The organism is Pseudonocardia aurantiaca, from assembly GCF_039526725.1.
Classification (GTDB): Bacteria; Actinomycetota; Actinomycetes; order Mycobacteriales; family Pseudonocardiaceae; genus Pseudonocardia; species Pseudonocardia aurantiaca.
In genome coordinates, this window is the sequence record NZ_BAAAJG010000014.1 from 57,672 (window position 1) to 115,342 (window position 57,671).

General features: G+C 69.7%; 37 protein-coding genes and 1 pseudogene (2 of these 38 cut by a window edge). 10 read left to right on the plus strand and 28 right to left on the minus strand.

Features of this window, described 5'->3' with window-relative positions:
• Together mads7 (ABD143_RS21805) and mads8 are read left to right on the plus strand one after the other, a co-directional pair.
• Positions 1-14, plus strand: partial view of a methylation-associated defense system protein MAD7 gene (gene mads7, locus ABD143_RS21805; RefSeq protein WP_343981409.1) — the end only. The gene continues 1,627 nt to the left of window position 1, outside the view; 14 of the gene's 1,641 nt are visible here — the last part of the coding sequence; the start codon falls outside the window, past its left edge; the stop codon is at positions 12-14.
• Positions 15-20: 6 nt separating this feature from the next.
• Complete coding sequence (gene mads8, locus ABD143_RS21810) at positions 21-5,390, plus strand: methylation-associated defense system ATP-binding protein MAD8 (RefSeq protein WP_343981412.1); 5,370 nt, start codon at positions 21-23, stop codon at positions 5,388-5,390.
• Between the two features lie 312 nt (positions 5,391-5,702).
• On the opposite strand, the gene ABD143_RS21815 is transcribed toward mads8, so the two are convergent.
• The 3 genes from ABD143_RS21815 to ABD143_RS21825 all read right to left on the minus strand — a co-directional run bounded on the left by ABD143_RS21815 (position 5,703) and on the right by ABD143_RS21825 (position 8,337).
• Entirely contained in the window at positions 5,703-6,746 is a 1,044-nt protein-coding gene (locus tag ABD143_RS21815) for a hypothetical protein (RefSeq protein WP_343981415.1), read from the minus strand.
• Between the two features lie 331 nt (positions 6,747-7,077).
• The gene (locus ABD143_RS21820; RefSeq protein WP_343981418.1) at positions 7,078-7,683 is read right to left on the minus strand and encodes a hypothetical protein; all 606 of its coding nucleotides are present in this window, start codon (positions 7,681-7,683) and stop codon (positions 7,078-7,080) included.
• A gap of 426 nt (positions 7,684-8,109) precedes the next feature.
• Entirely contained in the window at positions 8,110-8,337 is a 228-nt protein-coding gene (locus tag ABD143_RS21825) for a hypothetical protein (RefSeq protein WP_343981421.1), read from the minus strand.
• A gap of 81 nt (positions 8,338-8,418) precedes the next feature.
• Here ABD143_RS21825 and ABD143_RS21830 point away from each other — a divergent pair, with 81 nt between their 5' ends.
• Positions 8,419-8,628, plus strand: coding sequence for a MerR family transcriptional regulator (locus ABD143_RS21830; protein ID WP_343981423.1), 210 nt, complete (start codon positions 8,419-8,421; stop codon positions 8,626-8,628).
• Between the two features lie 346 nt (positions 8,629-8,974).
• Positions 8,975-11,302 carry an SIR2 family NAD-dependent protein deacylase gene (locus ABD143_RS21835; protein WP_343981427.1) on the plus strand — a complete coding sequence of 776 codons (2,328 nt, stop codon included), beginning with the start codon at positions 8,975-8,977 and terminating at the stop codon, positions 11,300-11,302.
• Here ABD143_RS21835 and ABD143_RS21840 read toward each other — a convergent pair.
• A complete protein-coding gene (locus tag ABD143_RS21840) occupies positions 11,282-12,697 on the minus strand; it encodes an ADP-ribosylglycohydrolase family protein (protein WP_343981430.1) in 1,416 nt (471 codons plus the stop codon). The two genes, ABD143_RS21835 and ABD143_RS21840, sit on opposite strands and share 21 nt — an antisense overlap.
• A complete protein-coding gene (locus ABD143_RS21845; protein ID WP_343981433.1) occupies positions 12,694-13,518 on the minus strand; it encodes an ARPP-1 family domain-containing protein in 825 nt (274 codons plus the stop codon). Before ABD143_RS21845 ends, ABD143_RS21840 begins: the two co-directional genes overlap by 4 nt.
• A gap of 69 nt (positions 13,519-13,587) precedes the next feature.
• On the opposite strand from ABD143_RS21845, the gene ABD143_RS21850 reads away from it, so the two are divergent.
• Positions 13,588-14,289, plus strand: coding sequence for an NUDIX hydrolase (locus tag ABD143_RS21850; protein ID WP_343981435.1), 702 nt, complete (start codon positions 13,588-13,590; stop codon positions 14,287-14,289).
• A gap of 69 nt (positions 14,290-14,358) precedes the next feature.
• Here the strand turns inward: ABD143_RS21850 and ABD143_RS21855 are convergent, their stop codons facing one another.
• The 6 genes from ABD143_RS21855 to ABD143_RS21880 form a co-directional block, all read right to left on the minus strand.
• Positions 14,359-15,336, minus strand: a complete 978-nt coding sequence (locus ABD143_RS21855; protein WP_343981437.1) for a restriction system modified-DNA reader domain-containing protein — start codon at positions 15,334-15,336, stop codon at positions 14,359-14,361.
• 736 nt (positions 15,337-16,072) lie between these two features.
• Complete coding sequence (locus ABD143_RS21860; protein ID WP_343981440.1) at positions 16,073-16,765, minus strand: TY-Chap2 family putative peptide chaperone; 693 nt, start codon at positions 16,763-16,765, stop codon at positions 16,073-16,075.
• Positions 16,766-16,837: 72 nt separating this feature from the next.
• Positions 16,838-19,510 carry a DEAD/DEAH box helicase gene (locus ABD143_RS21865; RefSeq protein ID WP_343981442.1) on the minus strand — a complete coding sequence of 891 codons (2,673 nt, stop codon included), beginning with the start codon at positions 19,508-19,510 and terminating at the stop codon, positions 16,838-16,840.
• Positions 19,511-19,769: 259 nt separating this feature from the next.
• On the minus strand, positions 19,770-24,716 hold the full coding sequence (locus ABD143_RS21870; protein WP_343981444.1) for a helicase HerA domain-containing protein: 4,947 nt from the start codon (positions 24,714-24,716) through the stop codon (positions 19,770-19,772).
• The gene (gene mads7, locus ABD143_RS21875) at positions 24,716-26,365 is read right to left on the minus strand and encodes a methylation-associated defense system protein MAD7 (RefSeq protein ID WP_343981446.1); all 1,650 of its coding nucleotides are present in this window, start codon (positions 26,363-26,365) and stop codon (positions 24,716-24,718) included. Before mads7 (ABD143_RS21875) ends, ABD143_RS21870 begins: the two co-directional genes overlap by 1 nt.
• The gene (locus ABD143_RS21880; protein WP_343981450.1) at positions 26,362-30,180 is read right to left on the minus strand and encodes a protein kinase domain-containing protein; all 3,819 of its coding nucleotides are present in this window, start codon (positions 30,178-30,180) and stop codon (positions 26,362-26,364) included. The genes mads7 (ABD143_RS21875) and ABD143_RS21880 overlap by 4 nt, the downstream gene beginning before the upstream one ends.
• A gap of 733 nt (positions 30,181-30,913) precedes the next feature.
• Here ABD143_RS21880 and ABD143_RS21885 point away from each other — a divergent pair.
• Positions 30,914-33,130 carry a GmrSD restriction endonuclease domain-containing protein gene (locus ABD143_RS21885; protein WP_343981453.1) on the plus strand — a complete coding sequence of 739 codons (2,217 nt, stop codon included), beginning with the start codon at positions 30,914-30,916 and terminating at the stop codon, positions 33,128-33,130.
• Positions 33,131-33,571: 441 nt separating this feature from the next.
• Here the strand turns inward: ABD143_RS21885 and ABD143_RS21890 are convergent, their stop codons facing one another.
• The 12 genes and pseudogenes from ABD143_RS21890 to ABD143_RS21940 all read right to left on the minus strand — a co-directional run bounded on the left by ABD143_RS21890 (position 33,572) and on the right by ABD143_RS21940 (position 44,772).
• Complete coding sequence (locus tag ABD143_RS21890; RefSeq protein ID WP_343981456.1) at positions 33,572-34,963, minus strand: dihydroorotase; 1,392 nt, start codon at positions 34,961-34,963, stop codon at positions 33,572-33,574.
• Entirely contained in the window at positions 34,960-35,766 is an 807-nt protein-coding gene (locus ABD143_RS21895; RefSeq protein WP_343981459.1) for a hypothetical protein, read from the minus strand. The genes ABD143_RS21890 and ABD143_RS21895 overlap by 4 nt, the downstream gene beginning before the upstream one ends.
• A complete protein-coding gene (locus ABD143_RS21900; protein ID WP_343981461.1) occupies positions 35,763-36,548 on the minus strand; it encodes a BtpA/SgcQ family protein in 786 nt (261 codons plus the stop codon). Before ABD143_RS21900 ends, ABD143_RS21895 begins: the two co-directional genes overlap by 4 nt.
• Entirely contained in the window at positions 36,545-37,693 is a 1,149-nt protein-coding gene (locus ABD143_RS21905; RefSeq protein WP_343981464.1) for an SIS domain-containing protein, read from the minus strand. The genes ABD143_RS21900 and ABD143_RS21905 overlap by 4 nt, the downstream gene beginning before the upstream one ends.
• A 24-nt stretch (positions 37,694-37,717) precedes the next feature.
• A complete protein-coding gene (locus ABD143_RS21910) occupies positions 37,718-38,662 on the minus strand; it encodes a carbohydrate kinase family protein (protein WP_343981467.1) in 945 nt (314 codons plus the stop codon).
• Positions 38,659-39,462 (minus strand): energy-coupling factor transporter transmembrane component T family protein, encoded by an 804-nt coding sequence (locus tag ABD143_RS21915; RefSeq protein WP_343981469.1) that lies wholly within the window; start codon positions 39,460-39,462, stop codon positions 38,659-38,661. Before ABD143_RS21915 ends, ABD143_RS21910 begins: the two co-directional genes overlap by 4 nt.
• The gene (locus tag ABD143_RS21920) at positions 39,446-40,303 is read right to left on the minus strand and encodes an energy-coupling factor ABC transporter ATP-binding protein (protein ID WP_343981472.1); all 858 of its coding nucleotides are present in this window, start codon (positions 40,301-40,303) and stop codon (positions 39,446-39,448) included. The genes ABD143_RS21915 and ABD143_RS21920 overlap by 17 nt, the downstream gene beginning before the upstream one ends.
• On the minus strand, positions 40,300-41,970 hold the full coding sequence (locus tag ABD143_RS21925) for an ATP-binding cassette domain-containing protein (RefSeq protein WP_343981475.1): 1,671 nt from the start codon (positions 41,968-41,970) through the stop codon (positions 40,300-40,302). The genes ABD143_RS21920 and ABD143_RS21925 overlap by 4 nt, the downstream gene beginning before the upstream one ends.
• 59 nt (positions 41,971-42,029) lie before the next feature.
• A complete protein-coding gene (locus tag ABD143_RS21930; RefSeq protein ID WP_343981478.1) occupies positions 42,030-42,794 on the minus strand; it encodes a GntR family transcriptional regulator in 765 nt (254 codons plus the stop codon).
• 182 nt (positions 42,795-42,976) lie between these two features.
• Positions 42,977-43,684 carry a hypothetical protein gene (locus tag ABD143_RS21935; RefSeq protein WP_343981480.1) on the minus strand — a complete coding sequence of 236 codons (708 nt, stop codon included), beginning with the start codon at positions 43,682-43,684 and terminating at the stop codon, positions 42,977-42,979.
• Between the two features lie 19 nt (positions 43,685-43,703).
• Positions 43,704-44,084, minus strand: a pseudogene (locus tag ABD143_RS38290) (DUF222 domain-containing protein); the annotation flags it as partial.
• 100 nt (positions 44,085-44,184) lie between these two features.
• Entirely contained in the window at positions 44,185-44,772 is a 588-nt protein-coding gene (locus ABD143_RS21940) for a TetR/AcrR family transcriptional regulator (RefSeq protein ID WP_343981483.1), read from the minus strand.
• Positions 44,773-44,862: 90 nt separating this feature from the next.
• Here ABD143_RS21940 and ABD143_RS21945 point away from each other — a divergent pair, with 90 nt between their 5' ends.
• The gene (locus ABD143_RS21945; protein WP_343981487.1) at positions 44,863-45,807 is read left to right on the plus strand and encodes an alpha/beta fold hydrolase; all 945 of its coding nucleotides are present in this window, start codon (positions 44,863-44,865) and stop codon (positions 45,805-45,807) included.
• A 59-nt stretch (positions 45,808-45,866) separates the two neighbouring features.
• Here the strand turns inward: ABD143_RS21945 and ABD143_RS21950 are convergent, their stop codons facing one another.
• The 3 genes from ABD143_RS21950 to ABD143_RS21960 all read right to left on the minus strand — a co-directional run bounded on the left by ABD143_RS21950 (position 45,867) and on the right by ABD143_RS21960 (position 48,824).
• Entirely contained in the window at positions 45,867-46,205 is a 339-nt protein-coding gene (locus ABD143_RS21950) for a P-II family nitrogen regulator (protein ID WP_343981490.1), read from the minus strand.
• Positions 46,202-47,605 carry an ammonium transporter gene (locus tag ABD143_RS21955; RefSeq protein ID WP_343981493.1) on the minus strand — a complete coding sequence of 468 codons (1,404 nt, stop codon included), beginning with the start codon at positions 47,603-47,605 and terminating at the stop codon, positions 46,202-46,204. Before ABD143_RS21955 ends, ABD143_RS21950 begins: the two co-directional genes overlap by 4 nt.
• Before the next feature lie 148 nt (positions 47,606-47,753).
• Positions 47,754-48,824 carry a sugar ABC transporter substrate-binding protein gene (locus tag ABD143_RS21960; RefSeq protein ID WP_343981496.1) on the minus strand — a complete coding sequence of 357 codons (1,071 nt, stop codon included), beginning with the start codon at positions 48,822-48,824 and terminating at the stop codon, positions 47,754-47,756.
• A gap of 478 nt (positions 48,825-49,302) precedes the next feature.
• Between ABD143_RS21960 and ABD143_RS21965 the strand changes: the two genes are divergently transcribed.
• Positions 49,303-51,246, plus strand: a complete 1,944-nt coding sequence (locus ABD143_RS21965; RefSeq protein ID WP_343981499.1) for a CHASE3 domain-containing protein — start codon at positions 49,303-49,305, stop codon at positions 51,244-51,246.
• 27 nt (positions 51,247-51,273) lie between these two features.
• On the opposite strand, the gene ppdK is transcribed toward ABD143_RS21965, so the two are convergent.
• Together ppdK and ABD143_RS21975 are read right to left on the minus strand one after the other, a co-directional pair.
• Positions 51,274-53,994 (minus strand): pyruvate, phosphate dikinase, encoded by a 2,721-nt coding sequence (ppdK, locus tag ABD143_RS21970; protein ID WP_343981502.1) that lies wholly within the window; start codon positions 53,992-53,994, stop codon positions 51,274-51,276.
• Between the two features lie 994 nt (positions 53,995-54,988).
• Entirely contained in the window at positions 54,989-55,594 is a 606-nt protein-coding gene (locus ABD143_RS21975; RefSeq protein ID WP_343981505.1) for a Dps family protein, read from the minus strand.
• A gap of 354 nt (positions 55,595-55,948) precedes the next feature.
• On the opposite strand from ABD143_RS21975, the gene ABD143_RS21980 reads away from it, so the two are divergent.
• Positions 55,949-57,304, plus strand: coding sequence for an epoxide hydrolase family protein (locus ABD143_RS21980; RefSeq protein WP_343981508.1), 1,356 nt, complete (start codon positions 55,949-55,951; stop codon positions 57,302-57,304).
• Between the two features lie 70 nt (positions 57,305-57,374).
• Positions 57,375-57,671: the beginning of a redoxin domain-containing protein gene (locus ABD143_RS21985; RefSeq protein WP_343981512.1), read on the plus strand. Its footprint extends 678 nt past the window's final position; the window shows 297 of its 975 coding nt (coding positions 1-297); the start codon lies at positions 57,375-57,377; the stop codon falls past the right edge of the window.

Below are 57,671 nucleotides of genomic sequence, written 5' to 3' on the forward strand. Positions count from 1 at the left end.
GCTACACGGTCTGAGGTCACATGACGATCACCACCGGCCTGCACCTGCTCTCCGGCGACGAGCTGGCCGTCGCGCTGGAGGAGCACCTCGCACCGCGGCTCGCCTCGCTGATCGGACGGCACGGGCCGGGGCACTGCATGAGGTGCGACGATCTCGACGTCGAACTGGCCACTCGGCTGTGTCGGCGGCTGCGCTCCTCCACCGGCGCCCAGGTGCACGTACTCGGCCGGCATCCGGACGTCGCCGAGGATGTCGCGGCCTCCAGCACTAAGATCGTCGAACTGCGTAACCCCGCAGCCGGTGACGAGCTGAGACCGCCGCTTCTCGTGTTCGTCCCGCCCGGTGCCCGGGCCAGCGCCGAGGACTCCTTCGGCGTGGCGACGTTCGAGCAAGTCACGTTCGGCGCCGTGTACGAGACCCTGGCCGAAGAACTGCTCAGCAACCTTCCCGAAGAGACGGCCGCCGGAGTGCGGGAACTGTTCGCGGTTCTCAGGGACGAGAAATGGCCCGTGTCGGACGGTCGCGCTCGATGCCGGTATCTGCTCACGATCTCTCGAAACGACCACGATCACAGTGCCGCAGGCGCGGCCGTCCACGAACTGGGGCTGGTGCCCGACCCCGAACTGTTCACCGGCTCGATCACCAGTCGCGCGGCGCACAACCTCCGTACCGTCCGGCGCCTCGACGACTCCCCCCGGCCCGACCGGGCGCGCGTGCTCGGCCTCGGGCTCACGGACCCCGAGTTCCGACGCGAGCTCACCGAGTTCGCTTCAAGCACCGGCCTGTCCGACCCGCTGCGTTGGACGCGGTCCATCGTGGCCGAAAGGGAGAACTGGCGGTTCTTCTTCGGCAACTGGTCGCTGAGGGAGGACACCAGCTACGACGAGATCGGCATCGAGGTCGACGACATCGATCTTCCCGTCGCCGGTGACGGTTATCAGGACACGGCCAACCCGGCACTGCGCGGGATCACCGGTCAGCGTTACCTGCCGGTCGGCGCCGGCGGGATGCGTGAGATCACCGTGCCGTTTCGACTGGACCGCGATCCGCACCAGGTCGCAGGCCTGGCTCGGTTCCGCATTCAGTTGATGGCCGAGTACACCGACGGAGATACCTCCTCGGGGACACCCACCGAGATCGCCACCGCGATGAAGATCAGCTCCACCGCCCGCCTGGGCTACAAGGCCAAACTGCGCAAGCTGACCCAGTCCGGGCTGGAGGAGGGCTGGCACTACGTGCGGGTCACCCCGCTGGATTCCGACGGGCTCCCGATCGGGCTGAAACGTGATGGCGCCGAGGGCCGCCCCAGCCAAGAGAGCGAGCGCTTCTACGTCCTGCCCGACGGCGACCACGACGGCCCACCGCCCACTCAGCGCGCGCATCGCGCAGCAGGCGTCACCCAGGCCGCCCGCGCGTTTGAGTTCTCCGCGGCCGCGGAGGGGAAGTCCGCCGGGTCGGTGGGTCACCGGTCCACCCGCTGGCAGGATCCGCCGCGCGGGGCCGCCACGACGGGGCCCCGAACGCTCGTGTGCGACTTCGGGCCGGACGGCCTCGTCGACGTCACGCTGTCGGCCCACCTCGTGGAGCTGCAGCAGCGGATCATCACGAATCCGGCAGTCGCGGGCCATTGGGGGCTAGCTCTGTCGGTGACCGATGCAGCGAGCTCCGTCGGCGCCGCGACCCTGGAGGCGGGCAGCTGGGCCGACCACGTCGACGCCGGTCGTCGTGACGCCTTCCTTGCTGCACGGGCAGCGTTGTTCGCTCGGATCGCCAACCCGTCGGGCGACACGTCGGAGCCGACAGTCGTCGAGGGGTGTGACCTGCTGCCCGCCATCGACCAGGTGGTCTCCTACGTCGACGCCTATGCCACCCTCCTCGACGAGCGCCACGGACTCGCCGAACACCGGGCCGCTTCTGACGTCGGCGCCGTCACCGCGCTGGCCGACCTGGCCCGCATCGACACGGTGACCGTGACGCTCACCGACCACCGCGACACCGCCTACGAGATCGTCCTGGTGGCGCCGACCCATCCGCTGCGCATCCTGTGGCTCGCTGCATGGGCGGTGATCGGACACCGGTGGGCGTCCGAGGCCGATCGCGCGACCTCGGCGGCGGCCGGGCGCGCCCTCGCGAGGCTGCGGCCGCTGGGGCATCCACTGGTCGTCCCGCGCCCTGCCGCCCAGCTCGCGCTGGCCGCGTTCGACCTCACCCCGTACTGGGGGGTGTGCCTGCCCGACGGGACCGCCGATCCGCAGGGTCTGCTGGCCCTGCTGCAGACCGCGCTCGGGGTACCCGGGTGGGATTCTTCCGGCGACATCTGGTCGGGAGCGGCGATCGCCGACCGTTTCGAGTTGTACCTCCGCCAGCACCCCTACGTCCGGACGCTGCTGGTCAACGCCGTCAACATCGGCCGGGGCGAGGAAATCGCCCAGGCCGTGACACTGCTCCGGGATCGCCCTGGTTACGCAGAGGTCGAATTCGACCTCCGGCTCTATGTCGGCGATCCCGAGGCGCCGGGCAGCGCCGACGCCGTCCTCGAGCTGCTGGACGGACCGGACGCCCTCGCGCACCTCGCGGTCGCGGTACGCGACCGTTCGGAATTCCACGACTCTACGGAGGACGCGGCGCACGTCACCGTGCTCTTCGACGCTCTCAGCGCGGAACACATCGGCACAACCACTGTCGATCGTGACGAGCCGCGCCGGCTGCTCCCGGTGCACGGGCTGGTCCAGGAGATGCTGGTCGAGTACTCCGATGACCCCGACGCTCCGACCATCTGGCGTAAACGCCCCCGCATAGGCGTGGCGTGGGAGCTGGACGGAGCCGAGGAAATCACCGACGTCCTCTCGACATTGCCCGCCGCGCTGGCGTCGGTAGCGGCGGACCTGGCCACCGGCCAGTTCGTGGCCAACCGCGTGCCCGAGGTCTCCCTTGCCCTCACCGCGGACGATTCCAGCCTGCTCGATCACGCCCATCGCTGCAGTGACTGGGTGATCACGGTCGACCGGACGCTGGGCATCGAGTTCTTCGACGCGCCCAGCAGACCGCAGCGGCCCGACTACGTGATCGACTACGCCCCGGAGACCGGCAATGCACTCGGGCACCACATGGTCGTCAGCTCACGTTCGCTCGACGAGCTGCGGACGTTATTGACGCCGATCCTCCGCGACAGTGGGCTCGACGTTCCCGCCAGGCACGTCCGCACGTTCTTCGACCAGCTCCGGCTGCTGTCCGGTCGGCTCGCCTTCAAGATCGCGTCCCTGGCGCCCAACCAGCGCACCGAGGTACTCGGGCTGGCCCTGGCCCGCCTCTACCTCGAACGCCACGGGGTGCTGGCCAACCAGGTGCTGGTTCCGCTGGACGCTCACCTCGACCTCTACGACGAGGTGCGCCGGACCACCGACACTGCAGCGGGCAACCTCCGCAGGACCGATCTCGCGCTGTTCGACCTGGACCCGACCGCCCGTGTTCTCACCTGCCGGCTCGTCGAGGTGAAGTGCTACACGTCCGAGGCGAGCGTGTCCGGGTACCAGCGGCTGAAGGACGACATCCGCACCCAGTTGACGCGCAGCGCCGAAGTGCTCGGCACGCATTTCGATCCGACCATCGTGCGTCCGGATCGGGTCGCGAAGAACTACCAGTTGGCCAGCCTGTTGAGGTTCTACCTCGACAGGGCGCTGCGCCACGATGTCGTCACCGCCGCTGCCGGGGCGAGCGCGGGAACGCTGCTGGACTCGTTGGACGGCGGCTACCAGTTGCAGTTCACCCGCTCAGCGCTGATCTTCGACCTGACCGGCCGCAGCTCGGAGACCGAAGTCGACGGCGGGATCGAGTTCACCCGCATCGGCCGCGACGTGATCCAGGAGCTTCTTGACGGGGTGCCGACCGGGCCGTTCGGGCGGGCGATCGACCCGACATCACAGCCGGCCGATGCGGGATCGCCGATGGATCTCGTCCGACGTCCGCGCGCGGCGTTCGAGGCGAACCCACCACGCCCTCCGGCTTCCTCTCCCGTAGACACGCCGTCAGAGGGGGCCGCCGGTCCGATCGACGACGTCCCGGACCGCGCACCCGCAGTCCGTCCCGACCCGACTGAGCGATCAACACAGCCTGCCCCGCCGACAGGGCAGGCCGAGGCGGATCAAGCCCGGTCGCAGCCGGACTCGGCCGATCAGCATGCGGCCGCGTACGAGCCGGACATCATCGTGGGAACCTCGAGGCCGACCCCACAGTTCGGGATCATCGGCGAGACTGCCCCCGACAAGCTCGTCGCGATGGACCTCAACGAGACCCACACCGTGAGCCTGTTCGGCGTGCAGGGCGGCGGAAAGAGCTACACGCTGGGCACGGTCATCGAAGCGGCCACCATGCCCGCAGCCCCGCTCAACCGGCTTGCCCATCCGTTGGCGACGATCGTGTTCCACTACAGCGCCACCCAGGACTACGCCCCCGAGTTCACCAGCATGAACGCGCCCAACGACGACACCGCCGCTGTCGCCAGGCTGCGCGAGCGGTTCGGTATCGAGCCGCAGGCACTCGATGACGTCGTACTCCTCGCCCCCCGCGACCAGTGTGACCGGCGACGCGAGGAGTACCCGGGCCTCGACGTCCGAGCCCTGACCTTCAGCTCCTCCGAGCTGCAGGCCGCGCACTGGAAGTTCCTCATGGGCGCGGTCGGGAATCAGGCCACCTATGTCCGGCAGCTCAACCGCATCATGAAGTCGCACCGCGACGACCTACGCCTCGACGTGATCCGATCCGCGGTCGAGGCCTCGTCCATGACCGATCACATCAAGCAGCTCGCATTGCAGCGCCTCGACCTGGCGGGGGACTACATCGACGATGGCGCCCGCATCGGTGATCTGATCGTCCCCGGCCGACTCATCATCGTCGACCTCCGCGACGAACTGATCGAAAAGGACGAGGCGCTCGGGCTGTTCGTGGTCCTGATGCAGCTATTCGCCGACGCACGTGGCGACGCAGGAGGATTCAACAAGCTGGTGGTATTCGACGAGGCGCACAAGTACATCGAGAGCCCGGACCTGGTCAAGGGACTGGTGGAGAGCGTCCGCGAGATGCGACATAAGGGGATGAGCGTGCTCGTCGCGAGCCAGGATCCGCCGTCGGTACCGGTCTCGCTGATCGAGCTGTCCGATCACATCATCGTGCACAAGTTCACCTCCCCAGCGTGGCTCAGACATCTCCAGAAGGCCAACGCGGCATTGTCCACCGTGACTGCGGACCGCCTTGCCGAGCTGAAGCCAGGTGAGGCCTACCTCTGGGCGAGCAAGAGTACGGACGCCACCTTCAGCGAGCGCATGGTCAAAATCCGGACGCGGCCACGGCTCACTCGACACGGCGGGGGGACCCGGACGGCGACCGGAACCTAACCGAGGCCTGCAGTCGCAATGGCGGGATCGGGGAAGAGCGAGCTGGGCCTCGTCGATGCATGCTGAGATCGGGAACACTCCAAAGAGGTCCTCGCCCAATTGGCGGCTGTCGAAGGCGTACGACTCGAACTGCGAGTCAAAAATCACTGCCCGTGCGCCCGGAGGCTTCGACGAGGCCAAGATTCGCACTGTCCGAGAGAACGCGACCGTGCTCAAGTTCTCGGACTCGGGATTCGAGCCCAGCTGAGGATCCATGCCCTCGCGGTCAGCTGCGATTCGGCGGCAGGATGCCGCCCGGCCGACCGGTATCAGTCAGAGCGGCATTCCCTCATCGATCCACTGGTACGCCGTGAGCTTCTCGCCATTGATGCCGGTGTTCACCGCCCAGCCCATTGCGGCGTCGGACAGCGGGTAGCGCACCTCGTCCTGCGACGACGCCCAGAGCGATGCGAAGAGCCGGGCCAGCCCCAGGTCGGCCTTCAACGCGCACACCACGGCGGGATACTCGGAGCGCACCAGCTCACGGAACGCGTACACCTCCGCGCCCTCCTCGAACACGTAGTCGATCTGCTCGTCGGCGTCGACGCCGTCCGTGCCGGCCAGCAGCCCGAGGACGAACGAATCGATCCGCGGATACTCACCGAGGGCAGTGGCGTCGTCGACCGGCCACGCCCCCGCGTAGCCCTGGTCGAAGGCACGAACGCAGAACTCGTGGTACGCCACGCGCAGTGCGATCAACCGACAGACGACGCGCGCTCGCTGCACCTGGGTCTCGAATCGCGTGAGACCGGCCCGACGCAGCGCACCCCAGGCGTAGCGGGCCCACGCGGTCTCCGACCCGACCACCCAGACGTCGAACACCGCGTCAGCGATCTCCGCGACCTCGTCCCACCCGTCGTCGGGGTCTGGGTCCTGCCCCGTGCCATCGGCGAGCATCCGCTGGAACTCGTCGTCCTCGTCCTCGTCCTCGTCCTCGTCAAGCTCGTCCTCGTCGGCGTCGAATGGCTCGGGTTCGAGGGTCAGGCATCGCCGATACTTCTGCAGCCCCGCCGTGATGTCGGCGATGTCGCGGTCGTAGTCGAGCAGCGACGCCGTCCACAGCAGCTCCAGTGACCCGCAGACGTCGTTGGCCGCGCTCAACAGATCGGCGACGTGACCGCGATTCGCGGGCACGATCATGTCGTCCATACCCGATCGCACGCCCCATTGCAGGGGCGGCTCGACGTGCTGCTCGACCCAGTCGTACAACGTCCGGTAGGCCGACCGTGGGCCGTCGGTGTCGTAGTCGTCCGGCGTAGCCAGCAGGGCCTCGCAGACAGCTTCGGCCAATTCCGTCCGCTGGTGGAGCAATCGCATCGCCTCGTCGTACTCTCGGGGCGTCAGGTTCTCGGGGTGCACCGTGTGAATGCCGCGGCGCGTCCGCCCGGCCGTCCACTCTCGCCCGCACGCGGTGCAGCGCGTGGTCGGAGCGGACTCGGGCATCAACCACCCGGCGACCACGACGTCACCCTGCTGGGCCAGCTGGTATCGGACGTCATCGGGGCGGCCGTACTCGATCGCAATGCCCGTCCGCGCGCGGCAACCCGGGCAACGGATCGGTTCCGGCTGTGACATAGCGCCTCATCCTGCCGTGCGACCCCGGCGAGGCGCAGGGTGGCATACGGCGGTCGACCGAAAGTGGTGCCGATCAAGGACAACCCAGTTCGTGCCAGCGGTGACGACCGGCGAACCACCGACCCGAGAGGCGGGACTTTCGGTAGGTGCCGAGCCAGCCCAATGGCCTGCACACCACGTCTATCTGCCACGACCTCCCGGATGGAGTTGGCGGCAGCGCGTCACCGACGCGGTACAGGGTGGCGTACCACCCGAGGTACTCATCGAGCAGCAGAACGCCTCGGCCCGGCTCGCTCGGCAGCCGCGGCAGTCCGGCCACGAAGCGATGCGACGCAGTACCCGCGACCGGAGTGATCACGTGCATCTGCAGGTGCATGGAGTCGTTCCCCCAACCGTCCAGCTGGCCATCCCAACCCGCCGCCCGGTTGAGCTTGTTGATCCACTCCGCGGGAAGCGGCTGGAGCGTCACGCCAGGCACCGTCTCGACAGCCACCCGCTCCACGATCTTGGGGAAAGACAGGCCCGGGCTCCACGCCACGAGCTCCACGACGTCCGCGCCCCACCATCGGTCGACGAGGGCCAGGCGGGCGTCCGTACTCGGCCTGCCCGCATCGAGCCACCGGGCCAGACCGAGATCCGGCCGAGGCCACCCGCATCCGAACAGAAGCACCTGGAGCACCGGCGACCACCACGCGATCACGTCGTCGTGATCAGCGGGTCGCGGTCGCGTCGGTAGTGCCTCCGGACTCCCCGGGTCAGCGATCGTCCGCCACGCCATCGGCAGATGCCGCACCCACGGACCGCGGTCGCCGGTCGAGGCGTCCGGGTTGATCACGTCAATTCCCCTATGTGAGTCTGCGGCACAGGGAGCCTTTCCCAGTAGCGGGGCTGGGCGGCGGGGGCGGCCACACGCCGAGGGGCGATGGGTTGATCAGGCTGGGTGCAGGACCTCGGCAGAAGAGGCGGTCCGCCTAAAGATCGACTCTGACCGAGATCCTGCGTGCCTGATCCTGTCAGCTACACCGCCGTACTCCCGATCGGGGAGTCCATCGCCGGACTCGCCGAATGAACCAGACTTGACTCGATCTTGCCGACTTCGTCGGCCTCAGCAAGCTCGCGTCTTTCGCTTCACTCGGACCTGGCGCGCCGCATCGGCCAGGGTCCACAGCGAACACGGCCACGCCGTCTGTGGCGTCCCGCGGCCGGGGGTCGTGCACTCGACGCACAGCCCGTCGTCGTTCGGCAGGTGGTCCGCCATCAGCCGCTCGATCATGTCCCGCCGCGTCGCCAACTCCTCGACGAAGGACGTCCAGCTCCCCCTGGGGCGTGTCACCTGAGCGACTTTAACGTACTCCGGCGCCGATTCAAGACAGGTCCGAGCAAGTGAGGCTTTGGCTGACATAGCGTCACTGACGTGCAAGAACCGCTGGTGTCGACGGGAGAGGCCGCCCGGCTACTTGGGCTGAACCCAAGGACGTTGGCGCGCTACGTGGAGCGCGGCTGGATCACCCCGGACCTGACACTGCCGACCGGGCAGTTCCGGTGGGACGTCGAGAAGCTGCGGCAGCAGATCAACGCGCTCCCGCGCGACCGCTCCGGGCAGGGCGAAGCCGAAGGCGAGTGACCCCCACCCCCTCCAGTGCGGAGGAGACGTCCCGCAGCTGAACGGGATCTGATGGGGAAACGATCTTGTTTGATGAACTGGAGGGCCGGAGAACCGGCCTCTAACAGGCATTTCTACTGGACGGGTGGGGTTCGAACCCACAACCTGACGGGTTCCCTCGTCCGCTGATCTCCGAAGGTTAGAGGCGTTTTGAATCTTGGGCGGCGTGTCCACAGCACGTGTACGCCACCGGGGTGGCGGGATCGGCATTTCGCCACTCTTTCGGCTGCCGCGCACGGCCTGCAGCAAGCGTCGCTCGATCGTGTCGTGCCACAGCTTCTTGCCCTGTACTCATAGGCTCGCCGAGGTGTCCGCTCCCCACTCGATTCCGACCGCGCTTCGGTCCGCGATCGACCACTGGCGACAAGCCGGGCAGCCCGACCAGCAGAGCGTGCGCTGGCCCCGCGAGTCCTGGCTGCGCGCCTTCCCCGAGCTGAGCGGCCTCCTGGCGTCGCTGCCGGAGCAGATGAATCGCGCCGAGGCGGCCGCTGTCGCCGCCCGGACGCGGGACGAGCACAGCGCGGTCGGGGCGTTCATCGCCGCCATGATCTGGGGCTACGGGCCGATCGGGTACGGGCCCTTCCGGGCGCGGCGCGTGGTCGATCAGAATCCCGACGCCCCGGTACGGCTTCTCGCCTGCGCCGAGACCGCGCGGAACGAGGGGCCCCTGGCCGCGTTTCGCTGCCTGGCCGACCGACCGCTCCGGTTCCTCGGGCCGGCGTTCGGGACGAAGTACCTCTACTTCTGCACCCGCGCGGTGGCCGACCGGCACGACGGCCGCACCGCACCTGTCCTGGATTCGGCGGTCCGGGAGTGGTTCGCCGCACAGACGAACGTGCAGCTGAGCGACTCCTGGTCCGTCCCGGAGTACGCCCGGTACCTCGACGTCCTGCAGAGCTGGGCGACGGAGCTCGACCTTGCGATGGACGTCGTGGAGGGCGTGATCTTCCGGGCTCAGATCGCACAGCAGGGCAACGCGATCTGGGCGGAGCCGTGGGCGATCGCGGCCGCGGAGGCGGCAGAGGTCTCCGTCGCGCGGCGTCCGGCGCCGGCTGCCGTCGAGGCAGTCAAGGAACCCGGCGCCGGCGCCGGTCCTCACCCCCACGTCTTCGTCGTGCCCGGCGACCTCACCCACCTCGCCTCCGACGCTTGGCTGCTCCCGACCGACAAGACCTTCGACGTCCGGCCGTGGTGGCGACCGAGCGTCCCGGACCTCGATGAGCGGATCACTGCACTGGGCGCCGCCGCGGACGACTTCCGCATGGAGAAGTCTCGCGCGCTGGTGCTGCCTGACTGGCCGGTGACGAGTCCGCAGCCGGTGCTGGTGGCCGTCCCGTACGGAGGTGTCACGGAAGCAGAGGAGATCGCTGTCCCATTGACGGAGGCCCTGCGCGCCGCCGCTGTCGCCGCTCGCACCCGTGTCGGGCTTCGCGTTCCGACCGCCCGCCGCGCGCTGCCGCTGGTCGCGCTGCCGTTGTTCGGCTCGTCGGGCGGCGGTGGCGATCAGTTTCGCGGGCAGCTCATCCAGCAGATCCTTGACATCGCAGGGCTCGTCTCGTGTGAGGAGCGCGTCGACGTCGCACTCGTCCTCCGCGAGGCGCCGGACCTCGCCCAGGCGCACGCGATTCGCCGTGCCTCGCCGCAGGCTTGGCGAGAGCTCGACGAGGAGCTGGTCATCCGCGCGCGGGCCCTGGCCCAGCATGCGCGCGCCGGTCGCCTGGTGCCGTTCATCGGCGCCGGGGTCTCGGCGACCGCCGGCCTGCCGCTGTGGAGCGACCTGGTCGCGGCGCTCGCCGACGGACGCTTGCCTGCCGATGAGCGCAGAGACTTCGAGCGGCTCGATGTGCTCGACCAGGCACACGTACTGCGTCATTTGCATCCGGACCGTGCAGCGTTCGAGCGCGCGGTCGCCGACCGCACCCGAGCCGAGCGGTACGGCCTCGCGCCGGCGCTTCTCGCGGGCCTCCCCATCCGCGAGGCGGTCACCCTCAACTACGACGAGCTCTACGAGACTGCCGCCTCGGATATCGGGCGCAGGCCGGCGGTGCTGCCGGAGGAGACAGTTGGCCCCGATGGACGCTGGCTGCTCAAGCTGCACGGCACGGTGGCTCGTCCCGAGACGATCGTGCTCACTCGCGAGGACTACCTCGGCTACGGACGGGGTCGCGAGGCGCTCTCCGCGCTGGCGAAGGCGATGCTGCTGACCCGTCACCTGTTGTTCGTCGGATTTGGGCTCGTGGACGACCACTTCCACGAGCTGATGCACGACGTCCGCGAAGTGCTTCCGCCCGCCGATCGTCGTGGGAACACGCTCGGCACGGCCGTGATGCTCTCGTCGAGTGCGCTACAGAAGCGGATGTGGGGCCGCGACCTGAAGCTGGTGGCCGTCGGGGGAGAGGACGTCTCGCACCAGGCACGCCGACTGGAGATCGTCCTCGACTGCCTGCTCGCATACGCCGACCAGGGCTTGTCGTTCTTCCTCGACGGCCGCTACCGCCACCGGCTCACCGCGCCCGAGCAGCGGCTCCGCGAGCGTCTGCTCGATCTCGCGGCCGAGGCCGGCGCGGACGAGCGGGATACGCCTGCGTGGACGGAGGTCGAGGCCCTGCTCCGCTCACTGGGTCGTCGCGAGTAACCTGGCGACGATCGACGGGCGCGGACGGGCCGACGGCAGCACGGCGCGGACCCGCCGCAGCGCGGTCTCCCGCGTCGACCCCGTGATGAGCGCGCCGTACGCCGCAGCGACCACGGGAGTGCGCGTCTCGGCGAACGCACAGTGCACCAGCACCGTCTTGCCCTCGGCGCGCAGGTCCCGGACCACGGAGGCGGTGTCGGCGAGCACGCCCGGCAGGTCGAGGTTCGCGTCGTCACGGTCGATGATCCAGACCTCGATGTGGTCGGACGCAGGCACGCCGGCCAATGGCGCTTCCCCGGCGCCGAGCCGGCACAGGCTGACGACCGCGTCGGCGACGCCGGGCCGCAGGGCGCCGACCGCGCCGAGCAGCACTCCCGGGTCGTCGGGGTGCGGGACCGTCCACTTCGCCGAGCCGCCGTAGCTCGGGACGGTCGGGGCGCTCGGCCAGCCGTCGCCGTCCGGGCGGCCGCGGCGGGCGGCGAGCACGGCGAGCCGGGTCAGGTCGCGCGCCCGCAGTCCCGGCCAACCCTGGAGCATCCGCCGCCAGCGCGCCGGCGCCGCGCTGCCGCCGTACCGGGCGCCGAGCAGCGCGCCGGCGATCGCCGCGACGGTGTCCCCGCCGCCGCGCACCGCGGCCTGTATTCCTTCCTCCAGGCCGTTGGCGTGCGCGACCGCCGACCACGCCGCCTGCAGCGCCGCGACCACCCAGCCGTTGCTCGCCGCGAACCGATCCGGCGTGGAGCGCTCCGCCTCGTCGAGGAGCGCAGCCCACTCCGGCCCGACGTACCCGAGCCCGACCCGCACGTCGAGCTCACCCGTCCGCACCGCGTGGTCGATCGCCAGGCACCACAGCACGCACGCATCGCCCGCCTGCGGATCATGGTGGGTCAGGCCGCTCACCGCGCGGGCCGCCCGCGCGATCGCCTCCGAATCGCCGAGGTGCGCGAGCGCGACGGGGCCGGTGCGCATCAGCGACCCGTTGCCCGCGGTCCGCCCGGTGTGCGCGTGCAACTCGGCAGCCCGCGTCCGCATCCGGGCCGCCGCGCCCACCTCGGCCGTGCCACGCAGCGCCCTGAGGACGGCGCGAGTCTGAATGCCGGCGTCGGCCGGGCCGTCGGCATACCAGCGCAGGAAGCCGGCGGCGATGCGGTCCAGCGCCACATCTTCGCGCAGGTCGGCGCCCGTCGCGGCCACCTCGGCGATGACGCACGCCATCTCGGTGTCGTCGCTCCACTGCCCCGGGGCGTAGCCGCCGAGCCCGCCGCCCAGCATCCGGGCCTCCTCGCCGGGCCACGGCAGCGGACGACTGCCGTACTCGTAGGGCACGCCGACGGCGTCGCCCGCGGCGGCGCCGACCAGGACGCCGACCGCGCGGTCCAGGTTCACCCCGCTCATGCCGTCACCAGTTCGTGCCGCGGGTTGATCGCCACGGTCTGCACGGCCCGGCCCCGCCAGCCCAGGACCGACACCTGTGCGTACGGGGTCGCACCGCCGGCGCGCTCCCGGTCGGTTGCAGTGAGCGGAACGGTCTTGACCCGCTGCACGAAGCGCCGAGCCCGGCGGCCCGGCGTCTCGACCGGCGGCGCGGGCACGGCATCGACCGCGGCGGCATGCAACAGCCCGTCCCACACCTCGGCCAGCGTCTGCGGCGAGTCGAAGACCTCGAGCAGCAGCGGCTGGCCGCCGACGCCGATCAGCACGCCGCTCTGGTGCCGCAGCGGCCGCAGTCCCCGCACGAGCGCCGCCGCCGCGTCGTCAACGCTGCGCGTGGTCTCCAGGAGCGACTCGGTCTCGCTCTGGCCGTAACGGCGCACCCGTTCCCACACCTCGTGCTGACCGGCCGCGGCCCGCACCTGGACCGGGGCTCGCCGTCCACTCCGGACGTGCTTGCCGGCGCCGTGCCACCGCCCATGTTCCACGCACCGCACCTCGAGCACGACCGACGCGCCCGGGTCCACGACAACCGACCGTGCCGCGACCCGGTGCTGCCAGCCGCCCTCGAGCAGCTCCCCCTCCAGCACGAGCGCGGGCCGGGCGCCCGCGTTCGTCACGACGAGCTCCCCCACGACCGGCGACCCGGCCCGCTCCGTCACCTCGATCGACGGGGCGTGCAGGTCGTAACCGCGCTTCTCCACCGCCGCCCCGTTGAACACGGGGAACACCGTCAACGCCCCGCGCACAACCGGGTTGCCCACATGCACGTCCGCTAGCTCCATCACACACTCCCCTAGTTAGCGCATCTGCGCGCTAACAAATAAGAGCACATGTGCGCTAACTTGTCGAGTGTGACGTGGCGCGACTCCTTGAGCCGGACCCTGGCCGACTACCCCCACCCCTCCATCGCCGTGGACGTGGCCCTGCTGACGGTCACCGAGGACGGGCGGCTCGCGGTGCTGCTGCACGAGCGCGAGGAGCAGTACGAGACCGGGCGGTGGTCGCTGCCAGGGACGTTCGTACAGGTCGACGAGACGCTGCGGGTCGCGGCGCTACGGGCGCTGCGGAAGAAGGTCGGGGTGACGGGGCAGGAGCCGCAACAGCTCCGCGTGTTTGACGCGGTGGACCGGGATGACCGGGGGCGGGTCATGAGCGTGGCCCATGTCGACCTCGTTCCGTCCGACCGGCTGGAAGGAACGACCGGGACGCTCCGGCGGGTCGACAGCGCGACTCGGCGGCCGGTCCTCCCGGACGGGCAGAACGGACTTGCCTTCGACCACGACGAGATCGTTGAGACCGCCGTCAAGTGGGCACGGGACGCCTATCGGGAGCGGCCGGACCCGAGGCGTCTGATCGGCGAGGAGTTCACGCTGCTGGAGCTACAGCGGGTGCACGAGGCGGTGCTCGGGCGGCCGTGGCAGAAGGACACCTTCCGACGACACATGGTGCAGTACCTGGACGAGACCGGCGGCCTCAGCCGCGGGGCCGTTGGTAAGCCGGCGCGACTCTTCCGTCGCACGTCACCACGCGGCGAGCACTCGCGCCCCATCTGAGCCGAGGTGCCAATTCAGTCCACTTCGCCATGGCCGACATGCTGGGATTGGAATCCTTCCCGCTCTCGGTCAGTTCGCAAAGTTGAGTTGAAGGTCCGGACCGTGCAACGTGCCCGAGCCGTTGTCGCCCGGCGTCGCCGGATGCGCGATCGCCTGGCGAATCTGGTTGAGGGTGCGTCCATCCGTCGCCAGCCGCCAGGCGTACCAGCCGTCGTAGGACACCACGTCGGCTGCGCCCATCGCCGCCCCGGAGGGGGAGCCGAACTCGCGCCCGTCGCTCAACCGGATCTTCCCGTTGGCCAGCAGCGTCGCCTCGTGCTTCTCCCCCTTCTTCGGGCGGTTCCAGATCAGCTGAGCCGGGGTGCTGACGCTCTCGGCCACCTCTGTGAGTGTCACCTCCCGGAAGTCCCTGGTCCCCGGCTCCGCCGCCACCACAAGAACCGCAGATGCAGCAGGTGCCGCTGCCGGGAGGACCGGCGCCGACACCTCGGGTTCGCTCTCCCACTCCACGTTGAGGAAGCGCCGACCGCCCTCGGCGTCGTCGATGTAGAAGGCCAGCTTCAGCAACTTGATCGGAAGGTTGTGCTGGAGCAGGAACTCGAGCGCCTCATACGTTCGTGGTTCGAAGTTCCGCGCCACGAGCACCAACCGCGGATCGCGGACGATGAGCCGGGGGACCTCGGAGTCGGTGAACTCCATCCAGTCTTCCCAGAAGCTCTGCGGGCCGCCGTGGTACCGCTGCGCGAGCTCGTCGAGCCCGACGTTACGGGCCCAGCCTGCGTACTCGAGAGCCTGCGCCAGCTGGTTCCGATCGACGTCGCGCTTGACCTCGATCACGACGACCCGACCGGTCGGATCGAGCGCGATCACGTCGGGCCGACCCAGGGGGAGGACGGGCTGGCGTGCGACCCGGAAGAGGTTGTCGCCGGTGAGCTCCTCGAGGTTGTCCCAGAGCAGATCCTCGATCTCGGCCTCGTAGACACCGGCTCCGATCGCCTGCTGGCGGAACGGGACCAGCGTCTTCTCCTCGAGCTCGAAGATCGGCATTGGCGGTCCTTCCTTGACCTGCGCTCGGCTTGGTTCGTTCAGCTGATCAAGCTAGTGCACGGCCGCCGGCGGCGGCCCAGCTCGTCATGAACGGTGGACGGCGTCGGCGACGCCGGGGCGCAGCGCCCCGGCCGCGAGCAAGGACGCCTGGGTCGTCCGGGTGCGGGACGGTCCCTCGCGGCCAGCCGGCGTAGGTGTCGGCCAGCTGTCGGGGTCGGGCCGCCCGCCGCGGACAGCGAGGCTGCCGGGCGCGATCATCCGTCAGTCCATTGGACATCAACGAGGCGTCGCCCTTCCTTCGCACATCGGTGGCAGATGGCGTCTGGCATCGCGCAGTCCTCGTCGACCGGGTATCCATCCTCGACTGCGAAGCAGCGCGGCAAGACTTCCATTGCAAGTTGGTGCTGAACCCAGCACAGGTCAGGCGAGATGACCACGTTGCTCTCTTCATCGAGTCCGACCCCAGTGAAGTCTCCGGGTTGCTGCCGGGTGACCCTTTGAAGCACATCAGCAAGTCGACTTGCCGCGCTTTGCCCGGATCCCTGACGGGACAGCCTGTCGTTCATGACTCCCTCTCCTACTTACTTCTTTCTTACGCTGAAGGCGTGTCACGCGAAGTACCGAGCCGTGCGAGACAGCTCCAGAGTCGTCGTCTGCAGACCCAGGGGGTCTTGGCCTTCTCCAAGTCCGAGTGTCGGCGCCAGCCACCGCGGTGCTAAACGGAACCGCCCGGACGTCACGGCAAAAAACTGCCGAATACGGACGCGATGAGGGCCGTCAACGAGCGCCCGCTCTCGCGATACAGACGCGGTAGCCGAACATGCGGTCGATCCCGGAGGTGCAGGCCTCCATCTGAGTCGACGACAGCCAAGGGCTCGGCGTCTCCGCTGAGTACCCAGAACCGGTAGTGGGGCTGGCCGAGTATGTCGTCGGCACGCCTCTGGGAAGCCGCTTCGCGAACGGTCGGGAACTGCTGGAGCTGAGGGTTGGGTTCGAAGGCGCCGTCGGCGGAGTCCAGCTGCCCGTTGCGGGCGTCCCATTGGCGCTTGTCGTTCACGAGTGAGCTCAGCACACGACTGATCACCCGGTATCCGAGAACGGCGGGCGTGCTGGCGGGCGTGGTCGTCGGCGACCTGAACCCGGCGCCGGCCTCGAGTCGGCGGACGACGTCGTGGGCGTCGGCGGAGCGCAGCACCTCTTGCCATTCGATCGGCTCGAATTCCGCTCGCGCCGACACGTGGATCCGCCCTTGTCGGTTCAGTTGGATGAGACTCGCCGGATGCGGTCCTGGGCCGACGATGGTCAGGCAGTCGTAGAGGCCTCCGCCCGGGTGTGTCTCGATCAGCCGCAGCTCAGGGTGACGGCGGACGATCTCGCTCGCGATCCACCAGGATTGGGCGATGACGAAGCGCGGCGCGATCTCGCTCACCAGGCCTGCTCGTTCAGTCGTTCTGTCGCATAGGCCCGAACCCCGAACGCGGAGGTGCGTTGACCCCTTCGGTCACCCTGCCGCGCTGAGGTCGTAGCGTTCGGCGAGGGTGTCGAGGAAGTGATCATGTTGCTCGGAGTTCGGCCACATCGCTTCCAGGCGCCGGAACTCCGCGTCGTGGCCCTGTCGCGGCAGCAGGTGGTGCAGGACTTCGTGCCATAGCAGGTACTCCAGGTTCTCGTCAGGAATCTGGGTTTGGGGCGCGGACAGGAGCCGGTTCACCCAGATCTGGGGTGTGCCGCGCCGCGGGCCGCTGATCCGCGGGGCCCAGTAGGCGAAGACCGTGTTCGTCGGGTTCCGCGTCCAGTCCACTTGCAATGGGGTCGCTAGGAGATCGAGGTAGTGCGGGTCGTCTGCCGCGAGCAGTGACCGCGCGTGGGCCTTCACCCTGCCGAGCAGTTCACCCAGGTCCCGATCGGAGTGACGAAGCTTTGCCTGCGGCCGGGATGCGCCGGACCGTCTCCTCGGGTCCTCCGGGTTGAAGCGGCCGTGGGCGTCGGGCAGGCCGAGTGAGAACAGCTCTTGGTGGACCGCCTCGTAGAAGGCATGAAAGCCCGGAAACATCGATCGGGCCAGGCTGGACTCGAACCGCTTTCGCAGCCAATCCGACTGTTCGGAGGGTGTCATCGGCTGCGCCCCCAGCTCGCGGGCGAGGGCGCGCACGCTGAAGACCGCGCGCAGCGGCTCGAAGGGCGGCTCGATCCGCTGGGCCCGAATGAAATCCACGACCGCCTCGACGTCGCGGCGCAGCGGCCGGGGCACCGGTAGGTCGTCGAACAGGTCGAGGGGGCCGCGCACGCCCAACGGCTTGCCGTGCAGCTCGGCACGGATCAGCTCGTCGTAGCGGCTCCTGGTGTGGTCGAAGACCGGCGGACTGAGATCGTCCAGCCGGAAGAAGCCGACGAGGGTAGCGCTGGTCATGGCCGGCAAGCCGCTCTGGCCGCGGATCCGCTCGCGGTAGCCGCGCAGCACCCGGTACAGCACGTCCTCGGAGACCGGTCCGCCCGTGAGCTCGTCGATCACCCGCGGCAGGAGGTGTGGGCGTTCGCCGGGCAGAGACTCGCCCTCCTGCTCCCCGTCCATCGGGATTTCGACCGGCGCCAGGACGTCCACATCGTCGTCCCAATGGTCGCGCATGTCGACGATGTGAGCGGCCGGGTCGCCACCGCTGAGCGGGCCCCGCAGCACTCGTCCGATCATCTGCCGCAGCAGGATGCGGCTGGTCGTGGGGCGGGCCAGTATTGCGGTCCGGGCGTCGGGCAGATCGACCCCCTCGGTGAGCATGCCCACGCTGACCAGCACGGTGGGGCCAGTGGCCGCGCGGAACTGCTTCAGCACGTCCACGCGCGACATCTCCGCCCGGCTGTGCACCACAAGGGCGTTCACGTCTCGCTCGCGGAACCGCGCGGACAGCCGGTCGGCGTGCTCGATGTCGACGGCGAACACCAGGGTCTTGCCCCACTCGGCAGGCCGATCCAGCCACGCTTGGACGACGGCCTCGTTGCGGCGCTCGTTGTCGAATCGGCGCAGCACGCTCGCGGGCAAATCGGGGCCGCCGAGCTGCCTGCGCTCGGCCTCGCTGAGCTCGACGTGCTCACCGGTTTCGACCGTGTGGTGGACGGGTCGGGCGAGCACCCCGCTGCGGATCAGCTCGCCCACCTCTGCAGTGGCGATGGTCTGCGGGAACCGCTTGCGCAACCGCTCCGTTGCCCCGTAACCGCTCGGCCATGGCGTCGCGGTGAGCCCCACGAGGAGCGGATCGGTGACCTGCTGTATGTAGTCCAGCAGGTCCTCGTATGTCGGTGCGACAGCGTGGTGGGCCTCGTCAACCACCACCACTGCGGGGCGGGCTCCGAAGAATCGTCGGAGCCGCTTCTTGGCCGCCTCGTCGAGCCGCCCGCGGAGGCTCTGCCGGGTCACTATCGCGACGTCAAGGTCCTCGTCGGCCAGCGTGGTCGCCGGGCTGGCGCCGTTGTGGATGCGCCGCAGGGTGCGGCTGAAGCCGCGCGGTCGCGACGCGGCGACCTTCGCGAACGAGAAGGCCGCCTGCTCGACCAACTCCTGCCGGTCGGCGATCCATAACACGGTGAGTTCGCGGTCTTCGTCCATCCGTTCGAGCAGCCACCGCACCAAGGTGTAGGTCTTCCCCGCCCCGGTGGGCAACACGAGCAGCCCGCTGCGGTCGGCGGCGCGACGAGCGCGCGCCATCCGGTCCAGGCTGGTCCATGCCTGCAGCTGGTGCGGGTAAGCGTCATTGGTGTCCCGGCGGCCCTCACCGAGCAATGTCCACTGTGCGGAGTCCGCGGGTACGGGCGGCGCCGCGATAGTCTGCGCCGGTAGCCAGCGCCGGTGTGCCGAGACGAACGCGTTCCGCACCAACAGCTTCAGGTTGTGGGTCTTGCGGCGCTCGCGGACGAACGCGATGCGCTGTTGCTTCGTCCGCAGTCGTACGTCGCGCGCATCCCCGGTGAGGTTGTGCTGGACGTGGTTGACCAGCTCGTCGAGGCGCTGGTTGTCGAGCTGTGGCAACCATCCTGACCGCAGGGGGTCAATGAGGACATCCATGTGCCGCATCGCGGGCGGGGACCCCAGCACCTTGCCCGCCAACGTCGGGAGCTGCTCTTCGGCCAGGCCCCGCAGCGCCGCAAGGTCCTCTCCCCCACCATTTGATTGGTAGACGGCCACAAGCAGTGACCGGATCAACGACCGATCGACCGCATCCCACGTGAAGCGCGTGGAGTACCTCCGCCCGTCAGCCTCGCCACCCACTCCGAGCCTCCCCTATCCGTCGGCGGCCTCGCCCGGGCCGACTTGGCTGCACACGATGTGGTGATCTCACGAAGATCGCAGCTGAACAATCGGACGAGCAAGCCCGAGCCGGTAGCGCCGCCCGATCCAGCAATGGATACGAAAACGCTCCGGAACCTGGACGCATCCTCTGGGCTCAGTCCTTCGCCATGAAGACCTTCCGGGCTTCGGCCTGATCGGGAGTCGACACGTAGGCCTGCCCGACGCCGAGCTTCTCCAGCGCGACCGACATGTCCTGACCGGCCCGGCCGCGCAGGAACCCGGCGACGGTGCGGCTCTGCGGGAAGTTGCAGCGGAAGGCGACCTTCGTACCGGCGTTGGCGAGAACGTCCTTGTGGAAGTCGTCGACGCCCTGGCTTGCCACGACGACGGCGACACCGTACTTCCGACCCTCCTTCATGATCTTGGGAAGCGTGACGTCACGCGCCAGGCGATGCGCCTCGTCGAGGACGACGGCCAGCCGGAGCTGCTTGGTCTGGCCCCAGCCGAACATCTCGCGATACACCTTGCGCAGCAGGAACGCGCCGGCGGCGAGCTGGACCTGCTCCATCAAGCCGTGCACGTCGACGACCATCCCTTGGCGCAAGAGGTCGCCGAACCCCCGCTCGTCGGTCGAAGGCACGAAGAGTCCGAAGTCGCTCAACGGACGCAGGCGTGCGGCGACGTTGCGGCCACGGCCGCTGCCCTCCGCTGCCGACACCGCCTCAGCCAGCTGGTCCATGGTGGGCAGCCCGGTCGGCCCGCCCGGTGCCCCGAACCCGTGCTGGCGGTACAGCTCGCGGATCCCCTCGTACACGACGTTGCGCTGGATCTCGCCCAGGCTGCAGACATAGCCGATCACCTCGGACAGCTCCCAGGCCGCCTCCGCATATCGGGTGTGCACCTCGCGGGTCTCGAACGGCGAGATCGGCAGCCCCTGGGTGGCGTCGAGCACAGCAGCTCCGCCGGCCGGGGCAGCGGCCATGTCGCCGTGGAAGTCGATCACGAGCGCCGGCAGGCCCTGCGCGGCAAAGGAGTCCAGGATCCGTCGGGTCGTGACCGACTTGCCCTGGCCGGGGATGCCGAGCACGAACAGGTGTGGGCTTCCGTCGGTGCTGATCCGCCATGAGACGTCGGCCGCGTGGGCGTCCTGGCCGAGGTGCACCTCCACGACCTGCGGCCCGCCGTCCGGGGTCGCCGGGCGCGAAACCGGAACATCAGGAACAGGCGGCTCCACAGGGGCCGGAGCCGGCTCAGCGAACGGCGGGGTCGCGAGCGTCTCGGAGACCGGTGCGGGCGGAGCAGTGGGAGCCGGCAGCGCGACGGGCTGGACGTTCTCAGACGCCGACGCCGACGCCGACGCGGAATCGGCGCGGGTGCTCTGCTCGATACCCACCGCGTCGAGATCAGCCGCCGTGAGCACCTCGATTCGGACGCCACGATGTTGCGTAGGAAGCCCGGCGGACCCACCCAGGCTGACGACGTAGCCGCGCCTGCCGATCTCCGGGACGAGGGCGCCATCCTCCACCCGCTCCACGAGCTTCTCGAAATCGGCGCGCTTCTGGTCGTCGAGCAACCCCATGGCCAGTGCACGGTCGGCGTGGTGGCGGAGGATGCCCCCGAGCCGGGCCCGTTGCAGCTCGGCGTCGATGCGGGGCGGGTCGAGGCGGAAGAAGGTGTCGCGCAGCATCGTCACGGTCGAGTCCAACTGCTCGACCATCTCGTCTACCAGTGCCGCCGGGATCGTGCTGGCGCGACGGGACTTCACCTCGATGCAGTCCAGCCGCATGGTCCGCGCGGTGGTCCGGACGAGGACAAGATCGCACCGGCGGACCGCCGCCTCCGCGCCGCTGCTGCCGAACACCTCCTGGTGCGCATCGACGGGCACCACCACCGCCCCGTCGAGCTCCCCGCGCCGGCGAAGGTGGGCCATCAGCGCCGCCAGGCTGACGGCCTCGGTCGCGAGGCTCGTCCGTCCGATCAGCCGCAGCGCGAGCCGGCCGGACACGACCTGGAGGTGGTCGAGGACGACGCGGACCGACTGGTCGACCGCGGCCAGGTCCAGCTCGTCCATTGCGTCGGCGAGGAGGCGCTGCACCTCACCGCGATGGGTGGTGGTCACCGTGAGGCGCGGGCCCAACCCCTCCAGGAAGTCGGGTGCGTAGTCGAGGATGTAGGGCTGCGCGGAGCCCCCGCCCAGCGCGGCGCTGTAGTGGTCGATCCCGAGGTTGCGGTCGAGGGTCAGCACCCAGTCCGAGCGTTCGTGGGCAGCGCGCAGCGATGTCAGCTCGCCGGGGCCCAGGGCCGCCGTGAGCGCGACCGCGTTGGAGGCATGGCCGAGATGACCGGCCAGCGCAGCCTGGTACGCGCGGTGCGCCTCAACGGCGTCAGCGGCGCCGTCGCGGCTGCGCACCCGCACGGCAGGCGCGGTCCGCCAGGTGGCTCCGCCGCTGGTCACCCGCTGGTTGGTGGCCGGCGTCAGCAGGTTGCGGAACGACGTGGCGGTGTCCGGGACGGCCACGTTGCGGGCCTCGCCGTCCGCCCCGGCCTTCACGGTGGCGAGGTCACTCACCACTCCGAGATGTGCCGCGCGCTGGTCGGTCGAGAGCCGCTCGTGCGACCGCACGCTCAGGCCGAGCGGGGGCGTGAGATACGAGCGGGCCCCGCGCACCTGCTGGCCGGCGACCCTGCGCTGGAGATCGGTGAGGGCCGGTAGCGGATCGGTGAACGCGCGGCGGCTGGTGTAGGCGGTCACCTCGATCCGTGCGGGCGCCCCCGCGAGCTCGTCGTCTCCCTCGGGCTCACGCAGCACGGAGTCGCGCAGCGCCTGGGCCAGCAGTTCCCCGGAGCCGGCGTTGTAGGTCAGCAGCTGCATCGCGTCCTGACCGGGATGAGCGGTGCGATAGGCGGCGATGCGCTCGGCGACCAGCGCCGGTGGGATCTCCGGGGTGACGTCACGCCGGTCGAGGCCCAGAACGTCGAACACGGCCTGCACCGCGGCGCCGGGTTCGGCCTCGCCGGGATCCAGGTAGACGCCCGTGCCGAGGGTCGCCTCCCGGATGTAGACGAACGGCGACCCGTCCACCCCGAGCACGGCGAAGGGAAGGTTGGCCGGTGTGACCCGCTCGACGAGCTTCACGTCGACGGACTGCCTGCGGCGGGACTTCGAGCGCCCGAGCGCGCGCAGCTCGACCGCCCACCGCGTCAGCGTCGCGTCGTACTCGGCCGCCCAGGCCAGGCGCATCGGGTGCAGGGGCAGGACGAGAACCGCACCGATGGAGCTGTGCCCAGCCGTCGCCACGTTGAGCGTCAGCGTGTCGATCGCGAGGAGGGCGCTGCGGGCCTCCTCCCCGTTCACGGAGTCGAGGGCCCGCCGGTAGCTCTGGCAGTACGCCATCGCCTCCTCGCGCAGCTCCTCGTCCCAGTCGACGGTCTCGACGACACTGCGGGGGCGGCGGGACCTGAGACGCTCGAACAGCCGTCGCCTGCGATCGGCCAGGCCCTGGGGCAGCATCCCGACGACGGGCTCACACGCCGCGGGGTCGAGCACCTCCCCGAGCCGTCCTGCGGCTTCCCAGGCCACGACGCGACCACGCTCATCGAGCGCTCTGTGCTGGAGATTCACCAGTGCCGGGCTCAGCGCGAGCTGGACGGTGCGCCGCCCGCCCAGCCGCAGCGAGAACGCGCCGCCGCTCCAGCCGGGCGCGTCCTCGCGGAGGTCGTCCTGTCCGTCGAGTGCGGCGCCGAGCCGCGCTTGCGCCAGTGACGGCGTGGACGCCCGCCGGCCGCCCGTGTCGAGCTGTTCGGCCTCCCAGCGCACCGCGAACTGCTGGCTCTCCTCCACGGCCTCGTCGCTGTTGCTGAGCAGGAGCGGCTGGCCGCCCTCGTCCAGCGCGGTAAGGCGCACGACGAGGAGGGCGCCTTCGGCGAGGTCGTCCTCACCGAGCTCGATCCGGACGGTGCCGCGTCGCTTGTCGCCCTTGACGAGCTGCCGGGCGATCGGCTCGGTGTCGGCGTCGCGAAGGTCCTCCGGGGGCAGCGCCTCGAGCAACCACCGGTCGACGGCGGCCGTGTTGACAGGGTCGGTGCGCCACACCAGCGCCACCGTCGCGGGGGTGTCCGGTCCCGCCTCGGCATAGGGCAGCTCACCCGCCGCGCCCTGCTTCAGCCGGTTGCCGGCACGCAGTGTGCCGTCCTCCTTGAGGAACGGGTCGATGCGCAGGCTCGTGACCTCGACCGGGCACCGCGCGACGAGCGGCCAGTGCTCGAACGTCAGTGTCCCGGCATGTGGCGGTGCCCCCAGACCCGATGCCCACGCCGGTGCGTCGGACAGGTCGATCTCGGGGTCGGCGAGGTAGCGGGCGATGACGTCGCGGCTCTTCCCCTCCTGCAGCTCGGCGGCCGTGAGACGGTCCGCGACGGAGGCGACGGCACGGGACGGGCGGGAGATGGCCCGCACGCACCGCGCGTTGCGGGCGAGCCGCTCCACCAGCTGCGGCCCGCCGAGGTCCGGTACCAGACCGACCATCCACAAAGACCCGCCGACGGTGTCCCAGCCCGGATCGGCGACGACCGTCGCGACGTAACGAGCCCAGGCCTCCACCGGCCGCGAGCGGCCCAGTTCCCGCGCGAGCCGCCGCACGGCGGAGGCGAGGTCGGGGTCCTCCAGCGCGGCGACGAGATCCTCGCCGGCGCGCGCGAGCAGCTCGGCGATGTCGGTCCGCGCGAAGCTGTTGTCCAGCGAGCTGGCGGCGGCCCCCGCCCCGACGGGCACGACGAGCACGAGCGCCCGCTCCTTGCGGTTGCGCAGCTCGACCGCGCGCTCCGCGGGGATCGGCACGTCACCGTCCTCGGACGGGGCCGGCCCGTCGAGCCGCTCAGCCAGGACGTGCACGTCGGCGGCGCCGGCCGACAGCCTGCTCCGCAGGGCCCGGACGAGCGCGTACGCGTCGCGCCGCTGGACGCTGTCGACGCGGACGCAATGGCCCGCGCCGTGGTCGCGGACCGACCCCGCGATCTGGTCGGCGAGCCGGTCGACGACCAGGTCGGGCAGTGCCGAGGTGGTTCGCTCTGCGGGGAGCTGGGCCGTGGCGAGCGGGGGCATCAGGCGTCTCCGAGAGGATGGCGGACGATCTGCACGGAGAAGTCGTCGGACAGGCTGTCGAAGCAGCCGAGCAGCTGGAGCCGGGCCTTGAACGCCTCGAGGTTCGCCGCGGCCGCGGCCCGCGCCTCGGCGCCGTCGAGAAAGGCGGGCGGCCGGTCGACGAGGATGCCGAACCGGTGTTCCAGCGCGTCGAGCACGTCGCGCAGCGCCATCTCGCGCCGGCTCGAGCGGCCGGACGGGTCGACGAAGACGGCGAGCAGGAGCGCGGTGAGCAGCTCCTCCCCCGGCGCGTAGCGCCACGAGCGGCGGCTCGTGCTCGTCCCGCGAAGCACGCCGTACGGCTTGGCGATGCCTCCGACCGACCGGAACCACTTGACCGAGTTATTGGTTGCCCGCGACTGGTTGACGAACTCCATGATGTCGAGGAGCTTGCTCAGCTCGTCGACGTCGCGGGACTGCGTGGCGCGCAGGAACTCCTGCTCCGGGTCGGTCACCTGCTCGCTGCCCAGCGAGTCGGCGACGAGGTCGTCGATCCGGCCCTCGGCGTAGGACTCCACCCGCCTGTGCGAGCGCAGCGATGCGAGCTGCGCGAGCCGCTCGGGACGCGAGAGCGCCTCTCGCCGCTCCAGCTCGGCCGGGATCCTGCTCAGCGCCTGATCGACCACCACGAACGTCATGCGGTCGCGGAACGCCAGCCGCACCCGGTCCAGGTCACGCTCCACGCAGCGCCGCGCCATGCCATCGGACACCGACCCCAGATCGCCGGTGAAGTCGCAGTACAGCTCCAGGGGCGACGGCGGTGCGCCATTCTGGCTGGCCGGACGCATATCGGCGGGCAGCTCGCCGGTGCGCAGCAGCTCGCGGGCAGCGGCGGACACTCGCAGGCTGAAGGCGAACAGGCCAACCGCCATCAACGCGGCGAAGCTCGACATCAGCGACGGAACCGGCAGCCGATCGCCGTACACCCGGATGTGCGCGAGCAGCATGCCGCCCAGATCAGCAGCCACAGCCGGGAGCGGATTGTCCATCGGCTCGGTGCTGGTCGGCAGGGCGTCGCCCATCTCGACGCCTTCGAGAAACCGGAACTCCAGCAGCGCGCCGATGTCGAGCTGCGACACGTCTGTCAGCCGAGGTTCCCAGCGGGGCTCCGGACCAATCACCAGCCCGCGGCCGAGGGTCCGGGCCACCAGCTCACGCAACTCGGTACGCGCTGAACCCGGCGCACCGCGCTGAGCCGCGTCGAGTAGGAGCTGGTACACGGCATCGTCAATTCCGGCGTGCCGGGTCCGATCCTTCGGCAACCCCGCCCGATACGCCGCCAGCGTGAGCGGCGCAACGCCGAGCATCTGCTCCCCCGCGCCGCTGCGGCCCACCGTTCCCATGTCGACCACGCACGAGCGCAGCCAGCCGTCGAGCAGCGCGCGGTCGCCGTCGGCGGCGAAGCCGACGACCCAGCCGCCGTCGAGCATGGCGTCGCGGTAACCCGCGAAGTCGCCGGCGTTGGTCTTGGAGCGGCTCGACCGGCCACCCTTCACACACATCTCGAACAGCTGCGGAAGCACGCGATCGGTGTCGGTGTCGAGCATCGAGAAGACCGTGAGCGGGCGGTACTGGTAGGTCCGCAGCGGCTTGGGCAGGGTGATGGTCATCGGGCCTCCCGCATGATGCGGCCGTCGGCGTCGATCGTGGCGCGTACCGCGCTGCCGGCGCCGTCGACGATGCGGACGGAGCGCGCCGGCTGCAGCCGCAGCCGGTTGCCGAACCCTTCGATCTCCTGGCGCAACGCGGCCGAACCCGAGTCGCCGAGGATCTCACCGTCCGCCGCCCGCATCAGGAGCTCGGCCGTGTCGAGGGTGATCCGCAGGCGGGCACCGTTGTGATGGCGCAGCTCCAGCTGGTCGGGGAACGACTCGACGTACCCGGACGCCGACGTCGTCGTCACCAGCGAGAACGCCGACGCCGGCAGCTCCTTGATCACCACGATCGCGCGCACCGCCTCGTCCTCGAACACCCGGTCGCGCAACGCGAGGCAGGTGTCGTCCTCGTAGCCCGCGTAGGCGAGCACCCGCGACATCCCGAGCAGGATGCGGGGCAACGCTGCGCCAGGCGCGTCCAGTGCGGCGAGGTACTCGTCGAAGTAGCGGTAGCTGCGCACCTCCTGCCGGGCCTGCGCCTCACCCCATTCGCCGAAGAACAGCGATCGCTTGAGGTGTGCCATCTCCTGCTCCCCCACCGCGCTCAGATCGGGCAGCAGCGTGCGATCACCGCGGGCCGCGCGGGCCGCGGCCGGGGCGGCGAGCCCGGCCGGGTCCAGCTCCGACCACTCCTGCACGAGATAGTCGCCGCTCTCGGGGTCGAAGGCGAGATCCGACGCGCGCCGACGCGCGCCGCCACCAGGGTCCTGACCTGCCTTCATCTCAGCGTGCACCGCCTCACACGACAGGTCGCCGGTGATCAGCCACCCGAACGCGGAGCGGACGTCGCGGACGGTGGCCCGCCGCCTGCGCCGCAGGTGGCTGGTGAGCAGCAACTCGGCCACCGCTCGCCGCGCCCGCTCGGAGCGGAGCCGTTCGGCGTTGCCCCGGATCGGGCAGGCCGAGCGCGCGGCGCAGCCACCGCACACCTCCCAGCGGTGCAACGCGGTCAATGAGGTGAGGATGTCCGCGCCGACGGCGGGGCCGTCGAGGTCGGGCAGCGCCAGCGCACGGCGCTTGAGGTCGACAAGCACCGTGCGGGCGTCAGCCGGGGCAGGGGTGGTGCGCTGGCGCTCGAGCTCCGCGGCCAGCGCCGGGTAGCGCTCTGCGTGATCGCCGAAGAACTGCGCGATCCGCCCGTCGTTGGCGGCGATCAGCACGGTCCGCCGCTGCGGGTCGTCGTCGGGCGCGGGATCGAGCGCCGCCCGCAGCAGGCCGTCGGACGTCAACGACCCGTGCGACTCCGACGCGTCGTAGACCGCGACGAACGTGCGGCCGTCGAGGCGCTTGCGCCAGCCGGCGGCGTCGGCGTGCAGTGTGACCGCGCCGGCCCGGTCGAGAACCCCGCCGACCTGCACGAGGAACGAGGTCTTGCCGTCGCCGGGGTTGCCGCTGAGTACGACGACGTCGAGCTTGCCGTCCCGGATGGCCGGGACCAGCCGGGAGTCCAGGAGCGTCGGGCGGTAGGTGTCGAGGGCGAACGCGTCGTCCATGCCCCGGTTGCCGGCGTTGCCGATCCCGCTGTGCCGGTAGAGCCCGCGCAGCGCCGCGACCGTCGGGTTCACGACGGCCTGGCCGGGCGCGACCGACGCCTCGCGGGCCCGGAGCACCTGCTCGGCGAACTCGGCAGCGTCCTGAGGGCGGTCCTTCGGCTCCGCGGCGACCGCGCTGTAGAGGGTCGCCAGCAGCGACCGGCCGTAGCGCCGCACGTCGGAGGCGGTCGGCTGGACGAGGATCTCGCGTTCGTCGATCCCGGGTCCGGCGTACGGGTAGCGCCCGAGCATCGCGAACAACACCGACGCCGCGGCGCTGTAGATGTCGGCCGCGGGCGACCAGCGCCGCCGCGTCCAGACCTCGGGAGCGGTGAACGGAGGCGAGCCGACCGCCGACTGGGCGGCTTCGACCGGCGACGCCAGCCCGAAGTCGATCAGCTTCGCCCGGCCGTCGTCGCGGACGATGATGTTCGCCGGGCTGACATCGCGGTGGTAGAGCGCCTGCTGGTGGGCGTCGGCGAGGCCGCGCAGGACGTCGACCGCGATCCGCCGGGCCTGCTCCTGGTCGAGGCGCCGGCTGGAGGCCGCGACCTGCTGCAGGCTCTGGCCGGGCACGTACTCCTGCACCAGGACGCCCGGCTCGGGCCGGACGAGCATGTCGTAGACCTTGGCGCAGTACCGGCTCCGAAGCCGGTCGGCGTGCGTGTACTCGGCACGGACCTGCTCGGGGCCGACCCGGTTGGGCCGCATGTGCTTCAACGTGCGCTGCTGGTCGAGGTGCTCGTCGTGCGCGAGCCAGGTGACGGCCCATGCACCCTCCCCGAGCGGCCGCAACAACCGGTAGCGGCCCTCGAGCAGGGCGTCGACCTCCATCACCTCGGAGCGCACGGGAGGTGTCAGAGCCGGGTCCGGTGTGGGCGAAACCGGCGGCTGCGGGGTCAGCGCGGCGGCGGCTTCGGCCGCCGACAGCCGCTCCCCCGGGTCCGGGGAGAGGCATCGCGCCAGTATGTGCCCCACGCCGTGGTAGTCGATCGCACGCTTACGGGCCACGTCATGGTCGGGCTCGTCGGAGGCGTCGCCGTGCAGCCACTGCACGAGGCAGAGCGCGACTGCGTAGACGTCGTCGGCGGGGAGGTAGGCCTCCAGCGGGACGCCCGGGGGCCGGAACGCCGCGGAGGTTCCCCCGTCGTCGAGCGACGGCGCGATCGTCGCCGTCGTGGGCAGGTGCGCGCGGCCGAAGTCGCGAAACCGGACCCGCCCGGTGTGCGTCACCTCGACCGTGCGCATCTCGATCGCCCGGTGGGTGATGCCCTTGGCGTGCACGGCCGCGAGTGCGGTGAATGCATCCTCCGCGACGGCGGCACCGAGCCTGGCGGGGACGCGCCCGCTGGCGTCGTGATCGGGCTTCGCCTGCGCGGCGATCCTGTGCAGGCTGGTGGCGTCCATCCCGACGATCACCGGGGTGACCCGGTAGCCGTCCCAGTCGAACCAGCCCTGCACCCGCCAGGTGCGCTCCTCCGCGGCCAGGGCGGCCAGCGCGTCGTGCTCGCGGGTGGCCTGCAGCCGGGCCTGCTCGGGGTCGGCGGAGCCGTCGATCGGCACGCACGTGAGGAAGACCCCCTCACCGGCGGGAGTCCGCGCCGGGAAGACGATCGCATTGCCCTTCGGGGTGGCGGCGTCGAGCACCTCGTACTGCATGATCTGCTTCGGTGGCAGCGCGTCACGGCGCTGCGGCAGCCCCAGCAGGTAAGCCATGAGCGCAGGCCGGTGTGCGGCCATCCCGTCAGGGAGTGCGTCGTGAACTGCTCGCAGGGTGTCGGCCGTGTCGGCCAGCCGCAGCACGACGTTCTCACCGAGGTCGGCTGCGTTCTCCAGCACCAGCCAGTCGTGCGAGAGCACGACGTGCGCGAAGACCGGACGGACGCCATGCGGCAGCGCCTTCAGCCCGTCCTTCCACCCCTTGACGTGCGACTTCAGGCGCCCGGCCAGCACCTTCGAGGCGTAGGAGACCTGGCTGACCGGGTTGTGGCGTTGACCGCCGTTCACGTACCAGTTGACCTCACCGGCGACGACATAGCGCCCCCACGCCTTCTCCTCGCAGAGGAAGACGGCGTGCGGCCCGACCACGATCAGGTCGAGGTCAACGGTGCCCATTCCCCCCGGGATGTCGCGGCCGGCGATGACGTCCCAGTCGTTCGGGAGGCCGGCTTCCAACCGCTTGGCGGTCTTCTCCTCGCCCGGCCCATGCCACGGGCCGAGGACGTGCAGCTGCGCCACTACAGAGCCCCCCGTTCGATCGCACGCCGGCTGAACTCGGCGCGCGCGACCACGCAGCCCCCAGCGGTGCTCGTCGTCAGCAGCACGAAGTCCCCCCTCGCTTCCCTGACGACGGACCACTCACGGCAGGGACTCGGAAGATTAGTGCTTGTGCACTTTGCGTGGCACGGCGGCGCCCGTTACATCTTTCAGGCTAGTTTCATTAGCCCGTTGGGCATACCGCAGAGCACGCGTATCCGTCCGTGATCTTCGTGGCGAGACGATGAATATCGTCGTTTGCGTCCCTTCGCGGCCGGCCTGGCCGAGAGCCGTTGCCAGGCTCGTTTCGGCAGGCTCGCGGTGACCTGGTCGGCGCGCAACAGCCCGGCCGCGGTCGGGACTCGACGGTCGCATCCGATGCGACCAGGACGCCTACACCCACGATAGTCATGATCGAATCCCGCCGCGCCACTGTCTTCGGTTGCACCGGTGTCACGCCGCTGCTCGCCGGGCTCACGCAGCCCTCCGCATCCGCGACTGGCCGATGACGACGATGAACAGGCCCAGCTGTCAGCCCTCCGTCGCCATCGCGTCGACAACCGTCAGGAACTGATTTGACCATCTGCGTCGCCCCCAGGTTCCACGCGCTGCTCGCCTCCGGACGCCCGGCTCGGACCTGTCGCGTGATCGTCCCGCTGCTGGTAGAACGGTGAGCCATCGGGCGGACACGAGCGGCAACCATCGAAGGGGACGGATGGCGAGCGGCAGGATCACCGGCAAGGCGTTCCACCTCGCAGAGCTGTTCGGCCGCGTCACCTACGCAATCGAGTACTACCAGCGTGAGTACGCCTGGTCCGCCGACGACGTCGGCACGCTGCTCTCCGACCTCCTCGAGGCGTTCGAACTCGCGGACAACGACCGTCGCTCGCGCCGCACGATGCCGTCGGAGTTCTTCCTCGGTCCATTCGTCTACTCCGAGGAGGACGGCAACCGTCGGTTTCTCGTGGACGGCCAGCAGCGCTTCACCACCCTGCACCTGATCCTCCTGCACCTGCTGCGGCGCACCCCTGATGGCCGCCCCGAGCGCAAGACACGCCAGCGGCTCGAATCGGCCATCATCGACGGATGGGACGGCAGCACACCCCGGTTCCGATTGGATATCAACGAGCGCCAGAAGGCCCTGGAATCGCTGCTTGAAGACCGGCCCTATGAGGTGCCTCTGGGCTCGAATCTGGCCGTGCAGACGCTGTGGAAGCGCAGCACCCAGATCGGCGAGGAACTCGCCGAACGCCTGGACTCCGAACAGCACCGCCGCTTCGTCGACTGGCTTCTCGACAGCGTTGTGATGGTCGGCATCGAGGCCGTCGACCGCGACAACGGGTTCCGCATCTTCGAGTCGATGAACGATCGCGGAGCCCGGCTCACGTCCGTCGACCTCGTCAAAAGTTTCCTGCTTTCACGGGCGAACCGGGACGAGGAGAAGCTCAACGAGGGATGGCGCGAGATGCTCGCCGAGGTGACCGTGGTTCGCGGCGACACCGATGCGCCCAAGAACTTCCTCAAGGCGTTCCTCCTCGCCCACCACGCCGACCTGACCGAGGGCTCCTCCGACCCCGGGGAGATCGAGCTGGCGCCTCACATGTGGATCCGCACACACGCCGAACGGATCGGCCTGAAACACGGCGACAACGAGACCTACCTGGCCTTCGTGTCGCAGTTGATCGACCTCGGACGGCACTACGCGACGCTGACCGCCGCGACCGCCGAGCCGCGCCACAGCGACGGGCTGGCCGCCGTCTACTACAACCACGTCAACACCGTGACCGCCCAGATGGCCCTCATCCTAGCCGCCGTCAACCCCGACGACACCCTGACGATCGTGAAGGACAAGGCGCGGATCGCGGCCAACTTCGTCGACCTGCTCTACGTCGTGCGCGCGGTCCACGACGAATCGACCCGGGCGGACGACCTCAACCGCGCGGTTCTGGAGGTGGTGCCACTCGTCCGCGGCTGTACGTCGGCCATCGCCCTGGGCACGATTCTCGGGGCGCAGCTACCGGTTCTCGACTTCACGGTGATGCGAACCTTGGGCGTCCGCGGCGACAATCGCGCCCAGATTCGGTACCTCCTGGCTCGGATGACGGCTCACGTGGAAAGGGAGATGGGCCAGCCCGATGAGGTGGCGCACTACCTGGCGCGAGAACGCACATGGCACATCGAGCACATCTTCGCCGACCATGCCGAACGCCACCCTGACCTCGACCCCCTCACGTTCCGGTTGATGCGCAACCGGATCGGCGGGCTGGGCCTGCTGCACGCATCGGACAACACCAGCGTGGGTGACATGCCGTACGCGGAGAAGATCGAGTGGTACCGCAGGCACACTGCGCTCCTCGCCGTCCTGTCTTCCGGCTACGGCAAACGGCATCCGAAACTGGAGGCGGTCCGCAAGTCCCACGGAGCGCAACGGACGCTACGGGACTTCGGTACCGCTCCCTCGATGCGCGAGGTCATCGACGTGCGGGCGACGATGTACGAAACGCTGGCGCGTCACATCTGGGCTCCTTCTCGGCTCGGTCTCGTCCTCCCCTCACCGGCACCGGAACCAGTACTCCCAATTTCCGCTGACCCGGATGCCACGCCGAAGCGGGCGTCGGCGACGCGCCGGGGGGAAGCTCAGCCTCGCAAGCCCCGCACCCAGATCGGCGCTCTCATTGCCGACGGCCGGCTCCGGCCCGGCACCCAGCTGCACGGGACCCATCGGGGCGTTCGCCACGAGGTCCGGGTGGATGACGGCGGCTTGCTCTGGCTCTCCGACGCCGACTCCTTCCGGCTCCCGGACGAAGCAGGGAGGATGGTCACGAACCTCAAGTCCTGTCAGGGCTATAAGTTCTGGAACGTCACCCTCACCGACGGCACGGCGGTCCCGCTGGGCCAGTTCCGCGCTGACACCACGCTGATGGCCCGCTGACCGCGACGCGGCGCATCACGAACTGGCCGACCCCGGCGCGAAGAGCGTCGAGGTGTCGATTGGGCTACGTCCCCGCCGAACGTCCGCATACAACACGCGGAACGGATCGGCCCCGTCGTAGTACGCACCTCGGTTACGACCATGGGTGCGCAGCAGACCCGCCTCGACCATCGCCCGCAGGTCGCCCGTAGCGACCTGCTGCGAGATCGCCTCACCGCGCCCCCCGAGTACGGCCCGGTAAGCCGGCCGCCGCGCGCCCGGTCTGCTGGGCAACTCCGCCCTGCCCGCACCTAGCCGAGCTGCTCGACGTCGCCGAGCGCGAGGGCATCGTCTGGTGAGCTGATGACGATGATCTAGTAATACCTCCGCGGAAAACCGTGCGGTCAGCCTGCGAGGCCGTTTGCTACGCCGCCGCCTGCTGACCGGGGGGCAAGCCTGAGTTCAGCCCGCACCGGCGAAACGCAGGTTCAGCATCTCGCCGTGGGAGTCGGGATTGGGGAACTTCCCGTCCTGGTAGACCAGGTTGCCGCCGCACACCGTGGCATACGGCCACGCCCGCAGGGTCATCCCCTCATACGGCGAGTAGTCCACCGCGGAGTGCAACTCATCCGTGCGGATCGCCCGCTCCCCCTCATCCAGGATCACCAGGTCGGCGTCCGCGCCCACCGCGACGATCCCCTTACCGGGCAGCCCGAACCGCACCGCCGCGTTCCGCGAGGTCAGCTCAACCGCCCGCTCCATGCTCATCCCCCGCCCATACACCAGATGACTGAGCAGCAACGGCAGCATCAACCCGATCCCGGGCAGACCGGGTTTCGCGCTCTCCCAGTCCTGCTTCGCCGCACTCGGCCACACGTTGTGATCGGAGCCGAAGAAGTCGATCTCCCCGGCCAGCACCGCCGTAGTGATCTGTTCGGCGAGGCCGGGGTCGCGCAGGGGCGGGGCCACCTTGCCCTCCGGGCCGATGTCCGACGCCGTCGTGAGCAGCATGTAGTGCACGCACGACTCCAGCGCCGCACCCGGGTAGCCCACCGCCCGCCGCGCCCGGATCGCCTCCAAGCTGGACACGTGCACGATCGACACCGGGCAGCCGGCCTCCTCGGCGAGATACATCGCCGTCCACGCCGCGTCGCCCTCCGCGATCGTGGGGCGCGAGCGCTCCCACCCCGCGAGCGAGTCCAGCCCGAGCGCGGCCTCGTGCGCCATGCAGTGGTCGACGATGTCGCCGTCCTCCGCGTGCACCAGGGCGTGCCCGCCGTGGCGGGCGATCTCAGCGAACGCGATACGCATCTGGGCGTGGTCGAGACTGCCGATGCCGCCCAGATTGCGGGCCTCCTCACCCCGATACGGCATGAAAATCTTGAACGTGCGGACCCCCTCGGCCACCGCCCGCGGGATCTCCCCGACCTGATCCATCGTCATCAGACAGCCGTGGAACAACACGTTCATCATCGACTGCCCGGCCGCCGTCGCCAGCCCGGAACGGTAGGACTCCAGCAACGACGGCGGCCCGAACTCCACGTAGTTCAGCGCGGTCGTGCAACCGCCGGCCAGCGCGCCGCGGCTCTCCACCGCGAAGTTGTCGCCCTGCCCCAGCCCCGGGAGATGCTCGAACTCCGGCGCCCGCTGGTTGATGTGCGAATGCGTGTCGATCGCCCCGGGGATCACCCAACGTCCCTCCGCGTCCAGGATCGTCTCAGCCGGCCCCAGGTCCTCGTCACGGCTCGCCAGCGCGACGATGCGCCCGCCGCGGACGGCAATCGTGTGCAGTGCGTGGTCGCCGGTGGAGATCCGCGCGTTTCGGATCACCAGTTGCAGGTCGCCCGAGGTCACAGGTGGTCCCTCCAGTTCTGTCCGAGGTAGTCCGGTTGCACGTAGCCGTGGGACAGCTGCGCCCGCAGCCACGTCTCCCGCTCGAGCTCGGGCTGCGCCCGGTAGTCCCGCCACAGCAGCCCGATCGCGACCCCGGCATACAACTGGTACGCCATCACGTCATCCAGCAGCCCGGGCGTGGAGAACAGCTCGGCGGCGCCGTCGGGGGTGAGCGTGCGCGGCGCCAGCGCGGTGAAGTCGGCGAAGGCGTGTGCCTCCACCGCGGCCAGCTCGGCCAGGTCAGGCCGCCCGCCCGGCTGCTCGTCGACGTGGGTGACGAGCTCGTCGTAGAGGTCGAGCCACTGGCTGCGCCGTGGCTCGTCGAGCCACAACGCCGCGCAGAACAACATCAGCGCGTGATGCCGGACCATGCTGTAACCCGGATCCAGGGTCCGAAGCTGGATCTGCAGCACATCGTTGGTCAACGACATCTCCGGGCGGCTGTCATCCGACAACAGCGGAACCAAGTCCGGCCTGCGCCCCAGCACCGGCGCGTACGTGCGCCGCAGCAACTCCAGGAAGAACCCACCGTCGGGCAGATGCCGCACCCGCCGCGGCGTCGGCTCCGGCTCCAGCCACGCCAGCATGAAGTTGCCGAAGACACCCGAGGCCGCCGACGGGACCCGCAGCGGCTCGACGAGTGCCGGATCGGCGACCGGACCCGCGAGCTCCAACAGCGGAACCGCGAGCCGCCGCGCCTTCCCCACCCAAGCCTGCGCCTGCGCCTCGCTGATCGAACCGGTGCCCCACCAGTGCGCGGTCACGTCCGCTCCACCGGGCCCGCGGCCGCGGTGATCTCGCGGGCTGCCTCCGCGACCACCGGCCCCCGGATCCCGGCGGGCCGCTTGAGCGCGCTGCCGACGATCGCCGCGTCGGCCCCGGTGAGCACGTCGGCGACGGTCGTGGCGTCCACCTCGCCGCCGACCACCATCGGCACGTCCGGCAGGCGTTTGCGCAGGTCGGCGATCGTCGCGAGGCTCTCCGCGGCGCTGGGCCGGGTGATGATCACGGCGTCGGCCATGCCGAACTCGACCGCGTCCACCGCGGCCAGGGCGATGTCGTCGGGCAAGAGCGGCCGCGAGGTCGGCTCGTAGACGTCCGCCCAGATCGCCACGTCCGCGCCGAGCCGCTTGCGCAGGGCGAGCGTCTCGAACGCCGAGCCCTGCAGCACGCCCTCCGCCGAGAGCACGGCCCCGGTGTGGACCTTTATCCGCACGAACTCGGCACCCACCGCCGCCGCCACCGCCAGGGCGGCGGGCCCGTCGTTCTTCACGAAGTTGATCCCCATCGGCAGGTCCACCCGGGCCCGGACCGCCGCCGCCACCGCCGTCAGCTGCGCGACGGAGGCGGCGTCCACCCGCTCGCGGGTGGGCCGGTCGAGCGAGTTCTGCACGAGCAGTCCGTCGAACCCGGCATCGGCGAGAGTCACCGCGTCCGCGACGGCGCCGGCCACGATCTCCGAGAGGGGGAGCCGGCCCGCGGGCGTGCCCGGCAGCGCGGGCAGGTGCACCATCCCAACGAGGCGCGGCGTGCGTGTGCGGGTCACGGGGCGGCCGGGAGGCCCGGCACGGTCTCGGGGATAACGCTGCGGAAGATCTGGCGGAAGTTGACCTCCTTGCGCCAGGCGTCGTCGAACCCGAGCATCACCTTCTCGTTCGCGAGTGCGAAGTGGTAGGAGATCAGCTCCGACGCCACGCAGTACAGCAGCGGGGAGAGGTGCTCGGGCACCCCGGCCGGGACCGGGAAGACCACGTCGGCGAGGGCCTTGGTCTCCTCGTCGTCGGCGGCGCAGACCGCCACCGCCGTGCCCTTCATGTCCCGCACCGCCCGCAGCTGCTCGCGCGCGCGGTCCACGGAGTGGCCCTCCGGGGCGTGCACGACGGTGACCGTGCCGGGCACCGTGCAGAAGTACTGCTCGTGCGCCCACTCCTCGAGCTGCTGGGAGACCGTGTTGTGGCGGGCCGACTCGATCATCTTCGCCATCGCGAAGAGGGCTGTCCCGTAGTTGGGGCCGCCGCCGAGGAAGAACACCTTGGTGTCCTCCGTCAGGGTGGCCGCGAGCGCGGCCGCGGGCTCCTCGGCCGCCGCGATCGTCTCCGCGAGCACGGGGGCGAGTCCCTCGATGGCCGACAGCTCGGCCTCGACGCCGGCGGCATCCAGGCCGCCGCCCAGCTCGGCCACTCGCAGCCCGACGGCCAGCAGTGACAGCACCGACGCCAGGTAGCTCATCGTGCCTGGGCCGAAGCCGACGTCGCGGTAGTCGTACTTGAGCACGTGCTGCGCCGCCGAGGCGAGCCGGCTCTCCGGGTTGTAGGTAATGCCCACGGTGCGCAACCCGCGCTCGCCCGCGAAGCGCAGGCTTTCGACGGTCCGGGCGACCTCACCGGAGTTGGAGACGGCCACGACCAGCGAGCCCTCCGGGGCCGTGCGGATCGCGTAGCGGGAGAACTCGAGCGACTCGAGCGCCTCCATGGGCTGACGTGTCCAGCTCTCGATGGCCATCTCGGCGGCGAGCCCGCAGAAGTACGAGTCGCCGCATCCGACTGTGTACAGCCGGCTCGGCGCCGGGCCGTCGAGCAGGGTGGCGACCTCGGTGTGCAGGGCGCGGGGGGCCTGTGCGAGCAGGTCGACCTGGGCGTCGATCCCGGCTCGCATGTTCTCCCATTTGAGCTGCATGTCCTCGTGACGCACGGAACCCTCTTTCGTCAAATCCGATTACTTCTCTCCACCGGCGTGCGCGGTGGAGAAGGTCTGTGTGGAGGGGACCGCCTGCGAGCTGGTGCGCTCCAGGCGCACCGCCCAGTCCGGTGGTGCCCCGTCGCGCAGCGGCGGAACGCCAAAGCGCTCGATGGTGTACGACGCGGCGACCGTGCCCCAGCGGGCGGCGAGCGCGGCGTCGGCGCCGGCGGCCAGCGCGGCGGTGAACGCGCCGCAGAACGCGTCGCCTGCCCCGGTGGGGTCGACGCAGCCTCCGGCAATCGACGGCACCCGCCAGGTCCCCGCCGCCGTAGCCACGACACACCCGGCCGCACCGACCTTGATCGCGCAGATCCGGGCGCCTGCGGCAACGAAGCGCGTGGCGGCGTCGAGCATGTCGTCGTCGCCGTGCAGGCTCGCCGCCTCCTGCTCGCTGGGCAGGAACGCGGTGAGCAGCGGCAGGAGCGCGAGCACGCGGTCGGCCGCGGTGGCGGCGCAGTCCTCGTGCGGGTCGAGCGTCACCCGCATCCCGTGGGCGGCGAGCGTGCGCACCCAGCCCACCTGCACGTCCACAGGCATGGGAGCGATGTGGGCCCAGCCGCAGCCCGGCCGGGGCGTCCACGCCCGGGGGTCGGGAGCGGCCTCCAGGATGTCGGCCGACCCGGGATGGTGCAGGAACGTCCGGGTGCCGTCGCGCTCGTAGAGCACCCACTGGCTGATGTGGCTGCGGGTGGCGCCGCAGCCGATCGCCGTCAGGCCTTCACGGTCGAGCCAGGACGTCACCCTGGGCGGGAGGTCGGGCGCCAGCGCCGTGACCACCGCTGCTTCGGTTCCGGCCATCCGGGCCCCGGCCGCGGCGAACACCGGGGCTCCGCCGACCTGGCCCATCCGGGTCGTGCCGTCGGGCAGCACCACGTCGTCCACGGTCAGGTGCCCGACCATCCACAATGGCCGACCGGTCACAGGTACCCCTGCATCAACACCCCGAACCCGGTGACGCGGCCGAGGATCCCGACGAGCACCGCGAGTGCGGCGGCCGCCAGCAGGACGCGGTCCCGGGTGTCGAACCGCAGCTGGACTGCGCTGGTGCGGGTGGGGCTCGCACCGAGCCCGCGGGCGTCCATCGCGACCGAGAGGTTCTGCGCCGTGACGAAGGCGCGGGAGAACATCGGGACCAGGGCGGGCGCGGCGTGGCGGATCCGGGCGACCGGTCCGCCCGTAGAGAGGTCCGCGCCGCGGGCCCGCTGCGCCTCCATGATCGTGGTGCGCTCGGCGTTCATGAACGGGATGAAGCGGATCGCCGAGGCCAGCGCGACGCCGGCCTTGTGCGGCAGCCCGATCTCCAACAGCCCGGCCGTGACCAGCTGCGGCGGCGTCACCATCATCCAGACACCGGCTGCGACGATCATGACGGAGATGCGGAAGCCCATGGCAAGGCCGAAGAGCAGTCCGTCAGAGGTGACGTCGACGAACCAGACGCGGCCCAGCGGCGTGCCGGTGGTGATGTAGGTCGGCCAGATGAGGACCGACAGCAGCGTGAGCCACGCCGACAGCAGCACGTAGGGGCGCAGATCGGTGAACGACAGCCGGGCCGCCGCCGCCGCGGCGAACAGCACCACGAGCATCGCGCCCAGCGCGGCGGGGTCGTTGAACAGCAGGGCCAGCAGGAAGACCGCCGCCAGCCAGGCCATCTTGACCCGGGGGTCGATCCCGGTGTGGACCACCGACCCGGTCGGCCGGTAGACGCTATACCCGACGGGCACGACGGTCTCCCATCCACGTGGTGAGGTCCTCGGCGATGGCGCTGACCGTGCCGCGCCTGCCGACGCCGAGGTGGGACAGCTGGTCGGACAGGGTCACGGCCGCGGGCGGGACCAGGCGGGCGGAGGCGAGGATGTCGGTGCGGCGCAGCACATCGTGCGTCGGGCCGTCGGCGAGCACCTGCCCGGCGGCCATCACGACCACCCGGGGCACGTACTCGGCCACAACGTCCATGTCGTGGGTGATCACGACGATCGTGCGGCCCTCCGCGGCGCGCTCCGCCAGCAGCTTCATGATCGCCTCGGCGCCCGTCAGGTCCATCCCCGTCGTGGGTTCGTCGATCACCACAGCGGGCGGGTCCATCGCGATGACCGAGGCCACCGCGAGCAGTTGGCGCTGGCCGCGGCCCAGCACGAACGGGTTCTTCGCGCGGTGGGCGGTGAGGCCCACGAGATCCAGCGCCCTGGTCACGAGGTCGGCGGCCCGGTCCGCGGCGATCCCCAGGTTGTCGGGCCCGAACCGGACCTCCTCTTCCACCGTAGGGGCGAAGATCTGGTGGTCGGGGTTCTGGTAGCAGTAGCCGACCCGGCGCGCCAGCTCGGTCAGCGTCAGCTCGCCGGTCGACTTCCCGTCGATCAGCACGTCGCCCGCCGTCGGCCGCAGCAGGCCGTTGAAGTGCTTGGCGAGGGTGGTCTTGCCCGCGCCGTTCTGCCCGAGCAGGGCGACGAACTCGCCCCGCCCGATGGCGAGGTCCACGCCGCGCAGCACGGGGGAAGCGTCCGGCGTGTAGCGGAACTCGAGATCACGGACCTGGATCAGCGGTGTGCTCGCGCCCGTGTTCATGCCACGTCTCCAGCCAGGTCGCGGATCCGGCCGACGACCGACGGCACGGTCAGGCACGGCTCGCCGGCGAACGACCAACCGGCACTGCGCAACCGCCATTGCAGCTCCGCGGCCGCGGGTGGGCGTTCCCCGCCGGTGCGCAGGAACAGTTCGACGTCGGCGAGCAGCTCGCCGGGTGTGCCTGCGGCCACGATCCGGCCCTCGCTCATCACGACGAGGCGGTCGGCGAGCGCCGCGAGCCGGTCCAGCTCGTGCTCGACCATCACGATGGTGGTGCCGGCCTCCCGGCGCAGCCGCGTCACGACCTCGAAGACCTCGGCCTTGCCCATCGGGTCGAGCTCGGAGGTCGGCTCGTCGAGCAGCAGCACGTCAGGGCGAAGCATCAGCACCGAGGCGATCGCCAGGCGCTGCTTCTGCCCGCCGGACAGGGCGAACGTGTCGCGGTCGGCCATCCCGGCGAGCCCGACCATTTCCAGCACCTCGGTCCGCCTGCTGCGGATCTCGGCCGGGTCGATCCCGTAGTTCTCCGGGCCGAAGGCGAGGTCCTCGGCGACGGTCATGCCGACGATCTGGGCCTCCGCGTCCTGGAGCACCAGGCCGATGCGGTGGCCTTCGGCGCCCAGGGGTGCGGCGATGACGTCGTGCCCGAACACTCGCACCGAGCCAGTGGTCTCCGCCGTGACCGCGCGCGGCACGAGGCCTTGCATGCAGGCGAGCAGAGTGCTCTTCCCGGCGCCCGACGGCCCGGTGATGCCGATGAACTCGCCGGCGCGGACATTCATGTCCACGCCACGCAGCGACGGATGCTCGGCGGTCGGGTAGGCCAACCACAGGTCCTCGACCTCGAACACCACAGGCCGATCGGTGGCCGCGACAGGCGTGCGGGCACGGACGGTCACGGCCGGCGGAGTGGGCTCCGGCCTCGCCGGTGCGGACCGGCGCAGCTCGGCGAGCCGCCCCGTACGCACCGGGCCGGTCGTGTCGCGCCAGTAGAGGCCCGCCTGCGCCACCCGCGGATAGAGCGCGTAGAGCAGGACCGGCGCCACGATCGCCGGGATGACGATCTGGTTCACCCCGATCGAGAGCGTCACCCCGCCCCACGCTACGGCCGGCGGCAGAACATGGGTGAAGTCCAGCCAGCCCGGGACGACGATGAGGTGCAGGAGCGGCCCGATCACGATGCCGGCGTAGAGGCCGGCCCAGCTGCGCGGGGTGCGCAGGGAGGCGTCGGTGCAGAACTTGTAGACCGTCCACGTGACGAAGGTGTGGCCGAGGCAGCCGGCAAGGGATCCCAGTGTCAGGGCCCCGGAGATCGCGTCGCCGATCGGCATGGAGAACGTCACCCCGACCGCGGCCGGCAGGCCGAACAGCGCGACCAGCACGGGGGCCAGGGCGAAGGACGGGTTCAGCCCGCCGATCCCGGGGATGAGCTGCAGCTGCAGTGGCCGTCCTGCGATGTAGAGGGCGGCGCAGACCGCGACGAGGGCGATCGACCGGGAACCCCACGTGACGTGGTTGGGCACGATGCCGCGCCACGAGACGGTCCGGCCGGACAGTTCCAGCACCCAGATGCCGACGGCCAGGACCATCAGCGCCAAGGCGAGGTTGACGAAGAAGGTATGCACGGGGCCGTCGGTGAACAATTGGCCCAGGAGGTCGGAGGACAAGGCCGCACCTCGCTCTCGAGATGGTTCGGCGGGTTACTCGGAATGGGGAGAAATACGCCTCAGCCGCGACGCACAGCGGTGAGTTCGATCCGCTCGCTGTTGTAGGAGTTCTCGGAGTACAGCACCGGGTGGTCGGCGCTGTTGGATGCGAAGTGCAGCTGCCGGAGCACGAGGATCGGTGTCTGCGGCGGGAGCTCGAGCTTCCGGCGCAGGTCCGTGTCGGGGAGACACGGCACGATCGAGGTGGACGCGAGTCGCACGGCCAGGCCGGCCTCGGCGAGCCGCTCGTACACGGACTCGTGCTCCCCGAGGTCGTCGAGGTGGGTCGGGTCGGGCAGCACCCGCTCGGGGATCCACTCGTCGCAGGACATCACCGGGCGCCCGTCGGCAGTGCGCACCCGCTGGATGCGGACGCATTCGGCGCCGGTCGCCGCCGTGAGGCCCAGCCGTGCGGCGACATGCTCGGGTGGTCGCCGGTGCTCCACCGAGAGGTCGGCCACGCCGGGCTTCATCCCGAGCTGCCGGATCGTGTCCCCAGTGCCGACGAGCCGTTCCAGGCCCGTCTGCAGCAGGGGTGCGGCCTGCCGGACGAACGTCCCGACCCCGCGCCTGCGCTCGAGCACGAGGTCGGCGACGAGCTCCGAGACGGCTGACCGCAGCGTCGGCCTGCTGACCCCGAGCCGGGCGGCCAGCTCCGGCTCGGAGGGCAGTTTCTCCCCGGGCAGCAGGACACCCTGAGCGATGAGTCCTCGCAGCCGCTCTGCGATGCGCTCGCCGAGCAGTTGCTGCTCCTCGTCGCCCTTGACGCTCCAGCCCTGGCTCATCCGTGCTCCTCACAGGCGGACCACGGTCGGCCTGGTTCCTGCCGTTCGGTCTATTGACTGCTGTCTGACATCTTGTGTCTGTCAGCTAGCAAGACAGTGGCCTGTCTCGACGCTGAAGTCAACGGTGCGCCCGCAGCGGAAACGCAGGAGTTTCCGCACGACCCCTCCCCGCAAAGTCCCTGCTACCGGCTCGGGTCAGAACGGCGGTTCGTCGTGGGGGTCGGGCGGCGGTTGGGGTGGCGGCCGGTCGACCGGGTGTGTGAGTGCGTGGAAGTTGGGCGGGTCGTCGCGGTCGGCGACGCGGAAGTCGGGACCGGCGTCGAGATCCTCGGGATCCGGGACGCCGAGGATCGGCTCCGGTAGCGGGGGTGCGATGGGCTCGCCGCGAGTGCGGTAGGTACGCCGCAGCGGGCTATGCCAGGTGAACCGGCCCGGCACGGGCTGGTGGACTCACTCAAGCCGGTGTCCTGCGCCTCGCGGCGCGCGAGCATGGCGGCGATGACCTCGTCGTTGGTCAACTGCTGCAGCGACCCGTCCAGCAGGGCCAGGAACAGATCGGCGCGAATCCGGGAGAGCCGATCGGGGTGCCCGGCCCGACGGATGGCGCGGGCCAGCTCGAAGACGCGTTCGCACGAGGCAGCCGCCTCGGCCGGCGAGAGCCCGGAGGCGCTGATCGTGGCGGTGCCATCACGGTTGAGGTAGCCGGACACCGCCCGCTCACGCACCGCCGTCTGATAGCGCCGCCGCAGCACGTCGGGATCCAGCAGCGACAGACACCACTTCCGCAGCCGGTCGCCCAGCTGGCCGGTGGTCCAGCCCGACGCCGCCGGCAGCAGCTCCGCGCACAGCCGAGCGATCTGCGCCGGGGACAGCTCCCGGGCATGCTCCACGAACAACCGCGCCTTCGGCCCGGTCGATCCTCCCCGCCCGCAGCGCCGCCGCCACCGCAGGCAGCCGCACCCGCAGCTGCTCCGCCAGATCGTGCTCGGCAAACGCCGAGGCCGTGGTGACAGCCAACGTCGGCCCGATCTCGTGGATCGCCTCCGGCAACGGCTCCGCCGCCCGCGCGACAGCGCCCGGGGATTCCGGTGACTCGCAGCGGCCCACCTCGGCCATCGCCGCGAACAGCCGCGCCTGCTGATGGGCCAGCTGCCTGCTCTCCGCCTTCAGAACCTCGAGGATGCGCGCGTTGGGAACCCTCGACACATCAATTCCGGCGAGCAGCGCGCCCAGCTCCGGGCCGGGCGGAAGGTCCGCCAGGCCGGGAGGAACCGACGCCGCTGCTGCCATGGATCGAACATATCTTCGACCCCCGACAATTTTCGATCACCCAGGCATCAGGGTAGGACGTACCGCATCCCACGACGCAGACCGGTGGTCTAGGCCTGCTCTAGCTGTGCAAAGCCTGCGAGAGCGCGCTCATGGTGATGTCGACGATCGTACGGAGCTGCTTCTGGGTCGCCCGCGCCCTGCTCATCACGGCCAGCGACTGGTTGACCGCCGTGATGTGAGTGGCGTAGTTCTCGGCGTCGCCCTCGGCCAACTCCGCGGTGTTCAAGGCGGTCCGCAGCCGCGCACGCTGAAGCCCCACAGCTTCGATCGCACGCGTGGCGATAGCGGGGCTGAGTACTGGTGTCGCCATCGCGGTCTGAGCGACCAGACATCCGTCCGGCACGTCGGGGTCGGCGATGCGTTGGAGGGTGACCTCGAAAAACGCCTGTACCGCCCGCAGCGGTTCCCCGGACGCACCGGAGGAAAGCGCCTGGTCGTACCTGTCTCCATACCGGACGGCGTAGCGGTCCAGGCAGCGCAGGTAGAGCGAGTCTTTGTCGCCGAACGAGGAATAGATGGAACTTCGGTTCAATCTCGTCGCCCTGGAGAGGTCGTCGAGCGAGGTGTCGGCGTACCCGGCCCGCCAGAACTGGACCATCGCCGCGTCGACCACGATGTCCACGTCGTACTGCTTCTTCCCGGCCATCCCGCATGCACCCCGTTCTTGAGCCAGTCCATCGTGGCTTTGCCCATCCTATCTTGAACTGAACAGTACAAGATGCGTTAGCCTCGAGGCATGACCGACGCCGCCATCGCCCCGAACCGCTCTCCCGACCAGAACCACGTCCCCGGGCTGCCGCTGCGCGACCTCGCGGGCTTCACCCACCGCTGGGTCGACGCGGAAGGAATTCACGCCGTGGAAGGCGGTCGGTCGAGCGGCCCCACCGTCGTGCTGCTCGCCGGATTCCCGCAGACCTGGTGGGCTTGGCACAAGGCGATGCCGCGCCTTGCCGAGCGCTTCCACGTGATCGCGATCGACCTGCCGGGACAGGGCCACTCCGATCGTCCCCAAGGGGGCTACGACACTCACACCGTCGCTTCGCGCGTCCAGGCCGCGCTGACCGCGCTCAACGTGCCGAAGTACTGGCTCGTCGCCCACGACATCGGGGCCTGCGTCGCCTTCTCGCTCGCCCTGAAGTACCAAGACCGCCTGCACGGCGTCGCTCTGCTCGACGCCGGCATTCCCGGAATCACCCTCCCGGACGCCATCCCAACGGATCCCGAACGGGCCTGGAAGACCTGGCACTTGGCATTCCATGTGGTGCCCGAACTGCCCGAGACGCTGCTCACCGGCCGCGAGCGTGACTACGTGGGCTGGTTCTTGAGGGTCAAGGCACTGTCCCCGAACACGTTCGACAGCGCCGATATCGACCACTACGCCGCCGCCATCGCAGCCGAGGGAGGGCTCCGAGCGTCTCTCGCCTACTTCCGCGACGCCGCGGAATCAGCGCGCAAAAACCATGACGCTCTCGCACCCGGACGAGGGCACTTGACCATCCCGGTCCTGGGAATCTCCAGCTCCCACGGCTCGATCCCCGACATGGCCGCCTCCATCAGCCCCTGGGCAGAGAACGTGACCGGCGTCGTCATCCCGGAAGCCGGGCACTTCATTCCCGACGAGCAGCCCGACGCAACTGTGGACGCGTTGACCGCGTTCATCGATCACACGCGTGTCGGGTAGAGCGTGTCAGGGAGTTCGCCAACACGGCACCGCCGACCCCAATAGCCTTCAAACACTCCCTAGATCGCGTCGGGACCGCGTTCGCCGGTGCGGACCCGGACGACGGTCTCGACAGGCGTCACCCAGACCTTCCCGTCACCGATCTTGCCGGTGCGCGCGGCCTCGACGACGGCGTCGACCACCTTGTCCGCCACGGTGTTGTCCGTGATGACGTCCACCCGGGTCTTCGGGATGAGGTCCACGGAGTACTCCGCACCCCGGTAGACCTCGGTGTGGCCCTTCTGCCGGCCGTATCCCCGCACCTCGCTGACGGTCATTCCCAGCACCCCGATCCGCTCCAGGGCGGCCTTGACGTCGTCGAGTACGAACGGCTTCACGATCGCCGTGATCAGCTTCATCGTTCAGCGCTCCTAGCCGTGGACGTGCGTACCTGACCGGCCGACGGGGTGACCGGACGGGCGCCCGGGATACCGCCGCCACCGATGCCGGAGTAGTCGTAGCCCGTCTCGGCGTGCTCGCTCTCGTCCACGCCGACGATCTCGGCGTCCTCCTTCACCCGGAAGCCGATGGTGAACTTGATGAGGTAGCCCAGGAGGAGCGCGATGACGAACGAGTAGACCATGACCGCACCTGCGGCGATGGCCTGGCGGCCGAGTTGCGTCAAGCCGCCCCCGTAGAAAAGACCGTTCTCGCCGAGCGCGGCCGCGTTCACGCTCTTGGTGCCGAAGAAGCCGATCAGCAGGGTGCCGACGATGCCACCCACCAGGTGCACGCCGACGACGTCGAGCGAGTCGTCGAAGCCGAACCGGAACTTCAGGCCCACCGCCAGCGCACACACCGCTCCGGCGATCAGGCCGATCGCCAGCGCACCGAACGGGGCGACGTAACCGCAGGCAGGAGTGACCGCGACCAGTCCCGCCACCGCACCGGAAGCCGCGCCCAGCGTGGTCGGCTTCCCGTCACGGAACTGCTCGACGAGCAGCCATCCGAGCACGGCCGTGCACGTCGCCAGGGTGGTGTTGGTGAACGCCACCCCCGCGAGATCGCTCGCGCTCAGCGCCGATCCCGCGTTGAAGCCGTACCACCCGAACCACAGCAGGCTCGCACCGAGCAGCACGAACGGGAGATTGTGGGGGCGCATCTGTTCCCGTGGCCAGCCCTTGCGGCGGCCGAGAACTATCGCCAGCGCGAGGCCCGCCGCGCCGGCATTGATGTGCACCGCCGTCCCACCCGCGAAGTCCTCGGCCTTCAGGGTGTTGGCGATCCAGCCGCCCGTGTTGTCGGGCCCCGTGAAGCCGTTGAACGAGAAGACCCAGTGGGCCACCGGGAAGTAGCAGAGGCTGACCCAGCCGGCAACGAACGCGGCCCACGCCCAGAACTTGGTCCGGTCCGCGATCGCCCCCGAGATCAGCGCGGGTGTGATCACCGCGAACATCAACTGGAACATGACGAAGGCGGTCAGCGGGAGCGCATCACTGCCCGGCCACGGGGTCGTCACCGCACCGGTCGCGGGGTCCGTCGTCGCCGCACCGGCGAAATGCCCGATGGTGTTCGCGAGGCCGACGAACTCGTTCCCGCCGACCAGGCCGGCGAACGCGTCGTTCCCGAACGCCCAACTGAAGCCGTACAGCGCCCACAGGATGCCCACAACGACGAGGCAGATGAAGTTCATCATCAGCATGTTCAGAACGTTCTTGCTACGGACCATGCCGCCGTAGAAGAACGCGAGCCCGGGAGTCATCAACATTACGAGCGCTGCGCTGGCGAGCACCCAGGCGGTATCTCCTGAGTTGATCACGTCGTCCTCCGAATTCAGCGAGTTGAAATCGTCGACCGGCGATGTTTCAAGAAAGGACCGGTAAATGTTTCGAAGAGGTTAACGACCTACGCATATCCCCCCGCACCGCGCTCATCCTCGGCCGGGTTTTCTCGAGCGTTGATCCGTACTACTTCGCGGCCGTGACCGTGGTGATGTTGGCCCGGGTGCCGACGACGGCCGCCGTGGGGATGAAGTAGTCAGGCGAGGGCTTCCGCTGGTCGACCAGCGCGTTGTACAGCCAGACGATGGTGTCGTAGGACTGGCCGAACGGGTCCTGGCCGATGGCTGCGTACATGTTGCCGGCCTTGATCTGGGCCACGTTCTCCGCGGTGAAGTCGAAGCCGATCACCTTGACCGTCGAAGTCTTACCCGCCGACGCCACGGTCTGCGCAACCACCTGCGGGTTGCCGCCGGTCACGTAGATCCCGACGAGGTTATTCGTGGAGGTCATGTAGTCACGTGTCAATGACGCCACCCGGTCGGTCGACTCCCGGTACTCGACCCCGCCGCCGGACTGGGTCAGCCACGGGCAGTTCTGCTCGAGTCCGGCAAGGAACCCGAGCCGGCGCTCTTCGAGCGCCTGGAACGTGAACGACTCGGTCGCGACGCCGACGGCACCGGGCTTGCTCGCGCTGGCCAGGTCCTGCGTGGCAGTGCACATCAGCTTTCCCGCTTGTACGCCCGCGGCGCGGAGATCCTGGCCGTGGAAGAAGAGAGCACCTGAGCTCTGCGCGCAGGACGCATTGCCGTTGTAGGCCGCCACGAGCACGCCCTTGGCGTTCGCCTGCCGAATGTTGGTACAGATGCCGTCGTTGGGCATCAGCGCGGCGACGGCGTCGTAGCCGTCGACGACGGCGGCGTTGACCGCGTCACCGATGCTGGGGGCTGTCACGTCGGTACCGGCGTTGATCCAGTCGACTGTGCCACCTGCGGCTTCGATCTTGGGCTTGACCGCGTCGTATCCCGTCCTCACCTGCGCGAAGAACGGGTTGTTCTCGATCGCGATGATCGCGATCTTGAACGGCTTAGCCGGCTTTGTCGTGCTCAACGCCGGTCGCTCGCCCTGCGTCGGCGTTGCGAGCGGTGTCGACAGCATGTTCGAAGAGTGCTTCGTCGGGGTTTCCTGGGTCGTCGTGCACCCGGCGAGCAGAGCCAGCGAGGCAACGGCGGCCATCACGAAGGTCCACGCACTTTTCACCGAGAACTCCTTGTCGATCGCATGTCGGCCGCTGAGTGCAGGCGGCTACTTCGATCGGGCACTACCGGGCTTGCGGCAGCACGCGAATCAGGATCCTCGTCCCGGCCCGCGGAGACCAGGATCCAACGGACATCCTGGAGCCCGGTTCAGAGTCGGCCTGGTATCCCGGTCGCGGACCTGCGCAGGCTCAAGCACGTGTCGGGCGGACGCCGGGTTGATCGATGCCGAAAGTCGTCTACGACGGCCAGCGCTCGGCAGGCCCTGATCTGCGACAATGTTTCGTGATCAATCGTAGCCACAAGCGCGCCTCAAGAAAGGTGACCATGGCAAGCACCCGATGATCATCGTCAGTCATGGGCAGCGCCCAGCTTGGTGAGGATGCTGTGTACGTGCTTCTCGACTGTGCCCCCCGTGGCCCGCAGCCGGCGGTCGATGCCTGTAGTGGTCACATGTCGCACAGCCCAGGAGGTAAGCCACCGTGCGCGGCAGCCTGACCCGCCGCATGGTCATCGCCAGCGCGCTGCTCACGCTTCTGACGAGCGCCGCATTCGCCGTGTTGGTGCTCGCGATACGTGATCAGCGGAGCTCAGCCGAGTTGGCTCGACAATCCCAGGAGGTGCTGGTCGCCACAGCTCGGGTCGAGCGCGCCCTGGTCGATATCGAAACAGGAACCCGCGGCTACCTGCTAACCGGGGATGATCGATTCCTGCAACCGGCGCACGCCGGCGAAGTCGCTTTTGCACAGGCCAGCAGCGAGCTTGTCAACCTCACCAGGATTGCGGACCAGAACGCGGCGCCCGGGAGGCTGACTGCGATCCATGTGTCAGGAACAGCTCAGGCGATCAAAATCAAGGGCGAATCGTACATCCGGGACTATTTCCACCCGGTCATAGCGGCGGCGGGACGCGGCGATCCGGCCGCGCGCAGCGTGGAAAGCGCGGACTTGGGCAAGGTGATGTTCGACGACATCCGGTGGGACTCCAACGCACTGGAGGAGACCGAGCAGCGAGTCGCCGCGGAGCGCGATGACCGCGCGCGGGATATCGCCAACCAGGCGACGACCGCCGCGATCGCCGGGCTGGGCGGCAGCATCGTGCTCGTCGGCTTCTTCGCCAGCTACCTGAGCCGGGCGATCGTACGACCAGTCCGCCAGGCGTCCGAGACGGCTCACCGACTCGCGAGCGGCGATCTGTCGACCCGCCTTCCGACCACCGGAGTCGCCGAGATCGGAGTGCTCGAGAAGTCCTTCAACACCATGGCCGGCTCGCTGCAGCGCAGCCAATCGGAGCTCGCCGATCTGCTCGAAGAGCAGGCCGCCCTGCGCCGCGTTGCCACCGTCGTCGCCGAAGGCACCCCGCCGGAGCTGGTCTTCCCCGCGGTCAACGAGGAGGTGGGCCGGCTGCTCGACGTGGACGGCACGCGCCTGATGCGCTACGAGGCCGATGGGACGGCGACCATCGTCGCCAGTTGGGGCGAGCCGACGATCTTTCCGTCGGGCACGAGGATCGCGCTGGATGCGTACGGCATCGGGTCTCTGGTGCGCAGCAGCGGCAGGCCGGCGCGCATCGAGGACTACGAAGACGCTCCCGGGCCTATCTCCGCGATCGCCCGCGAGAGCGGCATCCGTTCGACCGTCGGCGCCCCGATCACGGTGGAGGGGCAGCTCTGGGGTGCGATGAGCGCGTTCTCCAAGGCGGACAAGCCGCTCCCCTTGGGCCTCGAGCTGAGGCTGGCCGACTTCACCGACCTGGTCGGCACCGCCATCGCCAACGCCCAGGCGCGAGCCGACCTCACGGCGTCGCGGGCGCGCATGGTGGCCGCCACCGACGACATCCGCCGCCGCATCGAGCGCGACCTGCACGACGGCACCCAGCAATGGCTCGTCTCGGTCGTGCTCGACGTGCGCAACGCGCAGACCAGCGTCCCCGACACGCAGCCCCAGCTGCGAAAGGAGCTGGATGACATCGCCGACAGCCTGGTCGCCGCGCTGGACGACCTGCGGGAGATCTCGCGCGGCATTCACCCGGCGTTGCTTGCCAGAGGCGGCCTGACCCCAGCGCTGAAGACGCTGGCCCGCCGCTCGCCGCTCCCGGTCGAACACGACATCAACCTCGACGGCCGGCTCCCGGACCGTGTCGAGGTTGCTGCCTACTACGTGGTCGCAGAGGCGCTCACCAACGCCGCCAAACACGCGCGGCCCACGGCCATATGGATTGCGGTCGACGTGGTGGACGGCCGCCTGCGGTTGACCGTGCGCGATGACGGCATCGGCGGCGCAAACCCGGCCAACGGCTCCGGGCTCATCGGGCTCACCGACCGGATCGAGGCGCTCGGCGGAACGATCACCGTGCACAGCCCACCAGGTGAGGGCACGACATTGCAGGTCTGGCTCCCTCTCTCGGCTCCCGCCGAACCCACCTGACGCCGATGTTCGCTCCGCAAGCTCCACTCAGCGGGGCCCGGCCAGTCCGGCGGCGGTGTCGTCGCGGGAGACCGCGGCACGGCCGGCTTCGAGGCGGGCGACCGGCACCCGGAACGGGCTGCAGGAGACGTAGTCGAGCCCGACCTGGTGGAAGAAATGGACCGAGTCGGGGTCCCCGCCGTGCTCACCGCACACCCCCATCTTCAGCTGGGGCCGGGTGCGCCTGCCCTCCTCAACGGCGATACGGACGAGCCGGCCGACGCCGATCTCGTCAAGGGTCTCGAACGGCGACACGGTGAACACGCCCTTGTCGAGGTAGGCGGCGAAGAAGGCGGCCTCCACGTCGTCGCGGGAGAACCCCCACGCGGTCTGGGTGAGGTCGTTCGTGCCGAACGAGAAGAAGTCGGACGCCTCGGCGATCCGCCCGGCGGTGAGCGCGGCCCGCGGCAGCTCGATCATCGTGCCGACCGGGATGTCGAGCGTGACGTCCTCGCGCTCGGCGACCTCGGCGATGATGCCGTCGGTCTCGTCCCGGATCAGGTGCAGCTCCATTACCGACCCGACGAGCGGCACCATGATCTCCACCTCCGGACGGCCGCCCTCCTTGATCCGCTCCGCGGCGGCCTCGGCGACCGCCCGCACCTGCATCGCGAACAGCCCGGGCAACACCAGACCCAGCCGGACGCCGCGCAGTCCCAGCATGGGGTTCGACTCGTGCAGCCGCTCCACCGCCGCGAGCAGCGCCTCGTCCGCGGCAGGGTCCTCGCCGCGTTCCCGCGCCACGGCCACGCGGACCGCCAAGTCGGTGCGGTCGGGCAGGAACTCGTGCAGCGGCGGGTCGAGCAGCCGCACCGTCACCGGCAGGCCGTCCATCGCCTCGAGCAACTCGATGAAGTCGCCGCGCTGCAGCGGCGTCAGCGCCTCGAGTGCCGCGGCCCGCGCAGCGGACGAGTCGGCCAGGATGAGACGCTCGATCAGCACGCGCCGGTCGCCGAGGAACATGTGCTCGGTGCGGCACAGGCCCACGCCCTGGGCGCCGAGTCGCCGGGCGCGGGCCGCGTCCTCCCCTGTGTCGGCGTTCGCCCGCACCCCCAGCCGCCGGGTGGCGTCGGCGTGGGACAGGGTGCGGTGCACCGCGACCACGAGCTCCCCGGTGTCCTCGTCCGCCTGGTCGAGGACGGCGTCGAGGCCCTCCTCGAGGTACCGGGCGACGGGTGAGGGGATCACGGGCACGTCGCCGAGGAAGACCTCGCCGGTGGAGCCGTCGATGGCGACCACGTCGCCCTCGTTCACCACGACGTCACGGACGCGGGCCGTGCGGGCCGCCGCGTCGACGTCGATCGCCTCGGCCCCGCACACGCACGTGCGGCCCATCCCCCGCGCGACGACTGCGGCGTGGGAGGTCTTGCCGCCGCGGCTGGTCAGCACACCGGACGCGGCGATCATGCCCTCGAGGTCATCGGGGGTGGTCTCGCGGCGCACCAGGATCACCGGCTCGCCTGCCGCGTGCCGCGCAACGGCGGCGGCCGAGTCGAACACAGCAGCGCCGACCGCGGCGCCCGGCGACGCGGCCAGGCCCGTGGCGAGCAGCGTCCGGTCGGCGGACCGATCGAACTGCGGGAACATCAGCCGCGCGAGCTGCTCGCCGGTGACGCGCTGAAGCGCCTCGTCCAGGGTGATCAACTGCTCATCGACGAGCTGAGTGGCGATCCGGAACGCGGCGGCGGCGGTGCGCTTGCCGACACGGGTCTGCAGCATCCACAACTTCCCGCGCTCGATTGTGAACTCGATGTCGCACAGGTCCCGGTAGTGGGTCTCCAACCGGCGCATCACCGCGTAGAGCTGGCTCGCCGACGCCGGGTCCCGCTCGGCGAGGTCGGCGAGCGTGAGCGTGTTGCGGATGCCTGCGACGACGTCCTCGCCCTGCGCGTTCGGTAGGTAGTCGCCGTAGACGCCCTGTTTGCCGGTGGCGGGGTCGCGGGTGAAACACACCCCGGTGCCGGAGTCCGGGCCGAGGTTGCCGAACACCATGGTGCAGACGTTGACCGCGGTGCCGAGGTCGTGCGGGATCCGCTCCCGGCGGCGGTAGAGCCGGGCCCGCTCGGTGTTCCACGAGTCGAACACGGCCTTGATCGCCAGGTCGAGCTGCTCGCGGGGGTGCTGCGGGAACGGCCGGCCCGTCTCCTGCTTCACCACCTTCTTGTAGGCGTCGACCAGTTCCTCGAGGTCGCCCCCGGTGAGGTCGACGTCCTGGGTGACGCCGCGCTCCTGCTTCATCACCTCCATCGCGTCGGCGAACAACTCACCGTCGATGCCGAGCACGGTCTTGCCGAACATCGCGATCAGGCGCCGGTAGGAGTCCCAGGCAAACCGCTCGTCCCCCGACACCGCCTCCAGCCCGCGCACCGAAGCGTCGTTGAGCCCGACGTTGAGGACCGTCTCCATCATCCCGGGCATCGAGAACTTGGCCCCCGACCGCACCGAGACCAGCAGCGGGTCCTCGGGGTCGCCGAGCTGGCGGCCGACCCGATCCTCCAACGCCCGCAGCGCCCTGGTCACCTGCACCCGCAACTCCGCAGGCACCACCCCATCAGCCAGGTACCGCCGGCACGCCTCGGTCGTCACAGTGAACCCCGGCGGCACCGGTAGCCCCAACCGGGTCATCTCCGCGAGGTTGGCGCCCTTGCCGCCCAGCAGGTCCTTCTCGTCCTTGCTGCCCTCGGTGAACTCGTAAACGTACTTCTGCATCAGCGTCCACCTCACACATCGTCGGGCAGGAGGATCCGTCCCCGCGGTCGAGCCGGGGCGTCCGATGCTGCCCCGCCGCGAGCACGGGGACCAGACCCGAACGTCGCCACACCGCCGAGAACGGTCGGCGGCGGACGCGACCTTTCCGGTGATCAGGGACGATGAGCGAGAGCGTCCGCAGGCGCCAAAGAACTGCGCAGGATCAACGAGAACCACATGCCCGCGGACCCAAGGGGCTGGCGCGGTCTGTGCTGCCCACACGAGTCGGAGGTCCGCCCCACGCACCGCTGGGGCGAACCTCCGAGGACTCGACATCGGGTGACCAAGCGCGCAAGAGGGCGCCGTGGTGGACGATCTCGGCGTCGGCAGCCGACGGCTGTTGGCGCAGACCCCACGGGCCGTGGCCTTATAGCGGCGAGCGTGGGTGCCCGGTACTCGAGACGGGGATCGCCGACCGGGAGGACGAACCTTCTCCTCCGATTCGTCCTTGGCCTGCCGGTGTCCCGTACGTCCCGGTCTACTCCCCCGCGCCGTTGCTGACAAGCCTCCACCCCGATGCTGACAGCGGCGGAAAATAGACGACCCGTTTGCGCTGCTCAATCCCCGGATGGTGGGCACTCGCCTGCGAGACAAGCCGCCGCCGTGGGATAGCGCCCGTGAGGAATGGAAGGAGAGTGAAATGCCGTGATGCGGCAGACCGTCTGCGCGGACTTGTGCCGGGCGCGGCACGACGTCCTCAGCTCCCGGCAACGCGTGACACTCTTGGTGGTGCCGCCCGAGACGCCCGTGCCGGTCGCGCACGCCGCACTGACGGCTGGCGGGACATCGAGCCAACATCGCCGGCGTCGAGGCCTTGCTCCTCGCGTCTCACACGTGCTCCGTCGAGGACTCTGCCGCCGAGGAGCGGTGGGAGATCGACGGCGGGCCCGTGCTCGTCGGTCGCGACTGGCGGCGGCGGAGAATCTCCGCAGCGGTGCCGATCAAGAAAATCCAACTACTCCTTCACCAGCGGTACGTCGACGAGGTGCTCGGCGACGAACCACGTGTGCATCTCGTGGCGGCGCAGGACAGTGCCGGTAAGCAGGTCGTTGGTGCCGGCGTCCCCGGTCTCCCCGGTCTTCTCGATGGCCTCCCGCACCACGCCGATGATGATCTCGTGGTCCTCGAGCAGGCGGGACAGCATCGACGGCACGTCCTCGGCGCCGTCCGGGGGACGCTGCAGTTTGGTGATCTCCGCGACGTGCCGAGGATCGCCGACAGCCACGCCGCCGAGGGTCTGGATCCGCTCGGCGACCTCGTCGATCAGCTCGAGCTGCTCGGCGGCGTGCTTGTCCAGCAGCAGGTGCAGCTGGTAGAAGGTCGGCCCGCGCATCAGCCAGTGGTACTTCTTGTAGTGCGCGTAGAGGATCTGCTGGTCCGCGAGGATCCGGTTGAGCATCTGCACGGACTGCAGCCGCGACTCGAACGAGAGCGCGATCGGTAGCTGACGCATGGTGTTGAAGGGCTGCACCTCGGGCCCGTGCTGGTGAAGGAGCGGCTGGCTGCCGGCCGCCACCGGCGGGTCGCCGTCGGCCCGGGTGCCATGGGTGCCGGTACTCATGAGGTTCTCCGTCCCGCGGCCGCCAGGTGCGGCCCCCTGGTGATGGTCCGACGACGCCGGTCTGCCTGCCTCGGCCTGCCGGGGCAAAGCCGCGTCCGCAGGTGGACCCCGGGAGGTGGACGCGGGTGTCGGGCCGGCATTGGGCGCACTGGCTCGGGCCGCGGAAGATCAGCCTATTGCTCGGTCAGCAAGCGATGGTGTTCCCGAGCCACCACGGCGGTTTCCTCGGTGGCGAATTCGGCTATGCCGGCCTAATGGGCCGACGACGGCGCCGAGTGCGACAAGTCCTCGTCAACGGCACGCCGAAGGCCATCGACCGGCCGCGTATCACCCGCGTCGGGTGAACGAACGCCGGTGGCCCGGCGGTACTTTGCCACGTCGTGGACGAGGACTGTACGTCTCGTTGGCGACCTCGAAGGCACGACCCTGACCTCCGACAGCGGCCTTGCCGAAACATCGATCACCAACGAAACCAACCAAGGAGCGCAAGGAGAGAGCCCTGATATGTCTGGCATGCCCGAAACACCAGCGGATGCCCCAGCGATCCGGCCGTTCACGATCGAGGTCAGCGACGCGGAACTCGAGGCGCTGCGGGCGCGCATAGTTGCCACGCAATGGCCCGAGCAGGAGACCGTCACAGATCAGTCGCAGGGCCCGCAGCTCGCGACGATGCAGGCACTCGCGCGCTATTGGGCGGAGGAGTACGACTGGCGCAAGTGCGAGGACAAACTGAACGCCCTACCGCAGTTCATCACCGAGATCGATGGGCTCGATATTCATTTCATTCACGTTCGTTCGGAAGATCCAGATGCGTTGCCGCTCATCGTCACGCACGGATGGCCGGGCTCGGTCATCGAACAGTTGAAGATCATCGATCCCTTGACCAATCCCACTGCACATGGCGCAAGCGCATCGGACGCTTTCGATTTGGTGATTCCGTCGATGCCCGGCTACGGGTATTCAGGCAAACCGACCACGACCGGCTGGGACCCCGCGCGTGTCGCACGTGCCTGGACCGTACTGATGAAGCGCCTTGGATACAAGCGCTTTGTGGCGCAAGGCGGCGATTGGGGTGGTCTGGTCGTCGACCAGATGGGGGTCCAAGCCCCCATGGAATTGATCGGCATCCACACCAACCAGCCTGGTGCTGTTCCACCCGACGTTTCACAGGCGGCCCAGTCCGGCGGACCAGCGCCATCCGGTCTGACCGACGAGGAGATCGACAGGTACGAGAAGTTGAAAAAGTTCTGGGCAACAGACGTGGCCTACGCACTCGAAATGGGGACCCGCCCACAGACGTTGTACGGAATTGCGGATTCACCCGTCGGCCTGGCCGCGTGGATGCTCGACCACGACTCGGCCAGTCTGGAACTGATCGCACGTGTCTTCGACGGGCACCCCGAGGGCCTCACCCGAGACGACATCCTCGACAACATCACCCACTACTGGTTGACGAACACAGGGGTTTCTGCGGGACGACTCTACTGGGAGAACAAGTTGTCCTTCTACGAGCCGAAGGGCGTGTCCATCCCGGTCGCCGTGAGCATCTTTCCTGACGAGGTCGATGCAGTTCCACGCAGTTGGGCAGAGCGGGCCTATCCCAAACTCGTCCATTACCACAAGCTCGACAAAGGCGGGCACTTCGCGGCCTGGGAACAGCCGCAGCTCTTCTCGGAAGAGGTTCGCACGGGCTTTAGGTCGCTTCGCTAGATGACCGTGTCAGGAAAGCATTGTCATGACAGCACATTGGCTCGGCCCCGCCGGGCTGCACCGGGCCTCGGTGCGGCTGCCCGTCGAGGGTGAACTGCCTGCTCTTGGCGGCGCGACGGGATGGCTCAACGCGCCGCCGCTGACAGTGGCCGGCCTGCGCGGCAAGGTCGTCCTCGTCGGCTTCTGGACCTATACCTGCATCAACTGGCTTCGCCAGCTTCCCTATCTCCGCGCGTGGGCCGCGAAGTACTCCGGCCACGGGCTCGTGGTGGTCGGAGTACACACACCGGAGTTCGGGTTCGAGAGCGACGTCGACAACGTCAGCCGGGCCGTGCGGGACAAGAGGATCGAGTACCCGATCGCGATC

Coding starts and splice junctions, on each gene's coding strand:
- mads8 (WP_343981412.1), top strand. CDS start 21: ATGACGATCACCACCGGCCTGCACCTGCTCTCCGGCGACGAGCTGGCC.
- ABD143_RS21815 (WP_343981415.1), bottom strand. CDS start 6,746: ATGCGATTGCTCCACCAGCGGACGGAATTGGCCGAAGCTGTCTGCGAG.
- ABD143_RS21840 (WP_343981430.1), bottom strand. CDS start 12,697: ATGAGCGGGGTGAACCTGGACCGCGCGGTCGGCGTCCTGGTCGGCGCC.
- ABD143_RS21845 (WP_343981433.1), bottom strand. CDS start 13,518: ATGGAGCTAGCGGACGTGCATGTGGGCAACCCGGTTGTGCGCGGGGCG.
- ABD143_RS21855 (WP_343981437.1), bottom strand. CDS start 15,336: ATGCCGATCTTCGAGCTCGAGGAGAAGACGCTGGTCCCGTTCCGCCAG.
- ABD143_RS21870 (WP_343981444.1), bottom strand. CDS start 24,716: ATGCCCCCGCTCGCCACGGCCCAGCTCCCCGCAGAGCGAACCACCTCG.
- mads7 (WP_343981446.1), bottom strand. CDS start 26,365: ATGACCATCACCCTGCCCAAGCCGCTGCGGACCTACCAGTACCGCCCG.
- ABD143_RS21885 (WP_343981453.1), top strand. CDS start 30,914: ATGGCGAGCGGCAGGATCACCGGCAAGGCGTTCCACCTCGCAGAGCTG.
- ABD143_RS21920 (WP_343981472.1), bottom strand. CDS start 40,303: ATGAACACGGGCGCGAGCACACCGCTGATCCAGGTCCGTGATCTCGAG.
- ABD143_RS21930 (WP_343981478.1), bottom strand. CDS start 42,794: ATGAGCCAGGGCTGGAGCGTCAAGGGCGACGAGGAGCAGCAACTGCTC.
- ABD143_RS21940 (WP_343981483.1), bottom strand. CDS start 44,772: ATGGCCGGGAAGAAGCAGTACGACGTGGACATCGTGGTCGACGCGGCG.
- ABD143_RS21945 (WP_343981487.1), top strand. CDS start 44,863: ATGACCGACGCCGCCATCGCCCCGAACCGCTCTCCCGACCAGAACCAC.
- ABD143_RS21950 (WP_343981490.1), bottom strand. CDS start 46,205: ATGAAGCTGATCACGGCGATCGTGAAGCCGTTCGTACTCGACGACGTC.
- ppdK (WP_343981502.1), bottom strand. CDS start 53,994: ATGCAGAAGTACGTTTACGAGTTCACCGAGGGCAGCAAGGACGAGAAG.
- ABD143_RS21975 (WP_343981505.1), bottom strand. CDS start 55,594: ATGAGTACCGGCACCCATGGCACCCGGGCCGACGGCGACCCGCCGGTG.